42 protein-coding genes and 1 other RNA gene (1 of these 43 cut by a window edge) are annotated in these 46,647 nt (G+C 38.8%); 15 read left to right on the top strand and 28 right to left on the bottom strand.

What is annotated here, in order from left to right; translation table 11 throughout:
- Window positions 1-186: 186 nt before the first annotated feature.
- Complete coding sequence (locus tag HNQ41_RS16820; protein ID WP_184664943.1) at window positions 187-798, bottom strand: lytic transglycosylase domain-containing protein; 612 nt, start codon at window positions 796-798, stop codon at window positions 187-189.
- Window positions 799-1,267: 469 nt separating this feature from the next.
- On the opposite strand from HNQ41_RS16820, the gene HNQ41_RS13440 reads away from it, so the two are divergent.
- On the top strand, window positions 1,268-2,101 hold the full coding sequence (locus HNQ41_RS13440) for a helix-turn-helix domain-containing protein (protein WP_184664951.1): 834 nt from the start codon (window positions 1,268-1,270) through the stop codon (window positions 2,099-2,101).
- 136 nt (window positions 2,102-2,237) lie between these two features.
- On the opposite strand, the gene HNQ41_RS13435 is transcribed toward HNQ41_RS13440, so the two are convergent.
- The 7 genes from HNQ41_RS13435 to HNQ41_RS13405 form a co-directional block, all read right to left on the bottom strand.
- The gene (locus HNQ41_RS13435; RefSeq protein WP_184664942.1) at window positions 2,238-2,888 is read right to left on the bottom strand and encodes a hypothetical protein; all 651 of its coding nucleotides are present in this window, start codon (window positions 2,886-2,888) and stop codon (window positions 2,238-2,240) included.
- A gap of 372 nt (window positions 2,889-3,260) precedes the next feature.
- Window positions 3,261-5,699 carry a DNA topoisomerase IV subunit A gene (gene parC / locus HNQ41_RS13430; protein WP_184664941.1) on the bottom strand — a complete coding sequence of 813 codons (2,439 nt, stop codon included), beginning with the start codon at window positions 5,697-5,699 and terminating at the stop codon, window positions 3,261-3,263.
- Window positions 5,700-5,703: 4 nt separating this feature from the next.
- Window positions 5,704-7,677: a DNA topoisomerase IV subunit B gene (gene parE / locus HNQ41_RS13425; protein WP_184664940.1), complete on the bottom strand. Its 1,974-nt coding sequence runs from the start codon at window positions 7,675-7,677 to the stop codon at window positions 5,704-5,706.
- A gap of 357 nt (window positions 7,678-8,034) precedes the next feature.
- The gene (locus tag HNQ41_RS13420; protein WP_184664939.1) at window positions 8,035-8,454 is read right to left on the bottom strand and encodes a CoA-binding protein; all 420 of its coding nucleotides are present in this window, start codon (window positions 8,452-8,454) and stop codon (window positions 8,035-8,037) included.
- A gap of 51 nt (window positions 8,455-8,505) precedes the next feature.
- Entirely contained in the window at window positions 8,506-8,937 is a 432-nt protein-coding gene (locus HNQ41_RS13415; protein WP_184664938.1) for a universal stress protein, read from the bottom strand.
- A gap of 264 nt (window positions 8,938-9,201) precedes the next feature.
- Entirely contained in the window at window positions 9,202-10,923 is a 1,722-nt protein-coding gene (locus tag HNQ41_RS13410; RefSeq protein WP_184664937.1) for a glycosyl hydrolase family 18 protein, read from the bottom strand.
- Window positions 10,924-11,091: 168 nt separating this feature from the next.
- Window positions 11,092-12,612 (bottom strand): carboxypeptidase M32, encoded by a 1,521-nt coding sequence (locus HNQ41_RS13405; RefSeq protein ID WP_184664950.1) that lies wholly within the window; start codon window positions 12,610-12,612, stop codon window positions 11,092-11,094.
- Between the two features lie 144 nt (window positions 12,613-12,756).
- On the opposite strand from HNQ41_RS13405, the gene HNQ41_RS13400 reads away from it, so the two are divergent.
- The gene (locus tag HNQ41_RS13400; protein WP_184664936.1) at window positions 12,757-13,059 is read left to right on the top strand and encodes a HesB/YadR/YfhF family protein; all 303 of its coding nucleotides are present in this window, start codon (window positions 12,757-12,759) and stop codon (window positions 13,057-13,059) included.
- A 69-nt stretch (window positions 13,060-13,128) separates the two neighbouring features.
- On the opposite strand, the gene moaA is transcribed toward HNQ41_RS13400, so the two are convergent.
- Window positions 13,129-14,148, bottom strand: coding sequence for a GTP 3',8-cyclase MoaA (moaA, locus tag HNQ41_RS13395; RefSeq protein ID WP_221301945.1), 1,020 nt, complete (start codon window positions 14,146-14,148; stop codon window positions 13,129-13,131).
- A 229-nt stretch (window positions 14,149-14,377) separates the two neighbouring features.
- Window positions 14,378-14,620 (bottom strand): DUF2564 family protein, encoded by a 243-nt coding sequence (locus tag HNQ41_RS13390; protein ID WP_184664934.1) that lies wholly within the window; start codon window positions 14,618-14,620, stop codon window positions 14,378-14,380.
- A 383-nt stretch (window positions 14,621-15,003) separates the two neighbouring features.
- On the opposite strand from HNQ41_RS13390, the gene HNQ41_RS16880 reads away from it, so the two are divergent.
- Window positions 15,004-16,182 (top strand): Mur ligase family protein, encoded by a 1,179-nt coding sequence (locus HNQ41_RS16880; protein WP_184664933.1) that lies wholly within the window; start codon window positions 15,004-15,006, stop codon window positions 16,180-16,182.
- A gap of 164 nt (window positions 16,183-16,346) precedes the next feature.
- Here the strand turns inward: HNQ41_RS16880 and HNQ41_RS13380 are convergent, their stop codons facing one another.
- The 7 genes from HNQ41_RS13380 to HNQ41_RS13350 form a co-directional block, all read right to left on the bottom strand.
- A complete protein-coding gene (locus HNQ41_RS13380; RefSeq protein ID WP_184664932.1) occupies window positions 16,347-18,002 on the bottom strand; it encodes a sensor domain-containing diguanylate cyclase in 1,656 nt (551 codons plus the stop codon).
- 185 nt (window positions 18,003-18,187) lie between these two features.
- Entirely contained in the window at window positions 18,188-19,327 is a 1,140-nt protein-coding gene (locus HNQ41_RS13375) for a THUMP domain-containing class I SAM-dependent RNA methyltransferase (RefSeq protein ID WP_184664931.1), read from the bottom strand.
- A 147-nt stretch (window positions 19,328-19,474) separates the two neighbouring features.
- Window positions 19,475-19,869, bottom strand: an RNA gene (gene rnpB / locus HNQ41_RS13370) — RNase P RNA component class B.
- Between the two features lie 207 nt (window positions 19,870-20,076).
- A complete protein-coding gene (locus HNQ41_RS13365) occupies window positions 20,077-20,475 on the bottom strand; it encodes a reverse transcriptase-like protein (RefSeq protein WP_221301944.1) in 399 nt (132 codons plus the stop codon).
- Between the two features lie 15 nt (window positions 20,476-20,490).
- Window positions 20,491-20,814 carry a cell division regulator GpsB gene (gene gpsB, locus HNQ41_RS13360; RefSeq protein WP_184664930.1) on the bottom strand — a complete coding sequence of 108 codons (324 nt, stop codon included), beginning with the start codon at window positions 20,812-20,814 and terminating at the stop codon, window positions 20,491-20,493.
- 46 nt (window positions 20,815-20,860) lie between these two features.
- On the bottom strand, window positions 20,861-21,442 hold the full coding sequence (locus HNQ41_RS13355) for an SLOG family protein (RefSeq protein ID WP_184664929.1): 582 nt from the start codon (window positions 21,440-21,442) through the stop codon (window positions 20,861-20,863).
- 71 nt (window positions 21,443-21,513) lie between these two features.
- On the bottom strand, window positions 21,514-21,831 hold the full coding sequence (locus tag HNQ41_RS13350; RefSeq protein WP_246421687.1) for a CotD family spore coat protein: 318 nt from the start codon (window positions 21,829-21,831) through the stop codon (window positions 21,514-21,516).
- A 322-nt stretch (window positions 21,832-22,153) separates the two neighbouring features.
- On the opposite strand from HNQ41_RS13350, the gene HNQ41_RS13345 reads away from it, so the two are divergent.
- The gene (locus tag HNQ41_RS13345) at window positions 22,154-22,474 is read left to right on the top strand and encodes a 2Fe-2S iron-sulfur cluster-binding protein (protein ID WP_184664928.1); all 321 of its coding nucleotides are present in this window, start codon (window positions 22,154-22,156) and stop codon (window positions 22,472-22,474) included.
- Between the two features lie 20 nt (window positions 22,475-22,494).
- Here HNQ41_RS13345 and HNQ41_RS13340 read toward each other — a convergent pair whose 3' ends face one another.
- Window positions 22,495-23,766: a ribonuclease H-like domain-containing protein gene (locus HNQ41_RS13340; RefSeq protein ID WP_184664927.1), complete on the bottom strand. Its 1,272-nt coding sequence runs from the start codon at window positions 23,764-23,766 to the stop codon at window positions 22,495-22,497.
- Between the two features lie 133 nt (window positions 23,767-23,899).
- On the opposite strand from HNQ41_RS13340, the gene HNQ41_RS13335 reads away from it, so the two are divergent.
- From HNQ41_RS13335 to HNQ41_RS13325, 3 genes are read left to right on the top strand one after another with little or no spacing between them, the layout of a single operon-like run.
- The gene (locus HNQ41_RS13335) at window positions 23,900-25,408 is read left to right on the top strand and encodes a spore germination protein (protein ID WP_343043370.1); all 1,509 of its coding nucleotides are present in this window, start codon (window positions 23,900-23,902) and stop codon (window positions 25,406-25,408) included.
- 15 nt (window positions 25,409-25,423) lie between these two features.
- Complete coding sequence (locus tag HNQ41_RS13330; RefSeq protein ID WP_184664925.1) at window positions 25,424-26,521, top strand: GerAB/ArcD/ProY family transporter; 1,098 nt, start codon at window positions 25,424-25,426, stop codon at window positions 26,519-26,521.
- The gene (locus HNQ41_RS13325; RefSeq protein ID WP_184664924.1) at window positions 26,518-27,621 is read left to right on the top strand and encodes a Ger(x)C family spore germination protein; all 1,104 of its coding nucleotides are present in this window, start codon (window positions 26,518-26,520) and stop codon (window positions 27,619-27,621) included. The genes HNQ41_RS13330 and HNQ41_RS13325 overlap by 4 nt, the downstream gene beginning before the upstream one ends.
- A 6-nt stretch (window positions 27,622-27,627) precedes the next feature.
- Here HNQ41_RS13325 and HNQ41_RS13320 read toward each other — a convergent pair whose 3' ends face one another.
- Window positions 27,628-29,904, bottom strand: a complete 2,277-nt coding sequence (locus tag HNQ41_RS13320) for a DEAD/DEAH box helicase (protein WP_184664923.1) — start codon at window positions 29,902-29,904, stop codon at window positions 27,628-27,630.
- On the opposite strand from HNQ41_RS13320, the gene HNQ41_RS13315 reads away from it, so the two are divergent.
- Window positions 29,904-31,268 (top strand): MFS transporter, encoded by a 1,365-nt coding sequence (locus HNQ41_RS13315; RefSeq protein ID WP_246421686.1) that lies wholly within the window; start codon window positions 29,904-29,906, stop codon window positions 31,266-31,268. The genes HNQ41_RS13320 and HNQ41_RS13315 overlap by 1 nt on opposite strands.
- 13 nt (window positions 31,269-31,281) lie before the next feature.
- On the opposite strand, the gene HNQ41_RS13310 is transcribed toward HNQ41_RS13315, so the two are convergent.
- Together HNQ41_RS13310 and HNQ41_RS13305 are read right to left on the bottom strand one after the other, a co-directional pair.
- Window positions 31,282-32,214 (bottom strand): alpha/beta hydrolase, encoded by a 933-nt coding sequence (locus tag HNQ41_RS13310; protein WP_184664921.1) that lies wholly within the window; start codon window positions 32,212-32,214, stop codon window positions 31,282-31,284.
- A gap of 76 nt (window positions 32,215-32,290) precedes the next feature.
- Window positions 32,291-32,812 carry a type 1 glutamine amidotransferase domain-containing protein gene (locus HNQ41_RS13305; RefSeq protein ID WP_184664920.1) on the bottom strand — a complete coding sequence of 174 codons (522 nt, stop codon included), beginning with the start codon at window positions 32,810-32,812 and terminating at the stop codon, window positions 32,291-32,293.
- A 181-nt stretch (window positions 32,813-32,993) separates the two neighbouring features.
- Here HNQ41_RS13305 and HNQ41_RS13300 point away from each other — a divergent pair, with 181 nt between their 5' ends.
- Entirely contained in the window at window positions 32,994-34,304 is a 1,311-nt protein-coding gene (locus HNQ41_RS13300; protein ID WP_184664919.1) for a C40 family peptidase, read from the top strand.
- Between the two features lie 14 nt (window positions 34,305-34,318).
- Here the strand turns inward: HNQ41_RS13300 and HNQ41_RS13295 are convergent, their stop codons facing one another.
- Complete coding sequence (locus HNQ41_RS13295; RefSeq protein WP_184664918.1) at window positions 34,319-34,960, bottom strand: HD domain-containing protein; 642 nt, start codon at window positions 34,958-34,960, stop codon at window positions 34,319-34,321.
- Window positions 34,961-35,250: 290 nt separating this feature from the next.
- Between HNQ41_RS13295 and HNQ41_RS13290 the strand changes: the two genes are divergently transcribed.
- Both HNQ41_RS13290 and HNQ41_RS13285 read left to right on the top strand, forming a co-directional pair.
- A complete protein-coding gene (locus tag HNQ41_RS13290) occupies window positions 35,251-36,264 on the top strand; it encodes a 2-oxoacid:acceptor oxidoreductase family protein (protein WP_184664917.1) in 1,014 nt (337 codons plus the stop codon).
- On the top strand, window positions 36,264-38,558 hold the full coding sequence (locus HNQ41_RS13285; RefSeq protein ID WP_184664916.1) for a thiamine pyrophosphate-dependent enzyme: 2,295 nt from the start codon (window positions 36,264-36,266) through the stop codon (window positions 38,556-38,558). The genes HNQ41_RS13290 and HNQ41_RS13285 overlap by 1 nt, the downstream gene beginning before the upstream one ends.
- An 80-nt stretch (window positions 38,559-38,638) precedes the next feature.
- Here the strand turns inward: HNQ41_RS13285 and HNQ41_RS13280 are convergent, their stop codons facing one another.
- The 3 genes from HNQ41_RS13280 to HNQ41_RS13270 form a co-directional block, all read right to left on the bottom strand.
- Window positions 38,639-39,430 carry a DUF3891 family protein gene (locus tag HNQ41_RS13280; RefSeq protein WP_184664915.1) on the bottom strand — a complete coding sequence of 264 codons (792 nt, stop codon included), beginning with the start codon at window positions 39,428-39,430 and terminating at the stop codon, window positions 38,639-38,641.
- Window positions 39,431-39,623: 193 nt separating this feature from the next.
- Complete coding sequence (gene yhfH / locus HNQ41_RS13275) at window positions 39,624-39,758, bottom strand: protein YhfH (protein WP_184664914.1); 135 nt, start codon at window positions 39,756-39,758, stop codon at window positions 39,624-39,626.
- Window positions 39,759-40,137: 379 nt separating this feature from the next.
- The gene (locus tag HNQ41_RS13270; RefSeq protein WP_184664913.1) at window positions 40,138-41,046 is read right to left on the bottom strand and encodes a chemotaxis protein; all 909 of its coding nucleotides are present in this window, start codon (window positions 41,044-41,046) and stop codon (window positions 40,138-40,140) included.
- A 201-nt stretch (window positions 41,047-41,247) separates the two neighbouring features.
- Between HNQ41_RS13270 and HNQ41_RS13265 the strand changes: the two genes are divergently transcribed.
- Window positions 41,248-41,424 carry a hypothetical protein gene (locus HNQ41_RS13265; RefSeq protein ID WP_184664912.1) on the top strand — a complete coding sequence of 59 codons (177 nt, stop codon included), beginning with the start codon at window positions 41,248-41,250 and terminating at the stop codon, window positions 41,422-41,424.
- A gap of 109 nt (window positions 41,425-41,533) precedes the next feature.
- Here HNQ41_RS13265 and HNQ41_RS13260 read toward each other — a convergent pair whose 3' ends face one another.
- Window positions 41,534-42,130 (bottom strand): peptidylprolyl isomerase, encoded by a 597-nt coding sequence (locus HNQ41_RS13260; protein ID WP_184664911.1) that lies wholly within the window; start codon window positions 42,128-42,130, stop codon window positions 41,534-41,536.
- A 245-nt stretch (window positions 42,131-42,375) separates the two neighbouring features.
- On the opposite strand from HNQ41_RS13260, the gene ric reads away from it, so the two are divergent.
- Complete coding sequence (ric, locus tag HNQ41_RS13255) at window positions 42,376-43,086, top strand: iron-sulfur cluster repair di-iron protein (protein ID WP_184664910.1); 711 nt, start codon at window positions 42,376-42,378, stop codon at window positions 43,084-43,086.
- Between the two features lie 141 nt (window positions 43,087-43,227).
- A complete protein-coding gene (locus tag HNQ41_RS13250; RefSeq protein ID WP_184664909.1) occupies window positions 43,228-43,611 on the top strand; it encodes a YhjD family protein in 384 nt (127 codons plus the stop codon).
- A gap of 54 nt (window positions 43,612-43,665) precedes the next feature.
- On the opposite strand, the gene HNQ41_RS13245 is transcribed toward HNQ41_RS13250, so the two are convergent.
- Window positions 43,666-44,208 carry a YwpF family protein gene (locus HNQ41_RS13245; protein WP_184664908.1) on the bottom strand — a complete coding sequence of 181 codons (543 nt, stop codon included), beginning with the start codon at window positions 44,206-44,208 and terminating at the stop codon, window positions 43,666-43,668.
- 163 nt (window positions 44,209-44,371) lie between these two features.
- On the opposite strand from HNQ41_RS13245, the gene HNQ41_RS13240 reads away from it, so the two are divergent.
- Entirely contained in the window at window positions 44,372-45,268 is an 897-nt protein-coding gene (locus HNQ41_RS13240; protein ID WP_184664907.1) for a hypothetical protein, read from the top strand.
- Window positions 45,269-45,736: 468 nt separating this feature from the next.
- On the opposite strand, the gene HNQ41_RS13235 is transcribed toward HNQ41_RS13240, so the two are convergent.
- A protein-coding gene (locus HNQ41_RS13235) for a Tn3 family transposase (RefSeq protein ID WP_184664906.1) crosses the window boundary here: on the bottom strand, window positions 45,737-46,647 show its 3' portion. It continues 2,047 nt past the right edge of the window; only the last 911 of its 2,958 coding nucleotides appear in the window; its start codon lies beyond the right edge, outside the window — the gene reads right to left on this strand; its stop codon occupies window positions 45,737-45,739.

Raw genomic sequence — 46,647 nt, 5'->3', positions numbered from 1 at the left:
AAAAACATCACTCAACTTATTGAACCGCCGTATACGAGATCCGTACGTACGGTGGTGTGAGAGGACGGAGGGGCGAACCCTCCTCCTACTCGATTTTTGAGTGCGAAATGAAAATTTTCTTAGAACATCATGAATGGAGAAACACGGAGGGGGGAACAAGTGTTTTGTATAACGTAAGCGATGTTTTTACGCTTTCATAAAGCTGTCCATTACTTTAGGTACATAAGCTTGGGTTTCGTTAAAGGGAGGAATCCCACCATATTTGTCAACGTTACCTGGTCCTGCATTATACGCAGCTAGTGCCAACTCCGTATCATTATTGTACTTATCAAGCATTTGGCGAAGATATTTAGCGCCACCATTGATATTTTCGGTAGGGTCAAAAGTATTTTGTACACCTAATGCTTGCGCTGTAGATGGCATTAATTGCATAAGTCCCTGTGCTCCTGCAGAGCTGATAGCATTTGGATCAAAGTTGGACTCTTGTTGAATAACAGCTTGAAGAAGATTTGGATCCACACGGTGTTCTTTAGCAGCTTCTTCAATGTATGGCATAAACTGTTCAGCCGATTTATACGTTGGTGAATTTAACGATAAAAGTGGCTGATTATTGAGCATTGGTTGTAGAGATGGTTTATCGTTAGTGGTTTCTTTAGAAAAAACATCGCCTTCTGTCATATTCGCTTTTAATAATTGAGCGAATAAAGAAGAAGATGGCGACGATATAGAAGAAGTATCGTTACTGAACCCGCGAATTGCTTTGACCTGTGCCATTTCATGAAACAGTTGTATATCCATTGAATAGTCACCTCGAGTAAATTTACTAAACTGGATGCGCAATATAAGAAATAGAGTGGTTATAGTTGATAACTGACCAAACTACGTATCTTACAGCTTACTATTAATAATACATCTTTTTTTAATCAACTTCCATTACCAATATATCGAAATGATATTGTGGTAACATATTTTAGTATAGAATAGAACATTAAAACCGTATCGATCGTGAACGGAAACAATAAGAGGAGACTGAAATCGTGAAAACACAATTAATGGAAATGTTAGAGTCACGCAAAGACAAAATGATTGAATTCGCCGTTTTTTACATGGGGGTCTTCGTGTTGAAGTTAGTTGAATTAGAAGGATAAAATGTACATCAAATTGAAGATGATTACAGCAGAACAAATTTAGTAACTGCTTGAATAAAGAACGTACGTTCGGTATAATTGATATTAATAATAGAAGCTAGGTGGGAGGGGAAGTGAAAATGACAGGTAAAAAGTCAAAGAGAACACTGGATAAAACTGAAATCATAAATATGTATAGAGATGGCTACAGTACTAGTGAAATAGGGGAATGCGCGAATATTTCAGCAAGATATGTACGACAAATATTAACCGAAAATAATATCCCTAAACGACCACGTGGTCACTGGAAACGGAAATATGACTTGAATGAGGATTATTTTAAAACTTGGTCAAACAATATGGCTTATATCCTTGGATTTTTTGTGGCAGATGGGACAATCCCACAACACGCTCAAACAGTGAGTTTCTCTCAAAAAAGTAAATCCATCCTTGAAGATATTAAAGCAGAAATGGGGTCCAACCAACCTCTATATCGAAATGAAAAGACAGGTGTCTATATATTAAATTTAAATAGTAAGGTTATGAAGATGGACTTAATACAGATTCACGGTATCAAACCAAATAAATCAAGTACTATAGAATTTCCACATGTACCAGATAAATACTTAAATCACTTTATTCGTGGCTATTTTGATGGCGATGGCTTTGTGAACTACCCGAAGTTTTTTGTTAGTTTTGTAGGAGGATCTTATTTATTTATGAAACAACTTCAAAACAAACTTGAAAAACAGGGATTTGAAACAAACTTCACAAGTCATGCTACATTTTACCGTGTATACATAAGTGGTAGACGAACTATCAAGTTATTTTCAGATTGGATGTATACTGACAAAGGTTTATTTTTACAGAGAAAGTACAATGAATTTAAACAAGAAAAATTAGATCCAACATTGCTAAAAGACAGTATAAAAACACATAAAAATGCTTTAGAAAAGAGAAAGGATATGAAATAGGAAAGGTCTTCTTCTTTTTTTCTCGGGTAGACATAATATATATTATAGGAATCAATTGAGTGGAACGAAAATCCGTCTCATTAACGTAGTATACTACTTGTTTTGAGACAGAAGAAAAAATTCTGAAACGTTGGTATTACTTATTCATTTCAATATTGTATGTAATGATCGTTCCATCATTAGATTTTTCTTTCAATGTCTCTTCATTTGCCCAATCTGCTGGAAATGAATCACTACTGAAAAAAACGCCTAATGCTGTCGGTTCACCAATATCTATTTCCTTACTACCTATACCCATGAATCCTTTTGATCCAAGCTCTTTCTCTGATTGATAAGGAATTGTGTAATTTACGTTTGATGAACGATCTTGATCTGGATCTTGATAATCATATATTAATGAGGTCGTTAATGTCGAGCCTTCAATCGTTTCGTCTTGATGATCTGATTCAACCAATTCATTTTTACTACTAAAAATTAAAGTGTATTTTTCCGAAAAGTCCAACTCCTTTTCATCACCTTTGATACCTCCCAAAGGAACGACATCGATCTTCTCCCCGTCTTCGTCGTATTCAAGGAACATTTCAATTTGATTTACCTCGTTAATTAAATCTAATTCGTACACTTCAGCTATTGATGTATTGTTACTCAGTAATTTTTGTTCAAATGGATCTAATTCCACAGCTTCAATTTTATTCGACAAACGATTATTTTCTTGATTACTTCCGCAACCAACAATCACACCTACAGATATAACCGTCAATAAAAGTAAGAATAGCGTTTTTCTCACATTCGTCTCCTCCCTTCTTTTCTTGCTTTGGTTAAAGTCATTTTTCCATTTATATTTACGTAACTATACATTTTTAATTACCTATGTGGTGAGTAGTTGACTGATTGCGTTCGGCACATTAGTCGCGATACTGTCGCAAGACAAAAAAAATTAGACCTCCCTTGAGACCTGGCATTAAGGGAGGTCTAAACAACGACCTGAGTCAATCACCCTAAAGGGTTGCTATTGTACATAGCCATAGGTGTTGGCAGCACCTGTGGCTTTTTTAGTATTTGTTGAAAGGTTTGTTGTTATACACTTAAATGTGTGTTTCCTCACCCTTATATTACCATAAGCAATGTGCGTTGAAAATAACTTGATATCTGTTTTTAATTAATCGTCATTTTCCTTTTTTTCTCCCTGTTCTATCCAGGCGTCAAGTACAGATCCAACTTCCTTCGTGTCAAATAAAAATGAGCCGTTCGTATAGCGATCAGTTTTCCTAACTTTGCTTAAGTCAATGGTTTGAGTTGTGCCATTCTCGGGTTGAACGTGAACCATCTCTTCCCCATTGGATAAAAACATTTTCACAATGCGATGAGGATTTGATTTTAGTTCTTTTAGAAGTAAAATACCTCGTCTTGCACGGGTACTCGTCTCAAAATGTGACAGATCCATTTTTTTATACCCAGCTCGTTGACTGATTGTAATGATATAAGAATGTTCACTACTAATTAATTTTCCATTGATAACAACATCTTCATCTTTTAAGTTAATTGCTTTAACACCAGCTGTCCGTAACCCAGTAGGTGTAACTTCCTCTTCATGGAACCGCAATGCATATCCTTGATGAGTTGCAACGATCACATCGGACTCACCAGATGACAAGTGAACATCTAGAACCTCATCCTCACCTTTTAACTTGATACCCATTAAAGCTCGAGAACGTCGTTGAGCATGGTATTCTGAGAGCAATGACTTCTTGATCATCCCATTCTTTGTAATAAAAACGATTGAGTAATCGTCACTAAATGTTTCAATTGGAATTGCATGTACTATTTCATCATTACTATCCATGGAAACCAAATTCGCAATATGTTGTCCTTCATCTTTCCAGCGAATATCAGGTAACTGGTGAACAGGAACAAAAAGATAAGATCCTTTTCGTGTGAATAATAGCAATGTGTGCGTCGTATTTGTGCTATATATCCCTAGTGATCGGTCTCCTTCTTTCATACCAGGAGGTTCTTCTTTAGATGCAGTGTATGAACGCATGCTGGATCGTTTCACATAACCATCACCTGTAACTGTAACCATGACATCTTCAGATGGTACAACCACTTCTAAGTTAATTTTGATATCTTCAATTTCTTTCTGTATTTCAGTTCTTCGCTCATCACCATACGTTTTTTTAATTCGACGTAATTCTTTTTTAATAACTTGAAGTAACCTCTTCGTATCACCTAAAATAGCGCGGTACTCATCAATTTGTTTTGCGAGTTCTTCAGATTCTTCTTGAAGCGTCGTTACGTCTGTATTTGTTAAACGATATAGTTGTAATGTCACGATTGCTTCTGCCTGTGCTTCTGTAAATGAAAATTGTTGTTTGAGTGACTCTTTAGCATCTTTTTTATCTTTCGAAGCACGGATGGTAGCAATCACTTCATCGAGGACAGAGATTGCTTTAATGAGCCCTTCAACAATATGAGCACGTTCTTCGGCTTTTCTTAAATTGTATTGTGTACGTCGAGTCACGACATCTTTTTGGTGCTCTACATAAGCTTGCAATAGTGAACGTAACCCTAATAACTTTGGTGTCTTATCGTGGATCGCAACCATATTGAAATGATAAGAAATTTGAAGGTCTGTGTTCTTATATAAGTAATTTAAAATCCCTTGTGCATCTGCATCTTTTTTGAGTTCGATAACGACTTGCAAACCAGTTCGATCAGTGTCATCACGAACTTCAGCAATACCATCAACTTTTTTATCAATTCTTAGCTCATCAATTTTTTTAACGAGCGTCGCTTTTACGATATCGTAAGGGATTTCACTAATTACGATTCTCTGCTTTCCACCACGTATATCTTCAATGTCTGCTTTACCTCTAAGAACGACTTTCCCTTTTCCAGTTTCGTAGGCTTTTTTAACACCTTCAATCCCTTGAATCACACCGCCAGTCGGAAAATCAGGACCTTGCAAGTGCTGCATTAAATCATCGACAGTTGCATTTGGGTTATCTATGTAATGAATAGCAGCGTCGATCACCTCGCCAAGGTTATGAGGTGGAATATCTGTTGCATAACCACTGGAAATACCGGTAGATCCGTTCGCAAGCAAGTTTGGAAACATTGATGGTAAAACGACAGGTTCATTTTCTGAGTCATCAAAGTTTGGCATGAAATCGACGGTTTCTTTTTCGATGTCACGAAGCATTTCTTCGGATAATTTCGCGAGTCTTGCCTCAGTATAACGCATCGCTGCAGGTGGGTCTCCGTCATTTGAACCATTATTTCCGTGCATTTCTACGAGTAAATTCCGCATTTTCCAATCCTGACTTAGCCGAATCATCGCTTCATAGACAGAAGAGTCACCGTGGGGGTGATAATTTCCGATTACGTTACCGACAGTTTTTGCTGACTTTCTATAAGGCTTATCAGCAGTGTTTCCATCGCGGTGCATCGCATAAAGGATACGACGTTGAACAGGTTTTAATCCATCGCGCGCATCAGGGAGCGCGCGATCTTGAATAATATATTTACTATAGCGACCAAATCGGTCACCGAGAACATCTTCTAGTGGTAGGTCTAAAAACTTTTCTGATTCTTGCAACGGGTTACTCCTCCTCTGTAACAAGTAGGTTCGCGTTATCGAGAATGTTTGTATCCTCGTCTAAACCGAAAGCTACATGAGATTCAATCCAATTTCTTCGTGGTTCTACTTTGTCACCCATAAGTGTAGAGACACGTCGTTCAGCACGTGTAATATCGTCAATTGTCACTCGAACAAGTGTGCGAGTTTCTGGACTCATCGTCGTTTCCCAAAGTTGAGTGGCGTCCATCTCACCTAAACCTTTGTAGCGTTGGATACTATAACCTTTTCCAACCTTATTAATCGCTTCTTGTAATCCTTCTTCATCCCAAGCATACTCAATCTTTTCTTTCTTTCCTGTACCCTTACTGACTTTATATAAAGGAGGTAATGCAATATACACTTTACCTGCTTCGATAAGTTGTCGCATATAACGGTAAAAGAATGTGAGTAACAATACTTGGATGTGAGCACCGTCCGTATCGGCATCTGTCATGATGACGACTTTATCATAGTTAATATCTTTGATATCGAAATCTGGACCAACATCCCCGCCAATGGCATAAATAATCGTTCTAATTTCTTCATTTTTCATGATATCAGCAAGTTTAGCTTTTTCAGTATTAATGACTTTCCCTCGTAAAGGAAGAACCGCTTGATATTTTCGATCACGGCCTTGTTTTGCAGACCCCCCTGCAGAATCCCCCTCAACAAGGTATAATTCATTTTTCTGCGGGTTTTTCGATTGAGCAGGTGTTAATTTCCCGCTAAGCATAGCATCTTTTCGTTTATTTTTCTTCCCGCTCCTGGCGTCTTCACGTGCTTTCCGTGCTGCTTCACGTGCTTGTGCCGCTTTGATCGCTTTACGGATTAATAAATTACTCACTTCAGGATTTTCTTCAAGGAAATAAGACAATTGTTCTGCAACAATTTGATCCACAGCAGAACGGGCTTCTGCTGTTCCTAACTTCCCTTTCGTTTGTCCTTCAAATTGCAGTTTTTCTTCAGGAATTCTCACAGATATAATACCTGTGAAACCTTCACGTATATCGTTACCGTCTAAATTTTTGTCCTTATCTTTTAAAAGTTGCAATTTACGCGCGTGTTCGTTTACGACACGTGTGAAGGCAGCTTTCGTCCCTAACTCATGGGTTCCACCATCTTTTGTGCGTACATTATTAACAAAGGAAAGAACATTTTCCGTAAACCCATCGTTGAATTGGAACGCAACTTCGACTTCAATATCTTGATGTTCTCCCTGGAAAAATACAACCGGATGAAGCCCTTCTTTTTCAGCATTAAGGTATTCAACGAAAGCATTAATGCCATTTTCATAGTAGAAAACATCTTTCTTGATGTCATGCCGGTCACGTTCATCATCAAATTCGATCTGTAAACCTTTCAATAAGAAAGCTGCTTCACGCAGACGTTCAGCCAATGTTTCTTCATGGAAAGATGTTGTACCAAAAATATCAGAGTCAGGTTTAAAGCGAATTGTTGTTCCTGTTTTTTTGGTCTTGCCAACAACTTCTAAAGTCGTATCTGGCTTTCCACCTTTAACAAAGCGCTGCTGAAACTTTTGGCCGTCACGGTGAATGGTCACTTCTAGCCATTCGGATAAAGCATTGACGACTGAGGCACCAACACCGTGCAGTCCACCACTTGTTTTATATCCGCCTTGACCAAATTTACCTCCAGCATGTAAAACGGTGAAGATCACTTCTGGTGTAGGTTTTCCTGTACGGTGCATACCTGTTGGTAATCCACGACCATCATCGGAAACACTCACACTACCATCTTCGTGGAGTTTCACAATTATATGTTGACCGTAACCTGCTAAAGCTTCATCAACGGAGTTATCTACAATTTCAAAAACAAGGTGGTGTAACCCTCTATGGTCAGTACTACCAATATACATACCTGGACGCTTTCTAACGGCATCCAAGCCTTCTAACACTTGAATCGAATCGTCATTATAATTCAATGAATGCTGCGTCAATCTTCTAAACTCCTTTCGTGTCCTCAAGGAAGCGATTCAATAAAATAGACAAGAGAGCATTTGAATAACATCAGTTTCTTGCTCATCCTTATCGCTATTTGATAAACGTTCTATCTTTTTAGGTTGGTTTTCTTTGTTATCTTTACATTGCGTTACCAAATCAGTATGATTCATCATAACACATCAGTACACTCGTTTCGATACATGTCATGTTATGTTCGATTTCTGTTCGTATTCACACTATGTATAATGTAGCGCTTGTGGAACGGTTTTTCAAGCGTATTTATTATAATCAAAAGAAAAGACTGACGATTTTCCTGTATATTTACAGGAGCGTCAGCCTTTAAAGCATAAATATTAATTTTTCTTTGTCATAGCATGTTCGACCTTAATACATCGGTCCATCACAACCTTCATCCCTTCATTTTGGACAATTTCAGCAGCTTGCTCCGAATATACACCTTGTTGCGCCCAAAATACAGAAGCGGATGTTTTTGCTGCTAGTTCAGCAATTTGCGGTAAAAATTCGCTACGTCGAAAAACATTGATGATATCAACATCCTCATCCAATTCATCTAAAGTTGATACAGCTTTGACACCTAATACTTCTTCAACATTAGGGTTAACAGGAATGATTTTGTATCCTGCGTCTTGCATTGCTGCTGAAACCATGTATGACGTTCGTTCTGGGTTGTCAGATAAACCGACGACAGCGATCGTTTCAGACTCTTGTAGTATTTTTTTTATTTCATCGCGTGTTGGATTTTCAAATGCCATTGTAAGCACCCCTTCTACAAATAAATTTCAGTGAATAGAGCAAGAGACCAATTATTTATTCTTTTTTACAATCATGACTGGACATTGAGCTCGTTTAGCAACTTTATGACTTACACTTCCTAACACCATTTGTTGTAGTGGATTTAACCCTCTACTTCCAATAACGACGAGATCAACATTAGATTGATTTGCTTGTGAAACAATTGTAGGACCTGGCTCACCATATAAATGCTTTGTTTTAAAATTCACGCTATGTTGTTCGAACAATTCTTCCACAGGTCGAACACGTTCTTTTCTGTGTGTAGGCCAATCCCTTGGTTCAAAGTCCATCCCCATCACGTCAGTATGAGATGGGATTTCATCAACAACATGAACAATCGTTACAAAACAAGATGTTTGTGTTTTGGCTATATCAACCCCCTTCTTTGCCGCTTCTAGTGAATGAGACGAACCATCAGCTGCTACGAGAATGTGCTCGAACATTCCTCTCCCTCCCAAAGGTCACCCAGATTTTCTTCAAAAACGCGCGGTTTCCCTATTTTAGGTAATTATTAGTTACAAGATATGCACGAATGTATTTTAATATATTGTACGTAAAAGAAGGTGATTTGGTTAAACCTTTCTCACCGCTAATAAGCGGTTCTTAAGCAGAAAAGGTCGTCCTTTATTTTAAATACCCTATTTGGTATCGCTCAAACCTAAGAAAAGAGGTTGAATCAATCCAACCTCTTTTTTGAATTATTATATTTAGTGAAGCGCGTTGTTTAATACTTCCCAACCTTCATCATTCATGAACTCACGATTCCAACTAGCAACCCCTGCTAAATCATACTTCTCCACAAGTTCTACTCGTTTCTCAATAGACATTTCATCTTCAAGCCAAATTTTATGAGTGACCCCTTCTTCTTGAGAGGAATCTTCGACATAATGTTGGCCTGTGGACTGATCATACTCTCGTTCAATCCCTCTACTAGCAATCCATTCCTTTGCTTCATCCATACCAATAGCAGTGGATGACACTTCAATGTTACCGTCTTCCGTTTCTTTTTCCTCCCACAAGCGCGTATATGTTGGAATACCCAATATCAGTTGTTCATGATCGACGACATCTAATAGCACTTGTAGATGTTGTTCTACCCAAGGAAAACTCGACACACTACCAGGTACAGCAGAGTTTGCTGTATGTTCATCATAGGCCATGACAATCATGTAATCAACGATTTCATCTAGTTCTTCTCGATCATAAAACCTTGACCATTGTTCACTACTTGAAATAAAGGTAATATCCATTGAAACAACAAGGCCTGCTTCATGTAAAAACGGTGTCAATTCACGCATGAACTGAGTTAAATGATCCCGATCATCAAGATAGACATTTTCAAAATCAACGTTAATCCCATCTAAGTCATACATTTCACTGTATTGAAGGAGTTGACGAATCATATGATGACGTGATTCATAATCTTTAAGAGCCTCATGAGTTCGATCTGGTTCAAAGTCATTGGAGAATAGCCCCCATACATCAAACCCTTCTTCATGAGCCCATTCAACATAACTTCTCGATCCTAAGTTACGTAAATCTCCGTCACCATTATTAAGGTGAAACCAAGTCGGAGAAACAACATTAACACCTGGCAGCTCCGGTAAGTCCTTAGGGTTCGGGTTATTAGAATAAACAGCTTCCCATGTGAGGTTTACTGGCTCATCAGGAAGAGACAAAGATGATTCATCTTCATTTCGGTCATCGACTTCAATTGTTTTGGTTTCTGTACTCTCTATGATGTCTTCTTTAAGAAAACCTGGTGTTCCATCTTCTGCTATCATTCGAACGAAGCCATTTTCTTCCTGCTCATACAATCGTATAGAATCCCCTTCTACTAACGTTTTATAATAGGGAGAACGTATATCTGGTTCACTTCTGATATTTCGCTTCGATTCACGCCCATCTAAAACCTTACCATAATCAATTTCATCCCCATCTTTATCTACCCATAAAACATTCTGATTTTCATCATATTCAAACGAAAATGGATAAATATTCGCAAGTTGCTCTAGTTCAACAAATTGCTCTTCTCCATCAGTAATAAATGATTCTACTGCAAATGTAAACGGTTCTTCGTTGACATAGCCTTCAATTTCATCATTTGGAAACCGTAAAACTTGATTTTCTGTTGTTATAATAACCGCATCACTTGATTCATCGTAATGGATTGTTTCATCTAGATGTTCTTTGATGAATGAAAACGGTAAGAAAAGGTGGTCCTGATAGTCATTAAACGCTTTGTCATAATGATTACCTTCGTAGATAATGGCATTGTCAGGACGTCGGTCTTCAATCTTCTCATTTGAAGGGAATGGGTAAAGGATAACGATAAAAACGACTGTCAGTATGAAAACCATTGCTATTAAGCTAAATAATTTCATACGTTTTTTTCGTTTTTCTACCTCTTTCTGGTCACGACTTCGCATCTGATTATTCTCCCCTTTTTCGGCTATCTTGTTGTTGATTCCCCTTTTGTTAATTATGTTTGTATGTATAATGGTTGTTATTAATAAGGTACGTGAAATAATTCGCGCAAAATAGCAACGGTCGCTTTTCTAATATCAGCACGACCGTTGCATTTCATGTTTATTCGTTTAGTTTAAGCGATAAATCTCCTCATATTTTGTTCGCAAGTAATTTAAGAGCGGTTGCGCATTAATTGAAGACCCTGTTGCATCACGCAAAATATCAAGTGGTTGTTTGCTTTTCCCGAACTGATGTACATGCTTTGTCATCCATTCCTTGATCGGTGCTAGTCGCCCTTCTTGAAGCAGTGTTTCGAAGTTGCCTATATCTTTGATGAGCGCATCTTTTAGTTGTGCAGCATAAACATAACCTAACGCATAGGAAGGGAAATACCCGAACATGCCACCTGCCCAATGTACATCTTGTAAAACACCTTCACCATCATGACGAGGTCGAATACCAAAGTACTCCTCCATCTTATCATTCCAAGCTTGTGGTAGATCATTTACTTCCAACTCTCCATTGATCAGTGCTTTTTCCAGTTCATAGCGAAGGATAATATGTAAACTGTAAGTCATCTCATCAGCTTCAATTCGAATAAACGATGGTCCAGCAACATTAATCGCACAATAAAAATCATCAAGCCCGATATTTTTAAACTGACCCTCATTAAACTGTTTTAACAAATCATAATGAGCTTCCCAGAAAGCGTAATGACGACCTACGAAATTTTCCCAAAACAGAGATTGGGATTCGTGAATACCCATTGATGTGCCTGTGCATAAAGGTGTATTTTTGTATTTCGCGTCAATATTTTGTTCATAAAGGGCATGCCCACCTTCGTGAATCGTACCGAAAACAGCTGTTCGAAAATCATTTTCATCATATTTTGTTGTGACCCGAACATCATTTGCATTTAAGCCAATTGCAAATGGGTGAACCGTTTCATCAAGTCGTCCAGCCTCAAAATCATATTGCATGCTCTCCAACACTTGTTCGCTAAATGCCCGTTGTTCTTCTTTCGGAAAGTATTCATATAGAAAGTTTGTCTCTGGTTGACTAGAGGACTCTGTGACTCTTTTGACTAGCGGGATTAACGCTTCTTTTAACTCAGTGAATACACGATCTAGCGTTTCTACGGTCAATCCTGGTTCAAATTCGTGTAATAACGTATTGTATTTATGACCTGAATACCCTTGCCATTCCACATACTTTTGATTAAAACGGACAATTTTTTCAAGGTAAGGCTTAAACATTTCAAAATCTTGCTTATCCTTCGCTTCTTCCCATACTGACTCAGCTTGAGCTGTTAAAATAACGAATGCTTCATATTCTTCTTCTGGAACGTTTGTATTTTTATCGAAAGTTTCCCGACACTCACGAACCGTATGTTTTGTTACATCATCGATTTCATTTTGCACTTCTGGTGCTTCTAATTTATCGAGAAATGTTTCCATCTCTTTAGACACTGACATACGAAATACTTCTGTCGATAACGTGCCGATCACCTCAGAACGTTGCTCAACCCCTTTTTTTGGAGCGCCTGTACGAAGGTCCCATGCCGTTAATCCAATTACTTCTTCATAATGACTCATCTTCTTTACATAATGACGAAAGTCTTTTTCCACATTTTGAATACTCAATGTGATCCTCCTTATATGTATAACTTTAGCAGTACATCTATCATAAACTGTTTCGCCAAAAATCGAAAGAGAGATCGCTAAGTAAGAACTTCTGTTGGCGTAAATCAAAAATGTACGTTATGATATCGAAGGAGTAAGGGAGGCATATATATGGACTTAACAATTTCTGAACGTGCAGTAGGATTTTATAAACAAGAAATGAACTTAGAGGCCGGTGACAAGATACGCTTATATGTCCGCGTTGGTGGGTGTGGCTCTGGGGGTTTTTCCGTAGGTGTCATGAAAGAAGAACTACAAGACGGTGCACATATCGAGGACATTGAAGGGATTTATTTCTTTGTTACCCAAGACGATGCGTGGTATTTTGATGGAATGACGATCGATTATGACCCAGATTACGAAATGATGGTATTTGAAAATCCATATATTGATGATTTAAGTAACCCACAATAACAGAAAATTTCTTCTTCATAAACGAAGCTGACGCAGCGGAAAGGTTCATTTTTCCGTACGTCAGCTTTTTTATCCTCCGATATGGGACATTTCGATCTTTTTTATTTTATCTTGGTCTGTTTGTTGGAAGCGTTCTTCTGAATAACGATCATCACGCTTTTCCCAGATTGAGGCTATGTGTTCAATCACTTCCTCATCTGACGCTCCAGAGCGAAGCACATCGCGTAAATCATGGCCTTCACTTGCAAATAAGCAAGTAATTAATTTTCCTTCTGGAGAAACCCGAGCTCGACTACAATCTTGGCAGAATGAATCGGTTACTGAGGAAATAATACCAATTTCTCCGCTACCATCTTTATAACGAAAACGATCTGCTACTTCCCCACGATAATTTGGGTCAACAGGTTCGATAGGCATTTCTTTATTAATGATATCATATAGCTCACGTTTACCAACAACGTGATCAAGTTTCCAGCCATTGGCGTTACCTACATCCATATATTCGATAAATCGTAAAATGATATTTGTTCCTTTAAAATAGCGAGCCATCGGAAGAATATCTTCATCATTCATGCCGCGCTTAACGACCATGTTAACTTTCACTTCCAAACCCGCTTCTTCCGCAGCGTTAATCCCGTCGAGAACGTGTTGAACGCTTATATTTCGACCGTTAATGTAACGAAAGTGTTCATCGTCTAAGCAATCAAGGCTTACTGTGACACGGTCAAGTCCAGCTTCTTTCAAGTTTTGAGCGTGCTTTGTTAGCAATGATCCGTTCGTTGTCATCGCAATATCTCGAATCCCATCTACCTTTGAGATGAGTTGGATCAAATGGGACAATTGACTGCGCATAAGTGGTTCTCCACCTGTAATGCGCACTTTTTCAATACCGGAAGCTTGGACAAACAATCGAACAATTCTTTCCATTTCTTCGAACGTTAAGACTTGTTGTTTCGGTAGAAACTCAAAGCCTTCGTCAAACATTTCCGGAGGCATACAATATCTACACCGAAAGTTACATCGGTCAGTAACAGATAATCGTAGATCTTTTAACGGGCGTGATAATGCATCACGTAATCGATTGGCCATAGTGAACATCCTCCTAGCACTTCTATTATAGCTCGTTTTTTTACACATGAACAGATAATTCGGGAAGATTTTAATCGTAGTATTTATTTTAAAGCATGAATTTGTTCTTTTTTGATATGTCCATTTCATTGTACGATTTTTTGTATGTTCATACTGTGACCAACTTCACGCACATAAAAAAATAAAAGGCAACGCGAAGGTAGGCGTTGCCTTTTATTTTTTTATGTCATCATTGTTTTGCTTCGTGCAATTGGTGATCAAGCCGATTGATCATATCTTCTGAATATGCACGTACTTCACCTTCAATTTCATGCTGCTTTGCAAACTCTAACATCTCTTTAGCATCAGTTAATGCCTGATCAGCGTTTTGTAATTGTTCTTCATCCATACTCATTGTCGCTTGACCGACCATTCTTTCTGCAGCTTTAACAGCCATTTCTACTTGTTCGATATCGTTAAAAGGTTCTGACATGAAGATATCCTCCTTTAAAATGGTGAAATATTTCATTTATCAACAATTTATTAACTTTTTCTCTATTCCCTTTAAACCCATCTCTCGTTGCCTCTTGTTCATCTTGTCCACTTTTCAATTATTTAAGTACTCTTTTGTCAAAAACTTGGTTGTTATCGTTACTATTTGAAAAAATGAGCTAAAAAATACAAGCAAAAAAGTCTTCTGAAGTGGAAAAGACAGGAACTTTCGATAAAGAAACATCAATGTACAATATAGCCTTATGAATAGGCGGAACAATTGATTCATGTACAGATGTCAAAAATTAAACCTACCACCTAACACAAGCCATCTTTTCAGGTAATAAACTAACATTATCCCCCTAATAAGAAAGGAGTGTCAATGTGAAACCGTTAATTCCTAAAATTCCTACCATTGCTGTTACAGGTAGTGCAGGAAAATCAACAACAACAGCGTTTATTTATTCTATTTTAAAGATGCGCTGGAACGTTCTTAAAACGAAAAGGAACCAAAATTTACCTCAACACACAAAACGAATGGTTAACAGCATTAAACCATCTCATCAAGCTATTGTTTTAGAAATGGGCTTGGGTAGAGATGCTGGAAAAAATCATTTCATGCATATTCAACCTAATATAGGTGCAATTACAAATATTGGTTCTGCTCACTTCGGAAAACTTGGAAATAGTATTGAATCCACCGCTAGAAAAAAGTCTGTTTTAATTAGACACTTACACCCAAAGGGTAAGCTTGTGATCAATAAAGATGATAAAAATTCAAAATTATTGCATACTGAAAAACTTAAAGGAAAGCTAATTACCGTTGGGATAAAAAATAAAGCAAATTACCAAGCCGAAAATGTGAAATATACAGGTGAAGGGATGACGTTTCAAGTAAAGATTAAAAACAATCTGGAAACTTTTTTCATACCGACATTCGGACATCATAATGTACTAAATGCGTTGTTTGCGATTGCCATTGCTGATAACCTTCATTTCTCAGTAAACGAAATAAGAGAAGGCTTAAAGAAGTGCAATATGCCCTCGAGACGATTAAATGTGATTAACCTCCGGCACCAATCGCTTCTAATTGATGATACCTTCAATGCAAATCCTCAATCTGTAAAATCAGCTGTTGAAGTACTAAAAAATGTAGGAAAAAACAAGAAGAAGGTTGTTGTTTTAGGCAGTATGTTAGAGTTAGGAAGCTATTCCCCGATCGCACATGAGCAGATTGGTGAATATTTAGCAGATAATCAAATCGATATGATTTACACTTACGGCCATAAGGCGAAAACAATCGCAGAAACTGCACGTAAAAATGGATTCCCACAAGAAAAGATTTTTCCATTTACAAACCGAACAGCGTTGCATAAAAAATTAAAACAGCACTTTAGTTCTAATAGTGCCTTTTTAGTAAAGGGTTCACACAGAATGAGTATGAAAGAGACGTCTGAATTTATCGCTCACTACAGTACGAAGTTTTCAAATAACTCAAATCGTCATTCAACACCGTCAAAGAAAAGGAAAAGGGCAAAGAAAAAGAAGGCTTCAAAAAAATAAAAAGAAGGAGACTAATACAGGTGTAACAGTGGATCGTCACTTACACCTGTTTGCCTTGTCATGACAAAAAAACTGCCTCAAGCGACATTGCTCGAAACAGTTTAGGTCGTTAGGATTCGTTCTTTTTCGGTCGTCTTGGACCTCTATATTGATAGTCATTGATCTTATACACGCATATACTCTACCACTTTATTTCTTCCAGAGTTCTTCGCTTTATATAAAGCTGAATCAGCTTTTTCGATTAGATCTTTTATATCCAAATTTTCTGATGGGACAAGCGTTACAAAGCCAACACTTACTGTTACAATTGGTTTCACTTTAGAATTCTCATGTGGAATATGTAACGCCTCTATCGTAGATCGAATCATTTCAGCAGTATGAAGGGCACTTTGGTGATCCGTTTCAGGTAAAATGACAGCAAATTCTTCCCCACCATACCTAGCTAAACAGTCAGTGGAGCGTCTTAAAGTGTTTTGTACAGCCTTCGAAACTGCTTTTAAACATTGGTCTCCTTTATGATGCCCATACGTATCGTTATAGGGTTTAAATTGATCCAGATCAAACATAATTAAAGACAAGTTTTGTTGATAGCGAAGGGAACGATTCCATTCCTTTTCAAGTCTTTCATCAAAATAACGTCGGTTAGAAACACCTGTTAATCCATCCATAGAGGAAAACTTTTTTAAAGTTTCATTTTTTAATTTCAATTCCTTTTCAAGTCTTTTTCTTTCTGTTATGTCCTCAGCAATGCCCATAACACCAACAACGTTATTTCCCGTTTTTATTGGTACGCCAGTAACATTAAGATTGACTATTGACCCATTTTTACGAATAACGTCTGTAATGAAGTTTACCGCTTCTCCGTCTAATACTTGTTGAAAAGCATAATTAGCATCTTTTTTACTACTGCCTTTCAAAACACTATCAAACCTTTTATTAATCAGTTCATCATCATAATACCCTAAGATTGTTTCTAATACATCATTGATTTGTGTAAAATATCCATTTACATCTAAAGCAAATGATATGTTGGGGTTATAAGAAAAGAGAGATTTATATCTTTGTTTACTCTCTTCAAGCTCCGTATTTAAGTCCAACAACTTTTGTTCGTACACGACTCTGTCAGTAGCATCATGAATAATAGAGAAAAGAAGGTTTTTCCCCATTGCTTGAACTTCTGAAGAAAATACCTGAACATGACGGCGTTCACCATTAGCTAATTTGTGCTCAAAGAAAAATTCATTTTCATTTCTTTTCTTCGCTTTATTCATTTTTGCATAAATCTGTTTTTTCGACATTGTGTTAATTTGATTAATATTCATTTTTTTTAATTGGTGTGCTGTATATTTGTAAAATTTTTCTGCGCCAGGGTTTGCATCTACAATTTCACCTGATTCAGAATCTATAAGTAACATCACTGCACTATGGCGGTTGAAAATATCTGTCCAAAGCTCATTTTTTAAGAACAGTTCTTCTTCTAATTCCTTTTTCTCTGTGATATCAAAAAGAGTTGCTAAGCCTATGTATTCATTATGAAAATATGCTGTTGTTGTAACAACATGAACCCAATGTCGGTTATTTTTTTTAGTAAAAAGCTTTAGTTGATATTCTTTTTGTGGAAAGTTATTCAGTAACCTTTGTTGAACAGCATATTTTATTTCATCATGGGATTGTTCATCAAAAAATTCCCATACTTCTTTATCCCTAACTTCTTCTATATCATAACCTGTTAATTTTAGAAATGCAGAATTAGCTGAAACAATTTTTTCTTTATACAAAAACATCGGTACAGGAATAGATTCCATCATTGAAATATCCATGAAAAAACACACCCTCCAGATTCTCCCTCAAATGAATTATAACACCAGATTATAATTAATAAAAAGTAAAAAAATTCGTTAACATACAAAAAGCCACCTCTCTCTCAAAATTTCTGAAAAAGAGGTGGCTCAAAATAGCCAATTATTTCGTACTTATGACTAAAACTTCTATAAAACCCGTCATATCACTGATTTTTCGGTGGTCTAGGGCCCCAATATTGATAGTAATCCGTTTTTATATTTCCGTTATAAAGCTTTCTTTTTTTCGTCGCTTTCTTTCCATAAAGGTCTTCAAACTCTTCATGAGAAGTTAATATATAGACCGACCACGTTTCTAATAAACGGAAAGCTTCTCCCATATCTTGATACATCTGTTCAACTTCATCTTTGTCACTTAACCGTTCTCCATATGGTGGATTACCGACAATGACTCCGTAAGAATCTTTCGCTGTGACATCTTTTACATGCATTTGTTTAAACGAAATTAAATCAGCGAAGCCAGCTTCTTGAGAATTGTGTTTTGCTAACTCAATCATTCTATGGTCGACATCAAACCCACTAATTTGTAATGGTTGATCATAATTAGCGTGGTCTTCAACTTCTTGACGAGCGTAACGCCACATGTCTTTCGGAATCATATCCCAGGCTTCCGATATGAAAGAGCGATTAAACCCAGGAGCAATGTTTTGACCGATTAATGCTGCTTCTATCGGCAACGTTCCTGAACCGCAAAACGGATCAATAAAAGGGCGGTCTGGGTGCCAATTGGTTAACTTCACCATCGCCGCAGCAAGTGTTTCTTTTAATGGCGCTTGACTATGAAGATAACGATAGCCGCGGCGATGTAGTCCTTCTCCCGTTGTATCTATCGTTAGCGTCGCGACATCTTTATGTAATGCAACTTCGACCCGATAAAATGAACCGGTTTCTTCAAACCATGTTTTGTTATAAGATTGTTTCATTTTCTCAACGATCGCTTTCTTAACGATCGCTTGGCAATCCGGCACACTGAACAGTTGTGATTTTACCGAACGACCGATGACCGGAAATTCAGCATCTGCAGGAATGATATCTGGCCAAGGTAGTGATTTGGTTTCTTCAAATAGCTGGTCAAAGCTCGTCGCCTTAAATTCTCCAACTTTTAATTTCACGCGATCAGCTGTTCTAAGCCATAAATTTGCTCGCGCAATCCCACTCAAATCAGAAGTGAAAGTTACTTTTCCATTTTCAACAACGACATCTTCATAACCTAATTGACGGACTTCATTTGCCACAAGTGCTTCTAATCCCATCGTCGCTGTTGCAATTAATGTGACCGTTCTCATGGTCTCATCCCTTCTTTGTCATCAACGAGTTTTTTATCCATTATTCCAATTATTTACTACAATTGACATTTTAATCATCTATGTATGACATAAAAAAAGTCTGACACAATTTAATAGGTCAGACCTTATCGCATCCTAATATTTACATTTCGTAAGCCATGTTCTGTCCCTTCGTACTGCTAGCAGGACGGATTATCCCTCGTACTCCGGTGGTAACCATCTGTCTACGGAACACTATGAAGTATCCCGTCCTTCTCTCCGTTTCATTCCTTTGAGAAGGTGCCCCTACCTATTTTTGGGTTTCTCGCTCGAGGGGTTTACCGCGTTCCACTCTGTCGATTTCTCGACAGACTTCGTCACTGTGGCACTTTCAAGGTAATCTGACCATATCGAAAATTCGACGTAGGTCATTTCCCTGCCGTTAGTCCGCATCGCGAACTACCCCGGCTTATGAATTGGCCGAGCTCGATCACTACAGCCATCTCAGGCTGTGCGAGCATGGACTTTCCTCTACGCATAATGCGCAGCGGTTACCGAAATGTAAATATCTTTCAAAGTGACAATAATTATAGTACCACACTTAAATTGGAATTTCAAGGGTTGGTCAAGTTTTTTCAACATTTTTATAACAGCGTTTATCTAACGGTTCTTCTTACGAAATGTATTTGCCTTTAAAAGCTTAACTTTGTCTTTTTGTTAAAAAACGCATGCATTTCATCTTGTGCCATATTTACAAATAGGAGTTCTATCTAACTTTCGTTTAAAGCTTTTTTCGCTAATGCATCTGCATATCCATTTTTCGAGGACGGTATCCACTTAATAAAATGCATCGCAAACGATTCATCGAGAACAGCTAACGCTTCCTGCAAGTAAGGACGAAACTGTTCGTTTTTGACGTAACGCTTATCTACTGCATCACAAACAATTTGCGAATCCGTTCGAATAGAAAGGATCGACTGGTTACTAGCAATGTCTGCACATAATTTGACCCCTAATGAAAGGGCTGCAAATTCCGCTTCATGATTTGTCATTTCAGGTAATTGAATGCTTTTTTCAAGCGAAGTTTTGTCCTCTTTTTTCACGTACACCCCTGCAGCCGCGCATTTTTGTAAATCGTTAGCAGCTCCATCTATATACAATTCAATCACGATTAGAAGCTCCTTTTAGCGATTGTTACCACCGAACACATGTTTCTCTAAGTTGCTAAGTCTTTTTAAAATATCGTAATTTGTATTCCCCGTTGGCGTAGTCGCAGTTGTTTGTTGTGCTTTTTTTTGTTCTAGTGGCGGGTTGTTATTTGATTCTTTTTTGAATCGCTCTACCTCTGTCTCTAAAGACTCAATTCTTTTTTCAAACGCTTCATAATCTTTAATCACTTGATCGAGAAATTCATCGACTTCATCTTGATCATATCCACGAAAACTCGTTTTAAAATCTTTTTCCAAAATATCTTTAATCGTTAATTGTGAGACACTTTTCTGTTCCATATGTATTCACCTCGCCATCTCAATCCATCCCACTGTACTTATTCTTTCAAAAACCATCCTCGTTGTCAATTTCTTCGTGATGGTGTTCAGCCTCTTCATGAATCATATCCTGTATTTCATCGGGCGTTAAATACATGATGTCGTACATTTTATATTCTGCCTTTTTTTCAGCTGCTTCAATATAGTAAGACGGTGACCCTGGTGTCCATTCATCATATAATACGAGTAATCCATCTGTTTTTTCAATGATAAATTCATTTTTCATACGTAATTGTGCGGGGCTATCATAGGGACGCTTGGAAATTGTATCTGTATAATCGGCACGTTGGCATACAGATTCATAATAGACTTTCCATTCATCCGGCCAGCGTTCATCTTGATGATAAAACGGTTTAAGAACGGCGAGTTTCACGTTTAGATCACTCTTCATATCAAGTAGTGCTTCTGCAGCCCATAATTCAACGCCCATTTGTCCGCTTACAACGACCCATTCCACACCGAGGTCATCTATAACAGCAGCTAATTTTTTCTTTACTGCGCGTTTTAAAAAAGGAAGTTGCGGATGATTATTTGATTGTATACCAATTTCATGAGGTTTATAACCTGTGACAGCTAGTACATATCCCAAAACTTTTTCACTCCCCAAAAATTTTCGGAGCTGAACCGGCGATATACCGGACAGCTCCTTCTCGTTTTAATCTAGAACCAACCTCGACGACGTCCTGGTGCCCCGCCTGGCCCTGCCATTGGTCCTGGTCCTGGTGCTCCGCCTGGCCCTGCCATTGGTCCTGGTCCACCAACAAAGTGTTGGTGCGAAACGGTGTCATATCTAGATTCCGAATGAGGGAATTGGTGAACATGGTTATAACGGTGGTGATAAATATTTTTCGTATGACTTGGATGGACCTCTGGTACAACGTAATCACAGCAGAAGTGACGTTGGTCATATCGCGTTGGATGAACGCGCGGTTGCATCATATATCCTCGTGGTTGCCCATGTGGACTACGTGGAAACATGTTTTTACCTCCTTTAAAGATCATTCAATAGTAACTTATGAGTATGTCGCTTTCTTTGTACTAGTTCTAACACCTAATTTCGAACCCTTTTCGTTATTTACAAGGAGAGGTCTCTGAAAAAACTTGGCTAAAAACGAAACTCTCGACAATTTTAGAGCGGATACGAGTATAATTCACATCTTTTTATCTAGGCTAAAAAACACATCGCGAAACATCACGAAACATGCGCTTCCCCAGGAAATAGTCATAAGTTTCTATTCATAATAAATAAGATATATAGGAGATGAATAACACCTTCTATACCATAAAGGAGGAAAACATTGTGGCGAAAATTACAGTGCCAGGTCACGAACCTTTTGAAGTTGAAAAAGGAACAAAGCTTGTTTTAGCACTCGAAGACAACGGAATTGATATTCTGCATCGTTGTGGCGGTAAGGCAAAATGTACCACGTGCCGTGTTGAAGTCATTGACGGTGATTTGGGTCCATTTACAGAAACAGAGAAGGCCGCGTTTACTAAAAAAGGAATCGAGTCAACGACACGCCTTTCCTGTCAAGTTCAAGTAGAAAGTGATATTACTGTTAAACCGAGTATGACTGTATCGAGTACAGGAAATGATCCAGGGCCACGTCCAACTGAATAACGATGAAACGATAGGCCGACTCACATATGAGTGGGCCTATTTGTTTTGTAATGATTTTGCTTTTTTTCTAACCGTTGCAGTCGTTTTTGTAATTCGGTTAAGACTTTGCCATTACTATTTGTGCTAACCCGTTCTCTCCATTTTTCTTCTTGTACTGCTTCACGGACAAAACGTAACGCACAATCGTAGGCTTTTCGTTCATGTTCATAGTATTTTGCAAGTTCGACCAATGCATCTGTCTTTTTCACATGGCTTGACGTGATTGCTTTTTCAAACCAATGCACCGCTTCGTCCGGTGAAGTCAACTTTTTACATAACATTCCACTATAAAAAGCAGCTTCCCCCTTCCCAGTAAGCTCATAAGCACGCTGAAACCTCGCAAAAGCCATGTCATCATCTTTCAGCGCTGAATACCATTGAGCACTAATCAAAAGATCGTCAGCTTGTTCGCTCTCTAAAACACGGGAAGATAAGTCAGCATGAAGCGCGATTAACGATAAAACATCAGACCGATGATGGTCGACGATCGCTTGTAACGGGGAAGGATCCCCTGATTTTAAATACTCAAAATATAAAAGAGGTGCCATATCCCCTGGTGTATCGTGCCCGCGATCAACATGAAGTACTTGATCTTCAATAATGGCTAAGCGACAAGACGGTAACCGATGTTTGAAAAAACGACGCGTACCATGTAAAAGGTCAAAATGACCAAATGTCGGTAAAGAAGGGACTCTCTTCCTTACAAAAGTATGCCGTGTTTTCACCTGTGGCCAATCGAACGCTTTTCCATTAAAAGTCACAAGGTAGTCATCTTCTGAAAATTCGTTAAGAAACGCATGAAAAAAAGCTGTTTCACAGCTAGGATCAGGTAAGACATGTTGAGTGACTTCGACATAAGAATCGAACATACGTACGTATCCGATCATAAATACTTGTGTTCCCGCTCCACTGGAAAGGCCTGTTGTTTCAATATCGAAAAAAAACAACTTAGATGGGTCAATTCCTTTTGTAGATAAAGGGTGTGGGATATCCACCTGATCCCATGTTCGCGTCTTTTCATACCAGTCAGAGAATCGGTATCGTCCATGTTTCGTATCACTAGGGATCTTTGATTTGCGGACCATCGATACTTCGTCTTCTAACCAATACTCCTCAAACCCCAGTGCTTGCCACGCTCGTCTATCAAACGAAAAGTCTGAAATCTTATTTGCTTCTTGTTCACTTTTTACAATTTCATCGCTTTGATTAACACCTGACATATGCGTTTTCATCCGCTGCAATTTATGCTTCAACGTTTAAACGTCCTCTCTTTTCAACATTGCTTTCCTTTTATTATAAGTGAAGATTTGTGAATAGAAAACCAGTCGATGTTTTCATACTACTAAATATGACAAAAGACGCTGCAGGAAAATGGAGGGTGAAGCGGTGACAAAATCAAATAAAGTGAGCGATGACCTAAGAAGGCCGAAAGAATCATTATCAGAAGTGTTTCGGGCTTGCGAAAAGTCTCAAGACTTTGTTCGCCATACCCTCACAACTCAGTATGAACAAACATTCACATACACTTTTTTTGAAACGATGGTCGACGGACAGCTTTTCAAGGAACAAATTTTACCCGTTTTACAAAAAGGGTCATTCTCAACACTACGAGATGTAAAATCCTTGATCCCTATTGAAGACACTGAGATTTCAGCAGACCCAATAGAGATTGAAAAAAGGTTAATAAGTGGCTACATCTTTATCCAATTTGAAAAGGCGGATCCTTATGGCCTTCTTCTTCGAGCTCCATCGGTTGAAAGACGCGCTGTTACCGTCCCTGAAGTTGAATATAGTGTTCTCGGTCCAAAAGAGTCGTTCGTTGAAAATTTAGATGTGAACTTACATTTACTAAGAAGACGACTGAAAATTGCAGAGTTAACGGTTGAAAACATTACAGTCGGTTCTTTAACGAACACAAGAGTCAGCGTCCTTTACTTATCACATATCGCCAATTCGGAGAACGTAAATACAGTATTGCAACGCATTCGTGACATTGATTATGACGAAATTATCGATAGCTCATACATTAATCAAATGATTGAAGATAATAAGCATAGTCCATTCCCTCAGCTATTAGATACAGAGCGACCCGACCGCGTTGCTTCTGAATTATCTAGAGGGAAAGTAGCTGTTCTGGTAGATGGTTCACCGACAGCGATTACAACACCCACAAGATTTATTGAGTTTTTTTCTGCCTTTGAAGATTACTATTTATCATGGCACATCGCATCGATTTACCGGTTAATTCGATTGTTTGCTGTACTATTTTCTATCTTTGCTACTTCTTTATATGTAGCGGTGCTAACTTATCATACAGAATTAATTCCTATGGATTTATTGTCAACACTTGTCATATCACGAGAAGATATCCCGTTTCCACCAATCATAGAAGCCCTTTTCCTTGAACTTACCATCGATTTATTGCGTGAAGCTGGCGCTCGCTTACCATCAAAAGTGGGACAAACGATTGGTATTGTCGGGGGGATTGTCATTGGAACAGCAGCAGTCGAAGCTTCCTTAACAAGTAATATTTTACTCATCGTCGTGGCACTATCTGCATTAGCTTCCTTTGCAACGCCCATTTACCGAATCGGGAATACGATTCGTCTTATCCGCTTTCCTTTTCTTATTTTTGCACAAATCTGGGGAATCATTGGGATCACGATATTGTCAATGTTTATGATCATTCATTTATTAACCTTAAAATCGATCGGCCGACCTTACTTAGAGCCTATTTTTCCACCGCGCAGCAACGACTTACGTGACGCTTTTTTCCGCTTACCATTTTCTTTACAATTCAAACGTTCAACATATGTACAACCAGAACATGGAAAACGCTTTTCGATCAGAGAGTTACTCAATAAAAATGAAGATATTGATGAACATATCGATTAATAAGGAGGATTCATCGTGAGCCAACCTAAAAAAGCGATGTATCACATCCAACCTCAGCTCGTTTTCTTTCTTGTTCACACGATGCAAGCAGGAATCGGAATTTTAAGTTTCCAACGACAAATAGCAATTGAGGCAGGTTATCAATCATGGATCGCGATTATTATTGCCGGATTGATCGTACACGGTATCATTTGGCTCATTTATGAAATTTTAAATGCTGATGAAAACCGAAATCATCTTCCTGCCATTCACAAGGCGTATTTCGGGAAATGGGTCGGTGGCATGCTCACAATGGTCCTCCTCTTTTATTTTTTCTTTATGGCTACCGCAGTTTTACGAACATATATTCACATCATCCAGCTCTGGATGTTTCCAAAAGTAACGATGACAGAACTAGCCATCCCTCTCCTATTCGTCGTTGGTTATGCGATCTATCATGGCTTTCGCGTTGTCACTGGTGTTGCTTTTTTCGGCTTCATGATCCCGATATGGCTACTATTTACAAATCTCGCTCCACTTGAATTCGGCGAGACGATGAATATTTTGCCTTTATTCGATACAAGTGTTTCTGAACAAATTCGCGCTGTAGAAACGATGACACTTTCATTTATCGGTTTTGAAGCAATCCTTTTTTATTATCCTTTCATTCAAAATGGAAAGGCATCGCAAAAATGGGCGCATTTTGGTCACGGGGTTACGGTCATTGCCCATTTCTTTGTCGCTTTGACGAGTTTTTTATTTTACAGCGAACCTCAACTTAAGAAGTTACTTTACCCTACATTAAGTATGTGGAAAATTATTCAACTCCCGATTATTGAACGCTTTGAGTACGTTGGCATTGCCCTTTGGTTGATTGTTATTATGCCGAATTTAACGATTGCCCTTTGGGTTTTTAGTCGGGGATTTAAACAAATGACGGGGATGAAACAAAAACATACGTTAACGATCGGACTCGTTTTATCCTACCTATCTCTACTGATCATTCAAACGTATGATCAAACAGTCTGGCTAACAGAAACTGTTGCAAAAGTCGGTATGATGATACTAGGCATTTACATACCTGTTCTCTTTGTGATCTCAAAAGTGAAAAAAAAGAAAGGAGAAACGTCATGAAGAGCAACGGTCAGCGGTTGATTAAGTTATCACTCGCCCTTCTTCTTTTCATAACAGGGTGTGGTCCGCAACAAAATATTTTAGATGAAATTCGTATTATGCATACAATCGGTTTTGACTATATTGATGATAACCATTTTCGCGGAACTGTTACGATCCCTATCTACGGTTCTGAAACTGAAGGGGAAACGCGAACTGAGATCATCACAGATACATCAAGAACCGCTAAAGATATTAAAGTAAAACTTGATGCGCAATCCTCAAAACGTTTACATAACGGGAAACTACAATCCATCTTATTTGATGAAACCTTTTTACAAGAAGGGGTCAGCGAGCTCGTTGATACGTTTCTCCGCGACCCTAAAATTGGTATGCGCGTGCAGCTAATTGGTGTCGAAGATAAAAGTGTATTGGACTTACTTGATCAAACATATCCGATTGAAGAACATGTCGCCCGGTATATCAATGATTTAGTCGACCAAAACATCGAAGACCAAAATATTCCGAAGACAAACTTACACATTTACTTAGCGAGGTTTTACGATGAAGGGGCGGACCCCTTTATTCCTGTCGTTAAAGAAAAAGACGAAAACCTAAAAGTAAATGGGATCATGACATTTAATGAAGATCGTGCTGTTTGTAAGTTGTCGTTACGTGAATCGTTTATGATGAAATTGCTTCTCGAAGAATTAAACGATGGAGGCGCCATAGAAATTGCTTTAGACGAAGATGAAAATGAATTTACTGTGCTCCGTAACATTATGAGTGAAGCAAATTATACGTTCGACTTCAATGATCCAAGTCTGTCATTACAAATCGATATTGATTTCAAAGCCAGGATCAACGAATATTCAGGTCAAACACTATCTTCTAGCAAGCTAAATGAGATTACCTCAGCCACAAAAGAACAAATTGAAAACGAGGCAGGAGCATTGGTCACTCAACTACAAGAAAACAATACCGACCCTTTGGCGATCGGTATGCATGCTCGTAGTAAAGGGTATGACATCTCTAACGATGACTGGGATGAGACGTATAAAAACCTAGACGTAAACATAAATGCAGACGTCACGATCCTTAGTACTGGAATCGAAGAGTAAGGACGATCATTTTTTACTCACAAAAGGGGTTTCTTCTAACAAGTCAAAAACGTACTTTTTATCATTTTTCCCCTCTATTGAAGATAGCCCAATACATGAGGGGCACCCTTCTTGACATGGACAAGCTTGTAAATATTCATACACATCTCGCATGACTTCATCGATTTTTTCATAAATACGCTGACTTAATCCGATCCCACCAGGATAACGGTCATACAAGAAAATGGTCGGTTGCTCTGAGTGAGCGGCTTTGACTTGCGGGACGGCATGGAGGTCGCTTTTATCACACATTACGTAAATAGACGCAACGTGTTGTAAAACATTAGCTAACCCTATGAGCATCTGTTCAACCGCTTTCTCTGTGAATCGTGTGAGCAATTGTTTTGAGAATGAAAACCAGACAGCATTCGTGTGTAACTCCTGTTCTGGTAGGTGGATCGGACCTGAACCGACGTTTTCGAACGTTTCCATTTTTATTTTTTTAAAGATTGTTGCCATCGCCGTCACCATGACATCTCCATACGCAACGGCTTGATCATGAAATGACTTGTTCGCATCTTCTTCGAGTACTTTTAATTGGACGGCTAAGTTGGCATCGGTATAATAATCGACACTGACTTCGCGAACGTAAGCTTTTTTCTCTTCCCAGTCGAGGTGTTCAACTTGATATTGCGTTCCTTCATGAAGGTAGATCGCCTCATCATGTAAAAGCGTTAGTGCACTAAACGTATCCATTTCACCGATGACGCGATGAAAAGCAACATCTGTTTGATCGACGATGACGACATTTTCTTGTGCTGCAGAACGAAGGCTGATGTTGTGCGCTGGAAACGCATCGTTCATCCAATACCAGCGCCCTCGTTGTTCGTGAAGAACTTGCTCTTCAGAAAGAAACTCGAGAATCTCTTCTACACTTGTACCCTCGAAAGTCTCACCGCGTTGAAATGGTAATTCGTATGAAGCACACTTTAAATGGTCAACAAGAATGATCAGATTATCCGGATTAATCCGCGCAGTTTCTGGGTTTTGTTCAAATAAGAATTCCGGGTGTTGAAAAATATATTGATCAATAGGCGACGATTGCGCAACAAAAATCACGACCGATTCGTCTTGGCGCCTCCCTGCTCTACCAGCTTGTTGCCAGCATGATGCCACTGAACCGGGATATCCCGTCATCAAACAAACTTGAAGTTGGCCGATATCCACGCCTAATTCAAGTGCATTTGTACTAACAACGCCCTTCGTTTCTCCATCTCGTAAATTTGCTTCGATTTCTCGCCGTTGTTTTGGTAAGTAACCGCCTCTATACCCGCGTATTGCCGTTTCATCAAATGTTCCTTTTATTAGTTCTTGTAAATGACTCAAAATAATTTCAACTCGAACGCGACTCCTCGCAAAAACGATCGTTTGTATATCTTCTTTTAAAAATGAGGTCGCAAGTTTGATCACTTCAGTAGTCGTACTACGACGAATATTTAATTCTTCGTTTACAACAGGTGGATTGTACAAGAAAAAGTGCTTTTTTCCTTGGGGAGCCCCATTTCGATCAATCAACGTTGTTTTTTCTCCAGTAAGCATTTCACTCAACTCTCTTGGATTAGCAATCGTTGCTGATGTAGAAATAAATGTCGGGTTACTACCATAATAATGGCAAATTCGTTTTAATCGCCGAATGACATTGGCTACATGCGAACCAAAAACACCACGGTATGTATGTAATTCATCAATTACGATTGTTTCTAAGTTTTCAAAAAGCGAAATCCACTTCGTATGATGAGGAAGGATCGCTGAATGGAGCATATCTGGATTCGTCATCACGATATTCCCTGCTTGACGTACAATTTGCCTGATATTAGACGGTGTATCGCCATCATAAGTATAACTTTTCACGTCCATATCTAACGCTTGGATGATCTCCTGCATTTCTGCTTTTTGGTCTTGCGCTAACGCTTTTGTCGGGAATATATACAGTGCACGACTTTCTCGGTTTTCACTTATTCGTTGCAAAACAGGTAAGTTATAACATAACGTCTTACCAGAAGCGGTTGGTGTAACAGCAACAATACTGTCATTTCTTTGCACAGCACGGAAGGCATCTGCTTGATGCGTATAAAGAGCGTCTATTCCTTTTTCTTGTAGTGCAGACTGAATGTTTTCAGCTAATTCGTCAGGAAAAGGTTCTCTGTTCGCTTCTCTTGGCTCGAGCTCGTAATGGTAAGCTACGTTTTCATCTTGCTTTAAATCTCCTACTAAATCTTTTAACTGTCGTTTACCAAATCGCAATGTTCCCCCCTCCTAAACATTGTATTATATCGATTGTGTGTTCCTCTTTTCAACATCTGCCCTTATCTGTTTACATAATACATTTATGGTTAACTGAGTGCTTGTCCTACCTACTTTTTCACACCCGAATGATGTTGTCTTGTCACAAAGCTTTCATGTATGCTCGCTTTACCTTCATGAGTAATACTTGTATAGTAGAAAAGAAACAATATGTACATTCTAAGGTGTGTTTTATTATGGCTTTTTTAGTTTATATCGTCATTATCATTGCGTTTTTAGATACATTCATCCAACTCCCGATTATCGCTCCTTACGCTGAGTCAGTTGGGGCGAGTTCATTTTTGATCGGGCTAATTATCGGTGTTTATTCGTTTGCCAATATGATTGGCAACGCCCTGTCAGGACATTGGATTGACCGGTTTGGTCGAAAAAAAATGATGGTAATAGGTATGCTGACAGCAGGGGCAATGTTGTTATTTTACCCGTTTGCAAACAGTGGGTTACTTTTATTTTTCATCCGTCTCCTCCACGGAATTGCTGGTGGCATTTTAATCCCTGCTTCTTTTGCCTATTTAAGTGATATATCTACTTCAGGTAAACGAGGAAAAACGATGGCCTTTTCTGGTGCAAGTATTGGTACAGCAGCGATTATTGGACCAGCACTAGCAGGGATTATCTCTTCTTATTATAGAACTGAAGTGGTGTTTCTGCTTGTGGCAATTTTGTTCTTCCTTGTCGCCATCTTTGTCGTGCCACGCTTTCATGAGTCTTATACGGTTAGGGAGAATCGGACGTTTAAAATGAGTGAAATCAAAACGTTAATCACCAAGAATACGATCTTGACTGCTTCATCCAGTGCCTTTTCATTAATGGCGACGATGGGGGCGCTCACTTTTGCCCTTCCTTTGAAATTAGAAAACTTAGGGCATAGTTCGGCGATGACCGGTATTGTGATAAGCACCTTTGGTATCGTGGCGATATTTGTGTTCCTTAGCCCACTTAACCGATTATTTGACACTTATACACCGAAACGGGTGATCCTAATCGGTCAACTAGCAGTTGCTGCTGCATTAATGATGTTAGCGATAAACGAAACGACAGTCGGACTGTTTTTGATTATGGGTGTGTATGGCATTGGTTTTGCGCTCATCTTCCCTTCCATGAACAGATTGGTTGTTGATGCAAGTGATAAACATGAACGCGGCAAGGCATTTGGCCTTTTTTATGCTTGCTTTTCACTCGGAGTTGTCGTCGGTTCTACATTTGTAGGTGTTATATCTAGCATTCCAGATATACAATTGCTTGCCGCTGCAATTTTTATGTTCACCTTCTTTACAATTCATTATTTCTTTACCCGATCTTAATCGGATCAACGATTTAACTTAAACGTGTTAAAATCCGTTCAAAAACAAGTTGGCGGACCCCTTTTCGCTCGTTTAATAATTGATGTCTTCCACCTTCAACTAAAGCGATTTGCAATGTCGATGTCGCTTGCGTAAAGAAAGACAAGTTCTCCTTCCAATGGACCGTTGTATCTTTTGTCCCTTGAATAATATAAGTTGGAATAGAACAAAAGTGTTCGGTGGATATTCGCTCTTGCCATTGCCTTAATGCCAGTAGCCAATTAGTGTGAAGTGATTCGGTTTGTAACGGGTCACTTTCCACAAACGATAAATATTGATGACTGCTTGAATTTTTACGATATGCGCGCTTTTTTTGTTTGATTTGTTTTGCAATAAAGGGAAGCGCCCATTGGAAGTACTTCCACTTGTACGGATGGTATAACGGAGCCACCAATATAAGTGAGGAGATATCAAAAAGACGCTGACATGCGCCGTGAAAAAGAATAGCCGCTCCTGTGCTATGCCCAATGGCCGACTGAGGAGCAGGAAAACCGTACTCGATCAAATCATGATAAACCGTTTGTAATACATCGATGTATATTTGAAAGTCTTCTAAATCAGCGGACTTCCCCGAAGATAAACCATGCCCCCATTGATCGTAAATGTATACAGCATACCCGTTTTTCAATAAGTCATTAACGAGTAGAGAGATCCCGCCTGTATGATCTAAATAACCGTGAGCAACAACAACATAAGACTTTACTTTTTCTGGTATGAATACTTGAACAAAAATTTTTTCTCCATGTACAGTTGACCAATGGTTGAAATATGAAGAAATGAGCGATTGTTGAAAACCATAATACTTCAAGTAGTCGCTTATATAAGAAAAGTTTAATGGATCACTTTCATTTTTAAAGTGAAATGATTGTTGTTGAATGTGTGAAATCATATCTTCTGAAAATACCATATACTCCCCCACCTTCTTAATCTCACCATTTACATGAACAACTGCCCGACTCGATGAGAGCCGGGCAATTTCCTTCTTATTCATTTTGAAACGCTTGAATGTATGCTTTCATATAAGCCGGTAAGTCTGGTGGTCTGCGGCTAGATATTAAGTGTCCGTCTACGACAACATCTTTGTTGTACCAAATGGCTCCTGCATTTTCCATATCGTCTTTAATACCTGGTGTACTCGTTACATGTTTTCCTTTTAATATCCCTGCAGAAATAAGCACCCATCCAGCATGACAAATTTGCCCAATTGGCCGTTTCTGTTCATCCATATACTTAACCATATTTAACACACTGTCGAAGCGACGGAGTAAGTCTGGTGACCACCCTCCAGGAACAAGGAGGCCATCATACTCCTCGATATTAATGTCCTCAAAACGATAATCAGAAGTGACAGGCACCCCATACTTTCCTTCAAACGTTTTGTTTGCTTCTTCTCCTGCGATATGAACCTCAGCGCCTTCTTCACGTAAACGAAGAATCGGATACCATAGCTCCAAATCTTCAAAGTCATTTGAAACGACCGTTAAGATCGATTTCCCTGTAAGCATTTCTCGCCCTCCTAACGATAATATCAATGTTTAACATGTCCCAATAATATATGTACCATCCTTTTTCCGCTCTACTCAAAACGTAAACATCTAATATCTATTCTAAACGTCTACATTTTTGCATACATAAATTAATGAACGATTTGTACGCCTTACGACAACCAATGATAGGGGGATCATCATGACTTACTCGACCCGTAAGACGGCGAAAACGGTCACGTCCACAATGGTCGCAAGTATGGCATTAACAACACCCTTAACAGATCTTGATGGCATCAAAACTAACGAAAACAAGGTACAATCTCATTCTACCAAACCTTTATATACAAACGAAACTTTTGCAAGTCCATCTGTCGACCAGCCCAAAACCGAACGGACTTCTCAATTCCATGTAAAACTCCGTACTGGCCACAATAAAGATCGTAAACTTCCTACCCTTGATGAAAATGAAGAACTTATCTCGGTTAACAATCAAAATACAAACGAATTTTCTTATGAAGGAACGGTTCTCTCACAAGGTGACCAAGGAGAAAAAGTAAAGCAATTACAACGTGCGTTAAAAGAAGTAGCTTACTACTTGCATAATAAGGATGGTATTTTTGGACCTAAAACAAAAAAAGCTGTTGAACGCTACCAACGCGATCATGGTCTGAAAATTGATGGCTTAGCCGGGGAAGAAACCCTGGGTCATTTATTAGGACAACGAACAACAATAAGCGTTCAATCAAGCGAAAGTGAAACGATCAATGACCCTTCAACCGTGTATCACCCCACTGACAGAAGGAACGCCTCACCTTCAAACCACTTGCAAACAAACGAAACTTCTAATCAGAAAAGTCACCTCACTGAAATGGGTGATGAAGGGAAAAACGTTCGTTCAACGCAAGAAACACTACAAGAGGTAGGTCTATACAATGGTAAAATCGATGGTATTTTTGGTCCAAAGACGAAAAAAGCGATTAAATCTTTTCAAAATCTTGCTGATATTACGGTAACGAGTGAAGTTGATTCTACCACGTACGAACAATTACAAGACGAAGAAACTTTAGAGGAAGTATCAGCAGAAGTATCCGATGCTAGTACTAGTACCGAAAATGACACTCCCCCTCTTGATGGTTCCACATCACAGCAAGACGCTTTAATTAAACAAAGTAAACGGTGGCTCGGAACCCGTTATACTTGGGGGGGTAATTCACCACAAAGCGGCTTTGATTGTAGTGGATTTATTCAATATGTCTTTCAAGAAATAGATATTGACGTCCCACGTACAGTTCGAGAAATGTGGGATGAAGGCACAAGCGTACCGAACCCTAGCCCTGGTGACCTCGTATTTTTTCAAACGTACAAACAAGGCCCTTCTCATGCTGGCATTTACCTAGGAGATAGGGAATTCATTCATGCTGGCACCTCGTCCGGTGTCACAACTTCTAACCTAAATGAGTCATATTGGAGCGACAGGTACTTAGGTGCAAAAACGTTAGTAGAGAAGTAAGTCCTTCTTTTCTTTTACTTTCCACTCCATTCTTGAAAAAACGCGTCTAGAAATGTTTCCAAACGTTGATGGCGCGTTTTTGCGATTTCTTCACCTGTTTTTGTGTTCATTCTATTTTTTAGCTTCAGTAATTTTTCATAAAAGTGATTAATTGCCGACGACTTTTCTTGACGATACGATGTAGCGGTCATGTGCTCACGAGGTGAGATACTAGGATCATACATTGCATCACCTTTCGCGCCTGCAAACATAAAACACCTAGCAATACCAATCGCTCCTATTGCATCAAGACGATCTGCATCTTGCACAATCTTTCCTTCCAAACAACTTGGCGCTTGACCCCCTCCTCCCCGAAAAGAGAGCTTTGTGATAATATTCATCACTTTTTCTACATTTACTTCACGATCCCCACATGTCATTAACCATTCACGTACGTATTTTTCTCCATTCTCTTTACTTTCATGAAATTTTTCATCTGCGACATCATGCAGTAAAGCAGCTAATTCACAAATTGACGCATCAGCTCCTTCATGGTTGGCGATTTCGATGGCAACTTTTCGAACACGGTCTGTATGATACCAATCGTGTCCTGTAGCGTCATTTGCAAAAAATCGTTGAACTTTTTCTTCAGCATTTCGTATTGTTTGTTGATGCACAGTATTTTCCTCCTCCGTTTGATGTAAAAAAATCAGTGTAATTACATATTTATAACCCCTACCACAACTAACTAAATCTGTATTATAACAAAAATAGACCTGTATTATAAAAACGTCTATAGTTCAAGCATTGTTTAACAAGGTTTGTAACATAGCGTTAAAAAGTGTATTAGTAAATTCCGAAAATTTATTCTTTAAACTGTGACTTCAATCACAACAAAAAATTCGTTTATCTTTTATAATTCAGGTAGTTGGGAGTTATGGATAACCTTAATGAGGGGGATATATGAATGTCTATTTTACCAAAAAAGAATCAATTAGGCTTCTATGAAATTCGACTTGAGTCGATCGGTGGACTCGGGGCGAATTTAGCCGGAAAGATGTTAGCCGAAGCAGGTGTGCTTGGATTAGGTTTGAATGGTTCTAACTTTTCTTCATACGGATCTGAAAAAAAAGGATCGCCTGTTAAATCATTTATACGATTTTGTGACCCTGAAGTTGAAATTCGTGACCACTCACCTATCGAGCAACCACATGTAATCGGTGTTTTCCACGAAGCTCTTTATAAAATGGTGGACGTTGTAAGCGGTTTAGACTCTGACGGCGTGGTTCTCGTTAATTCTACACGCTCATTTGATGACGTAAAACATGATTTGCAACTTGAGTACGGAACGCTTGCAATTGTCGATGCACTTGGCATTGCCAATGAAGAAAGAACGAAAGTCAATACAGCAATGTTAGGTGCGCTATACCGAATTCTTGATTTCCTCGACCCTGATGCAATGAGAGAGGTCATTCGTAAAACATTTGAAAAAAAGTATCCTCACTTAGTCGAACCAAATATTCGAACGTTTGACCGTGGCTACTATGAAGTAGAATTTAAAACTTTCGACGCTCCAACTGATGCCAAGGCGCGAGAGTTTACAAGGCCTCAACCTAGACTTGGTTATAATACACAAGAATTGGGTGGCGTCATATCTGCACAAGCAAATAGTATCCAAAAAGATTTAAGTGGATCCCGAATAGGGTTTTTACCGGCTTTTAATCAAGAGAAATGTATCAACTGTGCGCAATGTGACACAGTTTGCCCTGACCTTTGCTTTGTGTGGGAAGAAGGCGAAGATAAGCGCGGACGTAAGCAAATGTTTTTACAAGGGATCGATTATCAATACTGTAAAGGTTGTTTAAAGTGTGTGGATGCGTGTCCTGTTGCTGCACTAACTGATATGACTGAAGAATTAGGTTATGCTGACGAGAATCAAGTAAAACACAACTTTCCACTTGTAACAGGAGGTGTACGTTAATGGCTACTTTGGAGGAAAATGTAACAACTCAACTTTCAAAAGAACAAGTTACTACGTTTGAATCAGGAAATGAAATGGCTGCCTATGCCGCTGCACAAATTAATTATCACTTAATGGGATATTTTCCGATCACACCATCAACTGAAGTCGCCCAATTTCTCGATATGATGAAGTCAAAAGGGCAGCATGATATTGAACTCGTTGCTGCAGATGGTGAACATGGATCAGCAGGGATTTGTTTTGGGGCTGCAACGACTGGTGCGCGCGTATTTAACGCGACAAGTGCGAATGGTTTTCTATATATGATCGAACAACTCCCTGTCCAATCTGGCCTTCGGTTCCCGATGGTCATGAACCTCGTCACACGAGCTGTGAGCGGTCCTCTCGATATTCGTGGCGATCATTCCGACTTATACTATGGATTGAACACTGGTTGGGTAATCTTAACAGCGCGCACGCCACAAGCTGTTTATGATATGAATATTATGGCCCTTCGTTTATCAGAACACGAAGATGTACGCCTTCCGGTCGTCGTTGCCTATGACGGTTTCTTTACCTCGCACCAAAAACGAAGAGTAGATTACTTTAAAGATCGTGAAGACGTACAATCCTTTGTTGGTGAAGCACCGTCTGGCTTTGCATCTTCCATTGATAAAGACAACCCAAAAACCATTGGGGCTCATATGAACGGAGATGACTTAATCAATAACAATTATCAACAATCTGAAGCTCTCTACAAAGCTTATGATGTTTATAAAGAAATCGCAAAAGATTTTGCAACCTTTTCCGGTCGTAGCTATGGAACGCTTGACCTTTACAAAATGGAAGATGCTGACGTTGCGTTATTCTTGCTAAATTCCGCAGCAGAATCAGCAAAAGATGTTGTCGACCGCCTTCGCGAGCGCGGAATCAAAGCTGGGATTATCAGCCCGAATATTATTCGTCCATTCCCTGCTGAAGATATTCGTCAAGCATTGAAAAACGTCAAAGCTTTACTTGTTGGAGAACGTGCTGATTCGTACGGTGCACACGGTGCGAACCTTGCCCATGAAGTAAAGTCCGCGTTACAAGAAGATAAAGAAAACGACACGATCGTATTAAACCGCGTGTTTGGTATGGGCGGAAAAGATTTCTACGCAGATGATGCTGAACAATTCTTCAACATGGCGCTAGATGCCATGGAAAAAGGCTATGCTGAAACGCCGTTTGATTATTACGGTCATACACCAGGCGAACCAGAAAAAGCACTTGAACCGGTGATTGAACCTCAAAATCGCGAAACATACAACAGCGGTCTCATTAAAGTGTCCGAAAACGAAGAGACCGGAAAATTAGATGTTCGAGTGCCACCTTTACGTAAATTAACAACGAAACCGAAACGTTTCGCTCCAGGTCATGGCGCTTGTCCAGGTTGTGGAATTTTCCCTGGTCTTGAATTGTTCTTTAAAGGGATCGAAGGTGACGCCGTCATCTTATTCCAAACAGGTTGTGCTTATGTTGTTACAAGTGCATTTCCATACTCGTCACATAAACAGAATATGATTCACAATTTATTCCAAAACGGTCCGGCTACGCTTTCAGGTGCGGTAGAAGCATTCTTTGAAATGAAAGATCGTGGCGAAGTTGACATTGACGATGACTTTACGTTTGTGATGATTACTGGTGACGGTGGTATGGACATCGGCATGGGATCTGCAATTGGAACAGCACTTCGTAATCATAAAATGATCATTCTTGAATATGACAACGAAGGGTATATGAACACAGGTTCGCAAATGTCCTACTCGACACCACTTGGTCATATGACAAGTACGACCAACGTGAGTGAAGAACGCCCAGGTAAACCGTTCCACCATAAAGATACAGCACAAATTATGGCTTCGACCAATATCCCGTATGTATTTACGGGTACGGAAGCTTATCCGCAAGATTTAATTAAAAAAGCGGCTAAAGCACAGTGGTACGCGCAAAACGAAGGCTTAGTTTACGGTAAGTTGCTTATCACTTGCCCATTGAATTGGAAATCTAATGACCGCGATGGCGAAAACATCATGAAAGCAGCCGTTGAATCATGTTTCTTCCCTCTTTACGAAGTCGAACGTGGTGAAACAGCGATTACGTACGACCCAGAAGCGAAGAATAAACGAATTGAACTTTCTGAATGGCTTCAATATATGGGTAAAACAAAACATCTACTCAAAGAATCAAATGCTGATTTATTGCAAGAATTCGCCGATGAAGTTGAGAGTCGTTGGAAAACGTTGAAAGTAAAACATGAAACCCCACTCATCTAAATCATATGAAAGGACTGGTTATCGAGTGATAGCCAGTCCTTTTCACGTATTTTCTGTTGAATGGTCATTATGATTCACAACTAATTCAAAGAGTTCTGTTTCCCTTCTCCGTTTATAATGTTTACGGATAAGTGTTCATACTTATGTTGCTTCACATGTTGTTGCCAATCCGCCTTTAAAAACGTTGTCCTCGGAACACGTTTATATGGAACGCGTACGACCATCGACGTCGAGAATGGAAAAGGGGTGATCGATACCTTCTTTTCATCCAACCACTGTGCGGCGATCAATTGATTACCTAAGTAGGGAAAACGTTGTGAAAAACCGTCGCGAAACCATAAGATTTCCTCTTGTTTATGCGCTCCTGGTTTATTCATACAAAGAAATAGCGACATATGATCACAAAATTGCAAAATTTGAAAGTGGTTGTTCAAGTGTTTCTCATCTTGTTCTGTTAAATTGAGCAATTCTTTCACGCGTTCTTGTCTTCCCTTCTCTTCCCTTAAAAACTGTTGGCTTATCTTATCGAGCCTTCCCGCAAAAAAACTTGCAAAATGTTTACTAACGAGCAAAGCAGCGTAAGGTACTGAACGCTCTAGCTTCGCCAACTCTTTTCGGTATGCTTGTTGCTTATATTTTTGCGGATAATTCACAAATGATGCAGGAATACGATCACCGGTTTCAAGAAGCATTCTATCATCTAGGTCTTTCCACGCCCGATCATGATTTTTGACAGCATAGACGACCTCATTTTTTTGGTTGTCCTTTTTAAATTGTTCATCTCCCCAAAGCTCAGCCATTTCACCTGACACTAAACCATGTTGATGTTGTTTTATTAAGATGACGTCATCTTTTTCTTTACGAACGATCATCGCCGCCCCTCCTAGACCTCAATAACTTCGCTTATTAAACATCATATTCCATCGGCGACGAATTTCTTATTGTTTTTCAAAAAAAAGAAAGACCGACTCGCAATTTATTATGGAGTGATCGGTGGCTTGCTAACCTCCGATATCTACATTGCGGTCAGTCTCGGTATTTACCCGTACAACTGTCATATTTTTATTAATGGTACTCTTCTTGGCAATCGTCACATTCATTTTGGTAGCAGTCCGCCATTTCTTCTTCTATATCCGAACCACATTCATTACAAACTTTTGCTGGCAAATTACGAAAAAACTCATTTACTGAACCTAACATCGTCTATCCCCTCACCTTTCAAAGTTGTAATTACATTGTATTACAACAACTCGTGTTTTACAACAGTCTGAGCTAAAACAATTTGCCCATTTTGTGAACATTTTCAGATAATTCACCCGAAATGACGTTTAAAACTGTTGGTATTGTGCTTATATCGTTTTTAGATTTGGGTTATTCTAGGCTTCTGTAACATAACAGTTATGCTAAAAAAAGAGCTCTTTTTTTAGAAAACAGCAAAAAAAGAAGCCACTCCTATTTTTATGGCTTACGTTGAGCACCGAAAAATGATTTGCTTCAGCCTAGTCAACCTTTTCACCCATTTGGAGTAGCTTGTTTTCACTTTGCGTGGAATGATTCAGGAAATACATTAAGGATACGATTAATCGGCGAGTAACTGATCCATTGTTTCAACGAGTCTATCAATCTCCGGTTTACTAACCTGTGCATCGGCGCCTACTTTTTTCCCTTTATGATATAAATCCTCCGTAATCAATGATGAGAAAATAACGGTTGGAAGTTTCCGCATCTCTTTGTGATCTTTTATTCGTTTCGTTAAGTGATGACCGTCCATTTGAGGCATTTCTATATCTGTAATCACCATATCTACATTTTGATCAAGAGTACCCTGATGTGAAAAACTTTCTAAAGTATCCCAAGCCTCTTTCCCATTTTCATAAAACGTTAATTGCCCATACCCAGCTTCTTCTAATGTATCCCGAAGTAACTGTCGTAAGATTGGAGAGTCTTCAACAACAGTAACTTTTTTATGAGAACGTTCTCGTTCGCCAAGCGAAGTGAGACGTTCTGAATGAATGCCCGCTTCTGGACTTATATCGACGACGATTTTTTCATAGTCTAATAATAAAACCATGTCTTCTTTCATTTTGATGACACCAATTGTCATTGCTTTTAAACCTTGAGATAATTTAGTCGGCTTTTCAATTTGTTCCCAAGAAATGCGATGAATGCGTGAAACAGAATCAACGTGGAAGGCAACTTTTATTTGATTTAATTCAGCAACAATATATTTATCCTGACCGCTACGTTCGGTTGATGAAAAGCCGATTGCTTTGGCTAAATCAATAACTGGAATGACTTCATCTCGTAATCGTATAATCCCTTTCACATTTGGGTGGCTCTCAGGCATAGGTGTTACGTCCACTGGTTGAATAATCTCGCGGACTTTTATTACATTTATACCAAATGTACTTGAGCCAATTGAAAACATAATCACTTCTAACTCATTTGTACCACTTTCCAGTAATATCCCTTGGTCCTCTTCCGACATGAGACTTTCCTCCCTATTTCGTAAACAAATAACTTAGTTTGCTACTCTTTTAGCGTACCATGTTTTTCTATCATTCTCTAGTTCTTTCTTATTAGGTATTTAAATTTGCCCAGCATTTTTGTTCAATAATTTGTCAAAATTAACGGTTGCTTCTATAATGGTGGAAAGAGAAAGTTTAGAAAGAAAGGGGGGCGTTACGTTATGAGGAAACAGCTATTAGCTGTATTATTCATGCCGATTTTGTTTTTGGCGATGCCTTTCAATCGTATTCACGCTGAAGAAAATGGTGACGGTGCAAGCTCACTCATCGATGGACCGCTCATGATTATCGCAGTTGCTACGATTGTCATTATGATTTATTACATGTTTCGTGACTAGTACATATTAAGTGCTGAAACGACACGGATAAAGGAAAAGTTGACTCACCTGCGTATGTTGAGTCAACTTTTCTTTTAATACTTCTTCTGTTAATCCTCTCATCCTGCCATTAATGAATACGTTCAATCTTTTTTATCGTCATTGATCGATCATTTCTCTGGACCTCATTCCATATCTCCTCACCACCGACTACATGTCCGAATACAGTGTAATGATAATCATATTGAGGTGCTCCACCTTCTGTCATGTAATAATTTTTGACTGCATCTGGAAAATCATACCCGCGTTGTTCAGCAATTTCATCCAAAACGTCCGGATCTGTTCGCCTGCTTTCATCATGAATGATCGTAAATGCTCCTTCATCATCGCTTTCAGATAATGTAGACAGTGCACCGTGAAAATGAGCGAGCTCACTCGCATACTCCCGCGGAAATGGTGAGACTTTTTGCATATCATGTCCATCTGCGTGATAGCCATGTACACGACCGATCAATTGCACTCCCTCATACTTCCCCTCTTCTACGTACGATAAAAATTTTTCCGTCGTTTTTGGCGCTTGTTTCGTAAATAACTTTACGTCTAAGTTACCTAAGCTCGTATATATACGTACACGTTCTTCTCCTGGTTGTATATCATCACGAAATTGTATGTACTCACTCGGCTGTAAATCACGATCCGTTGATGCATTTGCTTGAGGTTCATTCATCGTACACCCCAAAAGTGTAACAAAAGCGATAATCATTAACGGATTTACTAAAAAATGCATATCTCTCACACTTTCTTTTCGTTTTAAACTAGTTTGTTTCAATTCTGTCCTTAGTAAACGTAACTTCGAAAATCTATTTTACATGAACTGTGATTCGAGTCACCGACAGTTACTTAAAACTCCTTTATGATAATGATAACGGTTATCAAATAGTTATTTTCAACAACTTCAAGGAGGAATTTTTAATGAGTATATCTATTCAAGGAAATATGAAAGTAAAAGACATCGTGATTCAATGGCCACATGCGGATCAAGTGTTTAAACAATACAAAATCGACTTCTGCTGTGGAGGAGACCGTCCATTAAGTGAAGCAATTGAAGAAAAGAACCTCGATGAAGCAGTGATTTTAAAGCAATTAGAAGAAGTGAAAAAGGAAGAAGATGCACGAAAAAATGAGGGCGAAACAGACTGGATGAACGCCTCTTACACAAAAATTATTGACCATGTTACACGTCACCATCACGGATTTTTGTTAAAAGAACTACCAGACTTAAGCTTTTATGTAACAAAAATCTTCCGTGTTCATGGTGAGGACCATGCAAACTTAGCAACAGTACACCGTGTGTTTCACGAGTTAAAAACCGACTTGGAACAACATCTAATGAAAGAGGAACAGCAAATTTTCCCTGCCATGAAGGCATATGAATCTGAAGGTGGGCACGATCGTTGGAAAGCAGCAACAGATGCAATAAATGAATTAGAAGACGAACACGAAACAGCAGGTGATCTACTTAAACAACTTCGTGAAGCAACAAATGACTATGCTGTACCTGAAGGATCATGTACAACATTCCAAATGACGTACAAACGTTTAGAAGAATTAGAATCTGACATGTTCAAGCACGTTCATCTTGAAAACAACATCCTCTTTCCACGTATACAAGATGAAGCATAACATCATGTTAAAAGAGTCAGCTTTTGAAAGCTGACTCTTTTTTGGTATCTTTTTCCCTTGATCTTTTGACGTAAATCGGTCACAATAATACAAGAACATTTGTTCGCACCTTCTTAAATAACGAGAAAGGAGCGTTCTTTTATGAGCCGATTATCAAAAAAAGAAGAACAATTGAGTGAGACGTACATTTTAACAGAACTTACTCGTTCTGTTTTAGAAAGGGATTTAAAAGCTTTTCAACAGGCGCCTGTTAAGTTGAAACAACCTTACATCGCTCTTTTAGAAAAGACATTAAATACGATCAGTAAGGAAAGTTTCAAATTAAAGGAACAGATGCGTGACTTAAACCTTAACGTTAGCAAACAGCAGAGTGACGATACATTTACCGAGTACATGATTTTTTGTCGTGGATATGTACTGACAGCAAAGTATATGAATACTCACTTACGCAATCAAGTTGCTGACTATATTTCACGTTATTTCACTTCACAAGACATGGAGGGCAATCACACTCAGTCTTCGTAAAGACTATTGCTCTCCTTTTTGGCTTTACATACTTATGTACACCATGGTGATCAATTAATGGTCATTATTTTGATCGTCTTCATTCTTCGTTACATCTTGTGGCGTATAATACCCTTGGTCCTTTACTTGTTCGTAAGCATTCGTTAAGATACCTTGAATGGCTTGACCGCGATTTCGTTTTCGATGCTTATATTCTTGAAACAATGATTGACCTTGGTACCCTTCCTCGAGCAAGTTCTTTAATAACATGTCAGAAAGGTCATCTTTTTTCACAACGAGAACACCGTCCATTAATACACTTATGTTCTCGTTTAGCTCATGAATCGAGCGAACAGTACAAACGATCGTTGCAGGGTCATTCGTCTTTTTTGTAATCGTCACTTCGGCCATAAACGGTTGTTCGCTGTTTTCATATTCTTCAAAAAATGATCTCCAATCCGGGGAGACAACTACTTCAATAAGCCAATCTTTCTTTGCCTCTTCCTTGTTAATAATTAAGCCATCATCTAAAGGAATCGTTTTACTTTGTATTGCTTCTTTACGATCATGATCCTCATCAAATAAAATCATAAATGAACAAAGCCTGAATGTTTTCACTATTCATCCTCCTACAGGGGGACCTCTCCCTCTTTTCTTTATTCAACATATGGATAAAATCCTTTGATACAATCATAAGAAAAACGAGGCTTTTCGCCAAGTCATATTATTTATATATTCATTATAATCGAATACGAACAGATTACGGAAAGGAAGAAAACATTTGACGTTAAACAAAATCGCTGTCATTACAAATCCTATTCATCCATCAATGCGAGAAAGTTTTTATACAATAGAGACGTTATCATCGGTCAGACTATATGAATGGTCAAATGAGCGTAACTACAATCAATCCTGTACCTATAAACTTCCGCTCACATTAGATGCGATCATTCAAGCACTGAGTTCTGTCGATGGTGTCATCATCCTGAGCACGCCAACATTTCACCATGAATGGAAGCAAGGTGAGGATCAAACAATCACACGAATGTATCAAGCGGTCATAAACCATTGTTTTAAAAAAGCAGGCGTACATATTTGCTTTTTCCCTTCACAAAATGATGAATACGAAAAGAAAACACTTCATCATACCTCAGAAGGAGACCGCTTACAATCACAAATGGAAACCGTACTTGAGACATGTGAATTCTTCTTTAAAAATGTACGTAATGATAAAATAAAATCCGCAAAGAAGCGACGTGTAACCTCAGTACAACAGTTTTCAACTCAAAGCAAACACCCTGCTATATACTGGCGCCAAACATACTTTAACTGGATTGAACGATGGACAAAAGGAGCCATTCATGTTGACGAAACAAAACATAATATCCATTTTTTATTACGAGGCACAGGAACACCTTTAATCAGTTTTAATGAAGACCTATACAGTGATGAGAACATCGATAGTTTATTCATAACAAGCGGAGCATTAAATCATGAAAAAACAAACGCCAACCCACTTGCAAGAATGTACTTTCTCACCAATCACGACGAAAAACAATTATATATAGGTCTTATCCATTTTCAACCTCATTTATATTGGCCTATATACCGATATACACAAGGTATTTTGCATGCATTCGTTATGAATCGGTTCGGCGCGTACATTAAACAAATGTAGAAAGTTTGCAATCTTCTCCTTAGCGTTGAGACATTTATTGCCTCGGTTAAATGAAACGATATCCCGTAAACTAATTGTAGTAAACAAAAAGGAGGAGATATTCATTCGAAAGCGACATGGACAAAAAGACGCGGCCATTTCAAATAATAAAACACCAAAAGAAAGTCTCCCAGATGTAGAAGAACAATATCGCAGAAGCAGTCACAATCGCCCTAAAACAGGTCCGGGTTCAAAAGGATAACGGATTAGACAGAAATATAAATGAAAATGAGAATGAAAATTTGTTTCGCACACTTAAAAAAAGGAGCATTTTCATGAAGAAAAAAGAAACGAAAAAAACGCCAGAAATCGAAAAAACAGACCGACGTGAAATTGAACATGAGACCATTCACCCAGGAGAAGACGATATGGGGGGTACTCCGAGATACGTGTAAAATTAGGACATAGGATGGGAAATAATCCCATCCATTAATCTAATACCAATCGCCCATCCACTGGTTGAGGTGTTGATTCCAAGTTAATGATATATTCCCCGAACCTTTTAATGTGACTCATTAAGTAAGGGCTTAGATGGCTGATGTCATCATCGTGTACCTCATAACCCTCCTTCGACAAGGAACGTAGCACATTCGTAAGATCTACAACATTGTGAAAGATCAAGGCATTAGATACCAATTCATTGTACTTTATGATCTTTTCTTGTTGTTCCGGATCGTTTGTAGCGATGATTCCTTTACCACCGAATGAAAGCCACTCCGAAAAGCCATGAAAAGCTTCGACTTTGTTGGTCTCAGCTGTAATTTGTTTTCTTACATCCATATCGGAGATATAGAATAATAAGAAAACGGTACGAACGACACGCCCGAGTTCACGGAAGGCTTGGTACAGTCGATTTTTTCGACTATAATTGCTAAGCTTCCGGAGAAGAAGAGGTGACGACATTTTACCGGCTTTGATGGAAAGCACGACCCGCATAAAATCTTGCCAATGCGTTTCGATTAATGGCCAATCAATGGCATCGCTAAATAATGCATCGATATGTTGATATGTTGTATCCTTTGTGGGACGGTAAAATTTTAAGGCTTTGATATTCCTAATGCGGGGCATAAGTTTGATGCCTAATAAATAGCTGAGCGCAAAGACCGGTGTGGATTGCCCCTGCGTGTCGGCAAACAGCGTATCCGGTTGAACATCGGACTCGTTCTGTAAAAGACCTTCAATAATATAGACAGCTTCCCATACCCCACAAGGAATGAAATGGCTAAATAAGGCGATATAATTGTCCGAAATATGATGATAAGCTATGCCTCCGTATCCACCATAACGAATATGATTTTCGGCAAGCAAATTGTTCTCATACGTATCACGCTGGGTGCCAT

Source organism: Texcoconibacillus texcoconensis, assembly GCF_014202575.1.
In the GTDB taxonomy this organism is placed as follows: domain Bacteria; phylum Bacillota; class Bacilli; order Bacillales; family Salisediminibacteriaceae; genus Texcoconibacillus; species Texcoconibacillus texcoconensis.
This window is presented reverse-complemented; position numbering and strand designations above follow the sequence as displayed.

Bases quoted from the DNA above. Each gene is read 5' to 3' on its own strand.
- HNQ41_RS16820 (WP_184664943.1), bottom strand. From the start codon at position 798: ATGGATATACAACTGTTTCATGAAATGGCACAGGTCAAAGCAATTCGC.
- HNQ41_RS13440 (WP_184664951.1), top strand. From the start codon at position 1,268: ATGACAGGTAAAAAGTCAAAGAGAACACTGGATAAAACTGAAATCATA.
- HNQ41_RS13420 (WP_184664939.1), bottom strand. From the start codon at position 8,454: ATGGCATTTGAAAATCCAACACGCGATGAAATAAAAAAAATACTACAA.
- HNQ41_RS13415 (WP_184664938.1), bottom strand. From the start codon at position 8,937: ATGTTCGAGCACATTCTCGTAGCAGCTGATGGTTCGTCTCATTCACTA.
- HNQ41_RS13410 (WP_184664937.1), bottom strand. From the start codon at position 10,923: ATGCGAAGTCGTGACCAGAAAGAGGTAGAAAAACGAAAAAAACGTATG.
- HNQ41_RS13400 (WP_184664936.1), top strand. From the start codon at position 12,757: ATGGACTTAACAATTTCTGAACGTGCAGTAGGATTTTATAAACAAGAA.
- moaA (WP_221301945.1), bottom strand. From the start codon at position 14,148: ATGGCCAATCGATTACGTGATGCATTATCACGCCCGTTAAAAGATCTA.
- HNQ41_RS13390 (WP_184664934.1), bottom strand. From the start codon at position 14,620: ATGTCAGAACCTTTTAACGATATCGAACAAGTAGAAATGGCTGTTAAA.
- HNQ41_RS13380 (WP_184664932.1), bottom strand. From the start codon at position 18,002: ATGGATATTTCAATGATGGAATCTATTCCTGTACCGATGTTTTTGTAT.
- HNQ41_RS13375 (WP_184664931.1), bottom strand. From the start codon at position 19,327: ATGAGAACGGTCACATTAATTGCAACAGCGACGATGGGATTAGAAGCA.
- gpsB (WP_184664930.1), bottom strand. From the start codon at position 20,814: ATGGAACAGAAAAGTGTCTCACAATTAACGATTAAAGATATTTTGGAA.
- HNQ41_RS13350 (WP_246421687.1), bottom strand. From the start codon at position 21,831: ATGTTTCCACGTAGTCCACATGGGCAACCACGAGGATATATGATGCAA.
- HNQ41_RS13325 (WP_184664924.1), top strand. From the start codon at position 26,518: ATGAAGAGCAACGGTCAGCGGTTGATTAAGTTATCACTCGCCCTTCTT.
- HNQ41_RS13315 (WP_246421686.1), top strand. From the start codon at position 29,904: ATGTTCCCCCCTCCTAAACATTGTATTATATCGATTGTGTGTTCCTCT.
- HNQ41_RS13310 (WP_184664921.1), bottom strand. From the start codon at position 32,214: ATGGTATTTTCAGAAGATATGATTTCACACATTCAACAACAATCATTT.
- HNQ41_RS13305 (WP_184664920.1), bottom strand. From the start codon at position 32,812: ATGCTTACAGGGAAATCGATCTTAACGGTCGTTTCAAATGACTTTGAA.
- HNQ41_RS13300 (WP_184664919.1), top strand. From the start codon at position 32,994: ATGACTTACTCGACCCGTAAGACGGCGAAAACGGTCACGTCCACAATG.
- HNQ41_RS13290 (WP_184664917.1), top strand. From the start codon at position 35,251: ATGTCTATTTTACCAAAAAAGAATCAATTAGGCTTCTATGAAATTCGA.
- HNQ41_RS13285 (WP_184664916.1), top strand. From the start codon at position 36,264: ATGGCTACTTTGGAGGAAAATGTAACAACTCAACTTTCAAAAGAACAA.
- HNQ41_RS13280 (WP_184664915.1), bottom strand. From the start codon at position 39,430: ATGATCGTTCGTAAAGAAAAAGATGACGTCATCTTAATAAAACAACAT.
- yhfH (WP_184664914.1), bottom strand. From the start codon at position 39,758: ATGTTAGGTTCAGTAAATGAGTTTTTTCGTAATTTGCCAGCAAAAGTT.
- HNQ41_RS13270 (WP_184664913.1), bottom strand. From the start codon at position 41,046: ATGTCGGAAGAGGACCAAGGGATATTACTGGAAAGTGGTACAAATGAG.
- HNQ41_RS13265 (WP_184664912.1), top strand. From the start codon at position 41,248: ATGAGGAAACAGCTATTAGCTGTATTATTCATGCCGATTTTGTTTTTG.
- HNQ41_RS13260 (WP_184664911.1), bottom strand. From the start codon at position 42,130: ATGAATGAACCTCAAGCAAATGCATCAACGGATCGTGATTTACAGCCG.
- ric (WP_184664910.1), top strand. From the start codon at position 42,376: ATGAGTATATCTATTCAAGGAAATATGAAAGTAAAAGACATCGTGATT.
- HNQ41_RS13250 (WP_184664909.1), top strand. From the start codon at position 43,228: ATGAGCCGATTATCAAAAAAAGAAGAACAATTGAGTGAGACGTACATT.